Origin of the sequence: Actinomadura sp. 7K507 (genome assembly GCF_004348425.1) — a bacterium.
Classification (GTDB): Bacteria; Actinomycetota; Actinomycetes; order Streptosporangiales; family Streptosporangiaceae; genus Spirillospora.
Genome location: NZ_SMKK01000003.1, coordinates 57,672 through 106,308, shown reverse-complemented (window position 1 = coordinate 106,308; position 48,637 = coordinate 57,672). Strand labels below are relative to the sequence as shown.

At 70.8% G+C, this 48,637-nt stretch carries 50 protein-coding genes and 1 tRNA gene; 12 read left to right on the top strand and 39 right to left on the bottom strand.

Going from position 1 to position 48,637, the window contains the following annotated elements:
* Positions 1-1,410: AI-2E family transporter (locus tag E1285_RS01675; RefSeq protein ID WP_243722475.1), on the top strand; the 1,410-nt coding region annotated here is incomplete at its 5' end.
* A 17-nt stretch (positions 1,411-1,427) separates the two neighbouring features.
* Here E1285_RS01675 and E1285_RS01670 read toward each other — a convergent pair.
* The 4 genes from E1285_RS01670 to E1285_RS01655 form a co-directional block, all read right to left on the bottom strand.
* Positions 1,428-2,219 (bottom strand): alpha/beta fold hydrolase, encoded by a 792-nt coding sequence (locus E1285_RS01670; protein ID WP_132146970.1) that lies wholly within the window; start codon positions 2,217-2,219, stop codon positions 1,428-1,430.
* A gap of 63 nt (positions 2,220-2,282) precedes the next feature.
* The gene (locus E1285_RS01665; RefSeq protein ID WP_132146967.1) at positions 2,283-3,005 is read right to left on the bottom strand and encodes an alpha/beta hydrolase; all 723 of its coding nucleotides are present in this window, start codon (positions 3,003-3,005) and stop codon (positions 2,283-2,285) included.
* 8 nt (positions 3,006-3,013) lie between these two features.
* Positions 3,014-3,328, bottom strand: coding sequence for an ATP/GTP-binding protein (locus E1285_RS01660; protein WP_132146964.1), 315 nt, complete (start codon positions 3,326-3,328; stop codon positions 3,014-3,016).
* Between the two features lie 13 nt (positions 3,329-3,341).
* On the bottom strand, positions 3,342-4,916 hold the full coding sequence (locus tag E1285_RS01655) for a 3-hydroxybutyryl-CoA dehydrogenase (protein ID WP_132146961.1): 1,575 nt from the start codon (positions 4,914-4,916) through the stop codon (positions 3,342-3,344).
* 54 nt (positions 4,917-4,970) lie between these two features.
* Between E1285_RS01655 and E1285_RS01650 the strand changes: the two genes are divergently transcribed.
* On the top strand, positions 4,971-5,969 hold the full coding sequence (locus E1285_RS01650) for an LLM class flavin-dependent oxidoreductase (RefSeq protein ID WP_132146958.1): 999 nt from the start codon (positions 4,971-4,973) through the stop codon (positions 5,967-5,969).
* An 80-nt stretch (positions 5,970-6,049) separates the two neighbouring features.
* Here the strand turns inward: E1285_RS01650 and E1285_RS01645 are convergent, their stop codons facing one another.
* Complete coding sequence (locus E1285_RS01645) at positions 6,050-6,436, bottom strand: SCO5389 family protein (RefSeq protein ID WP_132146955.1); 387 nt, start codon at positions 6,434-6,436, stop codon at positions 6,050-6,052.
* A 138-nt stretch (positions 6,437-6,574) separates the two neighbouring features.
* On the bottom strand, positions 6,575-6,757 hold the full coding sequence (locus E1285_RS01640; RefSeq protein ID WP_132146952.1) for a hypothetical protein: 183 nt from the start codon (positions 6,755-6,757) through the stop codon (positions 6,575-6,577).
* Positions 6,758-6,945: 188 nt separating this feature from the next.
* On the opposite strand from E1285_RS01640, the gene nucS reads away from it, so the two are divergent.
* The 5 genes from nucS (at position 6,946) to E1285_RS01615 (ending at position 11,326) form a co-directional block, all read left to right on the top strand.
* Complete coding sequence (nucS, locus tag E1285_RS01635) at positions 6,946-7,626, top strand: endonuclease NucS (RefSeq protein WP_132146949.1); 681 nt, start codon at positions 6,946-6,948, stop codon at positions 7,624-7,626.
* Between the two features lie 83 nt (positions 7,627-7,709).
* A complete protein-coding gene (locus E1285_RS01630) occupies positions 7,710-8,294 on the top strand; it encodes a TetR/AcrR family transcriptional regulator (protein WP_132146946.1) in 585 nt (194 codons plus the stop codon).
* A gap of 78 nt (positions 8,295-8,372) precedes the next feature.
* Positions 8,373-9,161 carry a site-2 protease family protein gene (locus E1285_RS01625; protein WP_132146943.1) on the top strand — a complete coding sequence of 263 codons (789 nt, stop codon included), beginning with the start codon at positions 8,373-8,375 and terminating at the stop codon, positions 9,159-9,161.
* A 103-nt stretch (positions 9,162-9,264) separates the two neighbouring features.
* Entirely contained in the window at positions 9,265-10,764 is a 1,500-nt protein-coding gene (locus E1285_RS01620; RefSeq protein ID WP_132146940.1) for an aldehyde dehydrogenase family protein, read from the top strand.
* 67 nt (positions 10,765-10,831) lie between these two features.
* A complete protein-coding gene (locus tag E1285_RS01615) occupies positions 10,832-11,326 on the top strand; it encodes a GNAT family N-acetyltransferase (RefSeq protein WP_132146937.1) in 495 nt (164 codons plus the stop codon).
* A 38-nt stretch (positions 11,327-11,364) separates the two neighbouring features.
* On the opposite strand, the gene E1285_RS01610 is transcribed toward E1285_RS01615, so the two are convergent.
* The 5 genes from E1285_RS01610 to E1285_RS01590 all read right to left on the bottom strand — a co-directional run bounded on the left by E1285_RS01610 (position 11,365) and on the right by E1285_RS01590 (position 16,899).
* Positions 11,365-11,697, bottom strand: coding sequence for a DUF202 domain-containing protein (locus E1285_RS01610; RefSeq protein WP_132146934.1), 333 nt, complete (start codon positions 11,695-11,697; stop codon positions 11,365-11,367).
* A gap of 373 nt (positions 11,698-12,070) precedes the next feature.
* Complete coding sequence (locus E1285_RS01605; protein ID WP_132146931.1) at positions 12,071-12,514, bottom strand: hypothetical protein; 444 nt, start codon at positions 12,512-12,514, stop codon at positions 12,071-12,073.
* A 10-nt stretch (positions 12,515-12,524) separates the two neighbouring features.
* Entirely contained in the window at positions 12,525-13,592 is a 1,068-nt protein-coding gene (locus E1285_RS01600; RefSeq protein WP_207946336.1) for a DUF6745 domain-containing protein, read from the bottom strand.
* A gap of 155 nt (positions 13,593-13,747) precedes the next feature.
* The gene (locus E1285_RS01595) at positions 13,748-15,133 is read right to left on the bottom strand and encodes an FAD-binding oxidoreductase (protein WP_132146925.1); all 1,386 of its coding nucleotides are present in this window, start codon (positions 15,131-15,133) and stop codon (positions 13,748-13,750) included.
* Positions 15,134-15,306: 173 nt separating this feature from the next.
* A complete protein-coding gene (locus E1285_RS01590; protein WP_132146922.1) occupies positions 15,307-16,899 on the bottom strand; it encodes a GMC family oxidoreductase N-terminal domain-containing protein in 1,593 nt (530 codons plus the stop codon).
* A gap of 72 nt (positions 16,900-16,971) precedes the next feature.
* Here E1285_RS01590 and E1285_RS01585 point away from each other — a divergent pair, with 72 nt between their 5' ends.
* Together E1285_RS01585 and E1285_RS01580 are read left to right on the top strand one after the other, a co-directional pair.
* Positions 16,972-17,598, top strand: coding sequence for a cob(I)yrinic acid a,c-diamide adenosyltransferase (locus E1285_RS01585; protein ID WP_132146919.1), 627 nt, complete (start codon positions 16,972-16,974; stop codon positions 17,596-17,598).
* 117 nt (positions 17,599-17,715) lie between these two features.
* The gene (locus E1285_RS01580; RefSeq protein WP_165966413.1) at positions 17,716-18,660 is read left to right on the top strand and encodes a DUF4097 family beta strand repeat-containing protein; all 945 of its coding nucleotides are present in this window, start codon (positions 17,716-17,718) and stop codon (positions 18,658-18,660) included.
* Here E1285_RS01580 and E1285_RS01575 read toward each other — a convergent pair.
* The 14 genes from E1285_RS01575 to E1285_RS01510 form a co-directional block, all read right to left on the bottom strand.
* Entirely contained in the window at positions 18,645-20,171 is a 1,527-nt protein-coding gene (locus E1285_RS01575) for a M20/M25/M40 family metallo-hydrolase (protein WP_132146914.1), read from the bottom strand. The genes E1285_RS01580 and E1285_RS01575 overlap by 16 nt on opposite strands.
* A 169-nt stretch (positions 20,172-20,340) precedes the next feature.
* Complete coding sequence (locus E1285_RS01570; protein ID WP_132146911.1) at positions 20,341-20,805, bottom strand: DUF2550 domain-containing protein; 465 nt, start codon at positions 20,803-20,805, stop codon at positions 20,341-20,343.
* Between the two features lie 15 nt (positions 20,806-20,820).
* The gene (locus tag E1285_RS01565; protein WP_132146908.1) at positions 20,821-21,207 is read right to left on the bottom strand and encodes a F0F1 ATP synthase subunit epsilon; all 387 of its coding nucleotides are present in this window, start codon (positions 21,205-21,207) and stop codon (positions 20,821-20,823) included.
* A 64-nt stretch (positions 21,208-21,271) separates the two neighbouring features.
* Positions 21,272-22,702: a F0F1 ATP synthase subunit beta gene (atpD, locus tag E1285_RS01560; RefSeq protein WP_132146905.1), complete on the bottom strand. Its 1,431-nt coding sequence runs from the start codon at positions 22,700-22,702 to the stop codon at positions 21,272-21,274.
* A 2-nt stretch (positions 22,703-22,704) separates the two neighbouring features.
* Positions 22,705-23,601 carry a F0F1 ATP synthase subunit gamma gene (locus E1285_RS01555; protein WP_132146902.1) on the bottom strand — a complete coding sequence of 299 codons (897 nt, stop codon included), beginning with the start codon at positions 23,599-23,601 and terminating at the stop codon, positions 22,705-22,707.
* Positions 23,602-23,606: 5 nt separating this feature from the next.
* Positions 23,607-25,241 (bottom strand): F0F1 ATP synthase subunit alpha, encoded by a 1,635-nt coding sequence (atpA, locus tag E1285_RS01550; RefSeq protein WP_132146899.1) that lies wholly within the window; start codon positions 25,239-25,241, stop codon positions 23,607-23,609.
* Between the two features lie 60 nt (positions 25,242-25,301).
* Positions 25,302-26,123, bottom strand: coding sequence for a F0F1 ATP synthase subunit delta (locus E1285_RS01545; protein WP_132146896.1), 822 nt, complete (start codon positions 26,121-26,123; stop codon positions 25,302-25,304).
* Positions 26,120-26,677 carry a F0F1 ATP synthase subunit B gene (locus E1285_RS01540; protein ID WP_132146893.1) on the bottom strand — a complete coding sequence of 186 codons (558 nt, stop codon included), beginning with the start codon at positions 26,675-26,677 and terminating at the stop codon, positions 26,120-26,122. Before E1285_RS01540 ends, E1285_RS01545 begins: the two co-directional genes overlap by 4 nt.
* 32 nt (positions 26,678-26,709) lie before the next feature.
* Complete coding sequence (gene atpE / locus E1285_RS01535) at positions 26,710-26,940, bottom strand: ATP synthase F0 subunit C (protein WP_132146890.1); 231 nt, start codon at positions 26,938-26,940, stop codon at positions 26,710-26,712.
* A gap of 105 nt (positions 26,941-27,045) precedes the next feature.
* On the bottom strand, positions 27,046-27,843 hold the full coding sequence (atpB, locus tag E1285_RS01530; RefSeq protein ID WP_132146887.1) for a F0F1 ATP synthase subunit A: 798 nt from the start codon (positions 27,841-27,843) through the stop codon (positions 27,046-27,048).
* Between the two features lie 61 nt (positions 27,844-27,904).
* Complete coding sequence (locus E1285_RS01525; protein ID WP_132046054.1) at positions 27,905-28,129, bottom strand: hypothetical protein; 225 nt, start codon at positions 28,127-28,129, stop codon at positions 27,905-27,907.
* A gap of 84 nt (positions 28,130-28,213) precedes the next feature.
* The gene (locus E1285_RS01520; RefSeq protein ID WP_132146884.1) at positions 28,214-28,633 is read right to left on the bottom strand and encodes a hypothetical protein; all 420 of its coding nucleotides are present in this window, start codon (positions 28,631-28,633) and stop codon (positions 28,214-28,216) included.
* A 218-nt stretch (positions 28,634-28,851) separates the two neighbouring features.
* On the bottom strand, positions 28,852-30,003 hold the full coding sequence (locus tag E1285_RS01515; protein ID WP_132147018.1) for an MraY family glycosyltransferase: 1,152 nt from the start codon (positions 30,001-30,003) through the stop codon (positions 28,852-28,854).
* 211 nt (positions 30,004-30,214) lie between these two features.
* Positions 30,215-31,327, bottom strand: coding sequence for a DUF2207 domain-containing protein (locus E1285_RS01510; RefSeq protein WP_132146881.1), 1,113 nt, complete (start codon positions 31,325-31,327; stop codon positions 30,215-30,217).
* A 282-nt stretch (positions 31,328-31,609) separates the two neighbouring features.
* Here E1285_RS01510 and E1285_RS01505 point away from each other — a divergent pair, with 282 nt between their 5' ends.
* On the top strand, positions 31,610-32,038 hold the full coding sequence (locus E1285_RS01505) for a hypothetical protein (protein WP_132146878.1): 429 nt from the start codon (positions 31,610-31,612) through the stop codon (positions 32,036-32,038).
* A gap of 58 nt (positions 32,039-32,096) precedes the next feature.
* On the opposite strand, the gene E1285_RS01500 is transcribed toward E1285_RS01505, so the two are convergent.
* The 13 genes from E1285_RS01500 to E1285_RS01440 form a co-directional block, all read right to left on the bottom strand.
* A complete protein-coding gene (locus tag E1285_RS01500; RefSeq protein ID WP_243722473.1) occupies positions 32,097-33,014 on the bottom strand; it encodes an L-threonylcarbamoyladenylate synthase in 918 nt (305 codons plus the stop codon).
* Positions 33,015-33,076: 62 nt separating this feature from the next.
* The gene (gene prmC, locus E1285_RS01495; protein ID WP_132146875.1) at positions 33,077-33,937 is read right to left on the bottom strand and encodes a peptide chain release factor N(5)-glutamine methyltransferase; all 861 of its coding nucleotides are present in this window, start codon (positions 33,935-33,937) and stop codon (positions 33,077-33,079) included.
* The gene (gene prfA, locus E1285_RS01490; RefSeq protein WP_132146872.1) at positions 33,934-34,998 is read right to left on the bottom strand and encodes a peptide chain release factor 1; all 1,065 of its coding nucleotides are present in this window, start codon (positions 34,996-34,998) and stop codon (positions 33,934-33,936) included. The genes prmC and prfA overlap by 4 nt, the downstream gene beginning before the upstream one ends.
* Before the next feature lie 138 nt (positions 34,999-35,136).
* On the bottom strand, positions 35,137-35,355 hold the full coding sequence (rpmE, locus tag E1285_RS01485) for a 50S ribosomal protein L31 (RefSeq protein WP_021598595.1): 219 nt from the start codon (positions 35,353-35,355) through the stop codon (positions 35,137-35,139).
* Between the two features lie 293 nt (positions 35,356-35,648).
* On the bottom strand, positions 35,649-36,305 hold the full coding sequence (locus E1285_RS01480; protein WP_132146869.1) for a response regulator transcription factor: 657 nt from the start codon (positions 36,303-36,305) through the stop codon (positions 35,649-35,651).
* Positions 36,306-36,364: 59 nt separating this feature from the next.
* Positions 36,365-37,768 (bottom strand): sensor domain-containing protein, encoded by a 1,404-nt coding sequence (locus E1285_RS01475; RefSeq protein WP_243722471.1) that lies wholly within the window; start codon positions 37,766-37,768, stop codon positions 36,365-36,367.
* A 396-nt stretch (positions 37,769-38,164) separates the two neighbouring features.
* Positions 38,165-40,351: a transcription termination factor Rho gene (gene rho, locus E1285_RS01470; protein ID WP_132146866.1), complete on the bottom strand. Its 2,187-nt coding sequence runs from the start codon at positions 40,349-40,351 to the stop codon at positions 38,165-38,167.
* Between the two features lie 473 nt (positions 40,352-40,824).
* Positions 40,825-41,727: a homoserine kinase gene (gene thrB / locus E1285_RS01465; protein ID WP_243722469.1), complete on the bottom strand. Its 903-nt coding sequence runs from the start codon at positions 41,725-41,727 to the stop codon at positions 40,825-40,827.
* Between the two features lie 22 nt (positions 41,728-41,749).
* The gene (gene thrC / locus E1285_RS01460; RefSeq protein WP_132146860.1) at positions 41,750-42,817 is read right to left on the bottom strand and encodes a threonine synthase; all 1,068 of its coding nucleotides are present in this window, start codon (positions 42,815-42,817) and stop codon (positions 41,750-41,752) included.
* Positions 42,818-42,893: 76 nt separating this feature from the next.
* Positions 42,894-44,198, bottom strand: coding sequence for a homoserine dehydrogenase (locus tag E1285_RS01455; protein ID WP_243722468.1), 1,305 nt, complete (start codon positions 44,196-44,198; stop codon positions 42,894-42,896).
* Positions 44,195-45,586, bottom strand: coding sequence for a diaminopimelate decarboxylase (gene lysA, locus E1285_RS01450; RefSeq protein ID WP_132146857.1), 1,392 nt, complete (start codon positions 45,584-45,586; stop codon positions 44,195-44,197). Before lysA ends, E1285_RS01455 begins: the two co-directional genes overlap by 4 nt.
* On the bottom strand, positions 45,583-46,275 hold the full coding sequence (locus tag E1285_RS01445; protein ID WP_132146854.1) for a DALR anticodon-binding domain-containing protein: 693 nt from the start codon (positions 46,273-46,275) through the stop codon (positions 45,583-45,585). Before E1285_RS01445 ends, lysA begins: the two co-directional genes overlap by 4 nt.
* Before the next feature lie 21 nt (positions 46,276-46,296).
* On the bottom strand, positions 46,297-46,680 hold the full coding sequence (locus tag E1285_RS01440; protein ID WP_243722466.1) for a response regulator: 384 nt from the start codon (positions 46,678-46,680) through the stop codon (positions 46,297-46,299).
* Positions 46,681-46,776: 96 nt separating this feature from the next.
* On the opposite strand from E1285_RS01440, the gene E1285_RS01435 reads away from it, so the two are divergent.
* Positions 46,777-46,848: transfer RNA gene (locus E1285_RS01435), tRNA-Arg, on the top strand.
* Between the two features lie 337 nt (positions 46,849-47,185).
* On the opposite strand, the gene E1285_RS01430 is transcribed toward E1285_RS01435, so the two are convergent.
* On the bottom strand, positions 47,186-48,067 hold the full coding sequence (locus E1285_RS01430; RefSeq protein ID WP_132146851.1) for an alpha/beta hydrolase: 882 nt from the start codon (positions 48,065-48,067) through the stop codon (positions 47,186-47,188).
* An 86-nt stretch (positions 48,068-48,153) separates the two neighbouring features.
* On the opposite strand from E1285_RS01430, the gene E1285_RS01425 reads away from it, so the two are divergent.
* Positions 48,154-48,597, top strand: a complete 444-nt coding sequence (locus tag E1285_RS01425) for a MarR family winged helix-turn-helix transcriptional regulator (protein WP_132146848.1) — start codon at positions 48,154-48,156, stop codon at positions 48,595-48,597.
* The last annotated feature ends 40 nt before the right edge of the window (positions 48,598-48,637 follow it).

Below are 48,637 nucleotides of genomic sequence, written 5' to 3'. Positions count from 1 at the left end.
GAGTCCGACGACGACCCACCCGCGGCTCCCGGCCGGACCGGTGACGATCCGTCCGGGGAACCCGCCCGTGCCGGGCGGACGGAGCCGACCGAATCGGACGAGTCGACCGAGCCGGACGAGCCGACCGAATCGGACGAGCCGACCGAGCCGGACGAGGACGTTCTCGCGCCCAGCGGGGCGCTGAGGCCCGAGGAGATCGAGGAGCCCGCCGGGGAGCGTGACCCGGCCACCGGCGCGCCCGTGAGCCTCCCGGCGACGGTGCAGGTGGCCGATCCCCCGGCGCGCGGACCGGGCTCGCCCGACCCGGTGGAGGACGTGGACCAGCGCAAGCGCGAGGCGGGCGTGGACAACCTGTTCCCGTTCGGACGGCCCGGTCAGCCGCTCGGCCGCGCCCACCCGTTCGTGTTCGGGTTCACCGCGGCCCTCGGCGTCATCACCGCCTGGATGCTGGTGCAGGCCGCGGCGAACGCCAAGTCCGTGATCGTGATGATCGTGGTCGGGATGTTCCTCGCGGTCGGCCTGAACCCGGCGGTGGAGCGCCTCCGCAGGTTCGGATTCCCGCGCGGCGCGGCCGTGGCGACGGTGTTCCTCGGGGTGCTCCTGTTCTTCGCGGGCTTCGTCGCCTCGCTCGTCCAGCCGGTCACCGAGCAGGTCAACGAGCTTCGCGAGAGCATCCCCGAGTACGTCGGGCAGTTGCAGGAGAACGAGACGCTGGCCGAGTGGGACGAGCGCTACGGGCTGCTCGACCGCGCCGAGCAGACGGTCAACAGCCCGGACTTCCAGAACACCCTCACCGACACCGCCACCGGCATCGGCAAGGTCGCGATCAACGGCGTCTTCCAGACGGTCACGATCCTGATCCTGACGCTGTACTTCCTCAGCTCGCTGCCGCAGATCAAGACGTTCTTCTACAGGCTCGCCCCCCGGTCCCGGAGGGCGCGCGTCGCCCTGCTGGGCGACGAGATCCTCGACCGGATCGGCGGCTACGTCGCCGGGCAGTTCACGATCGCGTTCATCGCGGGCCTCTCCTCGTACATCTTCCTGTCGATCCTCGGGGTGAGCTACGGCCTGGCGCTGTCGCTGATCGTCGCGGTGACGGCCCTGATCCCGCTCGTCGGAGCGACGATCGGCGCGGTGGTCGTGGGCCTGGTCGCGTTCCTGACCGGGACCACCACGGACCTGATCATCGTCGTGATCTTCTACCTCATCTACCAGCAGGTGGAGAACTACCTCCTGTATCCGCGCGTCATGAAGCGGACGGTGGACGTGCAGCCGGCGGTGACGATCGTGGCGGCGCTGGTCGGCGCGGCGCTGCTCGGCGTGATCGGCGCGCTGCTGGCGATCCCGACGGCGGCGGCGATCTCGCTGCTGATCCGCGAGGTGGCGATGCCGAGGCAGGAGACGCTCTAGGACTCGGGCCGGACGTGTCAGTGGCTGGTCCGGGCGAGGGCGGCGGCGAACTCCGCGACGGCCTGGTTGAACAGGTCCGGCTGCTCGACGGCGCACAGGTGCCCGGCGCGCGGGATGACCAGCAGTTCCGCGTTGGGCAGCGCGCCGGACATGGCGCGGGCCTCGTCCTCGGTGGCCAGCGCGTCCTCGTCCCCGATCATGACGAGGGCGGGTACCCGCAGGCCGTGGAGCGTCTCGAACGCGTCGGCGCGTCCGGCCATGGCGCGCTGCGCCCACGCGGCGGCCCGCGGCGGGGTGGCCTGGACGAGGCCGCGGACGCGCCCGTAGACGAGGGCGCGCTGGCGGAACGTGGTGGGCCCGACGAGGCCGGGCAGCACGTCGTCCACCAGGACCTGCGTGGTGCCCTCGTCTTCGAGGCGGCCCGCCTGCCGCAGCCGGACCTCCCGGACGGGCTCGGCGTCGGCGGTGGCGCGCGTGGCGGCCAGGACCAGGCCGAGGACGAGGTCGGGGTGGCGCCGGCACAGCGCCATCGCCACGTAGCCGCCCATGGACAGCCCGCAGACGACGGCGCGGCGGAGGCCGAGCCGCCGGAACACGCCCGCGACGTCGTCGGCCATCGCGTCGATCGACGGCTCGTCGTCGCCGAGCACGGAGCCGCCGAAGCCGCGCAGGTCGGGGGTGATGACGCGGAACCGGTTCGCGAGCCCCTCCCGCTGGGCGAGCCACATCGCCGAGGAGAGCGGGAAGGCGTGCAGCAGGACGAGTGGCGTGCCGGTTCCGACGTCCCTGGCGTGAAGCTGCACGGTCATACGCCATCGTTACCCGTTCTCGGGTCGTGCGTGACGAGAGTGGCCGCGATCGGCCGCATGAGGTTATTGGCCCGGTTCGTCCCATTCAGTGGGGAGCGGGGCCGCCGCGGGGACGACCCGCTGCACGATCTCGTTCAGAACGATCCGGACATACGGCTCGCCGACCCAGAGATGCTTGGCGTTGTCGACCGCGACCACCTCGGCCTGCGGGACGCGCTTGAACCGCTCCCGCGCCTCCGCCGGACGCAGGAAGTCGTCGAACTCCGGGACCAGCGCCACCACGGGCCGCCCATCGGCGCCCCACGCGTCCAGATCGGCGTCGCCCGCGCGCCGCAGCGGAGGGGACAGCAGGATCGCGCCCTCCACCAGCGGGTCACGCCCCCACTTCAGCGCCAGCTCGGTGCCGAACGACCAGCCGAGCAGCCACGGGCGCGGCAGATCGTGGTACTCGGTGTACTCGAGGGCCGCCGCGACGTCGAACCGCTCGGTCTCCCCCTCGCCGAACTCGCCCTCGCTCGTGCCGCGCGCCGACGACGTCCCGCGCGTGTTGAACCGCAGCACCGCGAGGCCGGCGAGCGCGGGCAGCCGGTAGGCCGCCTTGCGCAGGACGTGGCTGTCCATCATCCCCTCGGCCGTGGGCAGCGGATGCAGGCACACCAGCGTCGCGACCGGCGGCCGCTCGGGGGGCAGCGCCAGCTCCCCGACCAGTTCCAGGCCGTCGGAGGTGTGCAGCGTGATCTCCTCGCGCCGCGCCGGCAGCACCGTGGCCGCCCTGATCTCCGCCATGAGTCTCCCTAGTAACGAGGCGCGTCACGTGAACGCATGATGCGGGGCGAGCGCCTGCCGCGAGCCTGCCAGCAGGGACGGTGCCAGTGCCGCCGGTCCCGGCCGCCGTCGTCGTCCGCCCGCCACGCGACGACGTGCGCGACGCCCGGCGGGATCTCCTGGTCGCACCCGGGACACCGGTACGCCTTGGCCGCCCCCGCCCCCGATATCGCCCGGACGATCCATTCACCGTCCGGCCCCTCCTCGGTCTCCTGAGTCCACGTACCGCCGCCGCCCCGCGCGGGACGTCCCGACACGGCACGGCGATTCTTCCGGGGGCTCATCGTTCAAGAATATTCAGCGCAGCGGGGCCCCGGCGGTGACGTGTTCGGTGAGGAGGGGTGCGGGGGCCACGGCGGGCTCGCGGGTCTCGGCGTGCAGGGCTTCCAGGACGGTGACCGCGCGGCCCAGGCCGAGGCGGTCGAGATCGGCGATCGGGCCGGTCGGGTAGCCGCAGCCGAGCGTCATCGCGGCGTCGATCGAGTCGGCGTCGGCGTATCCGGCGCCGAGCATCGCCGCGGCGTCGTTGAGGTACGGGAAGCGCAGGGCGTCCACGATGAAGCCCGCGCGGTCGCGGCAGCGGACCGCGGTGAGGCCGAGGCGCCGGGCGAGGCCGGCGGCCCGGTCGGCGACCCCCGGGTCGGTGGCGACCGTGGCGGCGATCTCGGCGAGCGCGCCGGCCGGGTCGGGCAGGTGCAGGCCGACGACGTCGCCGGCGCGTCCGGTGGCCACCGCCTGCTCGATCACCGAGCCGCCCACCGACGTGACGGCCAGCACGGCGCCGGGCCCCGCGGCCTGGGCGGCGGTCGACAGCAGCGCCCGTCCGGCCTCGGGGTCCTCGGCCGCCTCGACGATCAGGTCGCAGTCGGCGAGCCGCGCGGCGGAGTCGCGGACCTGGGCGCCCGCCCTGTCGCACAGCGCGGCGATCGCGTCCGCCAGCGGGCCGACGCCGACGATGCCCACGACCGGCGGCGGCCCGTCGGCGGTCTCGGGCTCTGGCTCGGGCTCGGGCTTGTCGTAGCCGTAGAAGCCGCGGCCGGTCTTGCGGCCGAGGAGCCCGGCGGTGACGAGTTCGCGCAGCAGCGGGGAGGCGGCGTGCCGGCGGTCCCGCGACTCGGCGTAGATCGCGTCGAGCACCTCCACGCAGGTGTCGAGGCCGATCAGGTCCATGAGGGTGAACGGGCCCATCGGCAGGCCCGCGCCCGCCTTGATCGCGGCGTCGATGTCGTCGCGGGTCGCGTGCCCCGACTCCAGCATCGACGCGGCCTGGTTCAGGTATCCGAACAGCAGCCGGTTCGCGACGAACCCGGCGCGGTCCCCGATCGTGACCGGCGTCTTGCCGAGGCCCTTCACCAGGTCCGCGACGCGGGCCGCGGCGTCCGGCTCGGTCAGCACGGTCCCGATGACCTCGACGAGCTTCATCACGGGCGCCGGGTTGAAGAAGTGCACCCCGACGATCTTGGCGGGGCGGCCGGTGGTGACCGCGATGTCGGTGACCGACAGCGAGGAGGTGTTGGTGGCGAGGACGGCGTCGTCCCGGCACACGCGGTCCAGCTCGGCGAAGACCTTGCGCTTCAGGTCGAGCCGCTCGGGGACGGCCTCGATGACGAGGTCGCAGTCGCCGAGGTCGGCGAAGTCGGTCGACAGCGTGATGCGGCCGAGGATCTCGCGCTGCGCGTCCTCGGTGAGCCTGCCGCGCTTGACGGCCCGCCCGGTCGAGCCCTCCAGGTGCCCGCGCCCCCGCTCCAGCGCCTCGGCGTTCACCTCGACGCCGACGACCGCGAGCCCTCCGCGCGCCAGCACCTCCGCGATGCCCGCGCCCATCGTGCCCAGTCCGACGACCCCGACCCTGCTGAACGAACCACCAGTCATGACGGCAGTCTCCCAAAGCGCTCGCGCTGCCACGATGGCGGGTACGACGGGGACGTGCGCCTAGGAATCTTCCTCCTCACCACACGGTACGAGCCCCGCTCCGACGCCCAGGGGGACGCCGCCGCCCTGGCCCGCACGGTCGAGGCCGCAGTCGCCGCCGAACGGGCCGGGTTCGACGACGTGTGGCTGGCCGAGCACCACTTCATGTCGTACGGGGTCGTCCCGTCGGCGACCGTCCTCGCCGGGCACCTCCTGGCCCTCACCGGCCGGGTCCACGTCGGGACGGCGGTCAGCGTGCTGTCCACGCAGCACCCGGTGGCGCTGGCGGAGCAGGCGGCGATGCTGTCGCTGCTTTCCGGCGGCCGTTTCCGCCTCGGCGTCGGGCGCGGCGGCCCGTGGCGGGACCTGGAGGTGTTCGGCACGGGTCTCCCCCGCTACGAGGAGGGCTTCGCGGAATCCCTGGATCTGCTCCTCTCCTGGTTGCGTTCCGACCGTGTGTCCTGGTCGGGAGACCACTTCGAGTTCCGCGAAGTACCGGTCGTCCCGCGCGCGCTTGCCTCGCCGCAGGTAGTGGTCGCCTGCACGTCCCCCGCCACTGAGGCAATGGCGGCAGAACGCGGCCTGCCCATGCTGCTGGGGATGCACGTGGACGCCGCCGAGAAGGCCGCGGCGGTGGCCCGGCACGGCGACCCGTCGCTCCCGCACATCTCCACCCACGTGGCGCAGGTCGCCGACACGCGCGAAGCGGCCGTCCGGACCCTGATGGACGGGATGCCGCGCTGGCTGGGCCCTGGCCTGGAGGGATACGTCCCGGTGGACGACCGTCCGCGGCCGTCCCGCGACCCGGTCGCCTACACGCGCTTCATGTGCGACCTGCACCCCGTCGGCTCCCCGGACGACTGCGCGGAGTCACTCGTGGCCACCGTCGAACGCACCGGAATCCGGCACCTGATCCTGCTGGTGGAGGCCGCCGGTTCCCGCGCGGCCACCCTGGACAACATCGCCCGCCTGGGCGCCGACGTCCTGCCGAAGGTCCGCGCGGCCGTCCCCTGAGGCCGCGCCGAGAGCAGACGCGTGCGGCGTGCCGGGTGGCCATCGGAGGCACCGGCACGCCGCGGGTCAGCGGATCGGGGTCAGCAGTCGCGGAGTTCGGGGGACTGGTTGAGGATCTGTTCGCGGGCCGTGACGAACGTCCTGTAGGCGTCGGATTCGTTGGCCGGGAAGACCGCCACGCGGTGGCAGTTCTGGAATGCGAGCCTGATGCCGAAGTGGCGCTCCAGCGTGCCGCGCATGGCGTCGCTCGCCAGGACGCGGAGCAGCTGGCCGCGGGCCTGCTCGTCCGGCGGCGGGGTCAGGTTGTCGGCGAAGTCGCCGCCGTCCACCTGGAGCCGCGCCACCAGCCCGCTGATCATGTCCCACGCGTACGGGAGGGACGTTCTGATGCACTCGACGAACGCGGCGTCGCCGACCTCGCCCTGCTGCGCCGTCTCCAGGAGTTCCGGGGTCACGTCAAGAGACATGCGGGGGTCCTTTCGCCAGACGGAGGATGACTCCCACAGTGGACGCTAATCACGGCTCCCGGAGAATTCCAGGGGTTGACAAGGGTTTTCATTCCTACAGCGGTCGCCCCCGGCCGGTCCCGCCGGCCGAGGGCCTGGTCAGCGTGCGGGTGCGGCGCCGCGGCCGGACGGCCGCGCAGGGCGGGCGTTCCGTTCGGCTCGGTCCGCCCAGAACTCGCGGGCCCGGCGCGCCAGCCGCCCGGCGTGGACGGCCCGCGCCTCCGCCCGCATCTCGCCGGCCCGCTCCCGCATGATCGTCCGCATGATGTCGTGGTGGTACACGGCCCCTCCTCCCGTAGGCCGGGCGCCGATCACGGCCCGGCATCCAAGAGGTTCGTCCTAAGGCGCCCGCCGCCACATCGGCACGACGCCTTAGATCCGCGGTGACGCCGCCTTAGCGGCAGCCGCCTCAGCGGCCGGCCTGCGCGACACGGCCCACGCGCCCCCGCCGCGCCACTAGGTTGGGCGGTGTGCGTCTCGTTATCGCCCGCTGCAGTGTCGACTACGCCGGCAAGCTCACCGCCCACCTGCCGATGGCCCCCCGCCTGATCCTGATCAAGGCGGACGGGAGCGTGAGCGTCCACGCCGACGACCGCGCCTACAAGCCCCTCAACTGGATGAACCCGCCCTGCTCGCTGCGCGAGGAGAGCCACGAGGAGAACGGCGCCATCGCGCGCTGGACGGTCACGCACGGCAAGTCGGGCGAGCGGCTCATCCTCACGATCGAGGAGATCCTGCACGACGCCAGCCACGAACTCGGGCTGGACCCCGGCCTGCAGAAGGACGGCGTGGAGGCGCACCTCCAGGAGCTGCTCGCCGAGCACATCACCACGCTCGGGGACGGCTGGTCGCTGATCCGCCGGGAGTTCCCGACCGCGATCGGCCCGGTCGACATCCTGTGCCGGGACGCCGACATGGCCACCGTCGCCATCGAGATCAAGCGACGGGGCGAGATCGACGGCGTCGAGCAGCTCACCCGCTACCTGGAGCTGCTCAACCGCGACCCGCATCTCGCGCCCGTGCGCGGCGTGTTCGCGGCGCAGGAGATCAAGCCGCAGGCGCGCGTCCTCGCCACCGACCGCGGCATCGACTGCGTCACCCTCGACTACGACTCCCTGCGCGGCATCGAACACGAGGGCACCCTCTTCTGAGACGCGCCCTTCTGAGACGCGCCCTTCTGGGATGCGCCGCTCGGGCGGGCGATGCGGGCGCGGGCTCCCGGTAATGTTCGGGTATGTCCCCGGTCAGCACCGACGCGACCCGCGAACGGATCATCGACGCCGCCGAGGAGTGCTTCGGCCGTTTCGGTGTCGCCAAGACCACGGTCGAGGACATCGCGGCCGCGGCGAAGCTGTCCCGGGCGACGGTGTACCGCAGTGTCAGCGGCGGGCGGGACGAGCTGATCCTGGCCGTGGTGGTCCGTGACCTGCACCGGTTCCTGGACCGGCTGGCCGAGCGGCTGCGCCGGGAGCGGTCGGTGCCGGAGGCGATCGTCGAGGGCACGATGGACGCGGTCCGCTACGTCCGCAGCGAGCCGACCATCGCGCACTTCCTGGTGCCGGAGGCGGCGGGGCACATGCAGGCGGCGGTGGCCGGCGCGGGCGAGCACGTGCTCGCGCTGTGCTGCGAGTACGTGCGGCCCTACTTCGAGCAGGCGCAGCGGCAGCGCACGCTCAGGGCCGACATCGAGGTGGAGGGGACCATCGAGTTCCTCTTCCGCATCATCACCTCGCTGATCGTCATGGACCGCGACCGCGACGACGAGGGGCTGCGCCGCTTCCTGCGCACCTATGTCGTCCCGGTCATCGCGGCTCCTTGACTCCGGCGAGCGGGTAGCTTCGAAGATCGGACGGGAACCGGCGCCGGCGGGGACGGCGCATGCGAGAGGGGCCGAACGATGGAGGGCACTGCGCACGGGACGCGAGGGGGTGCGGCCGTCCGGCCGAGCCCGGTGTTCCTCGCGATCGTGGCGGCGACGGTCCTGTGCGGCCTGATCGCCTGGCGGTACGCCGACGACCCGTCCACGCCCGCGCGGCTCGCGGTGTTCGGGTTCGTGCTGGCGGCGTGGGTGCTGTCGCTGTGCCTGCACGAGTTCGGGCACGCCTACATGGCCTACCGGTCGGGTGACCGCAGCGTCGCCTCGAAGGGCTACCTGACGCTGAACCCGCTGAGGTACTCCGACATGACGCTCAGCTTCGTGATCCCGGTGGTGTTCATCGTGCTCGGCGGGATCGGCCTGCCGGGCGGCGCCGTCTGGATCGAGCGGCACCGGATCCGCGGCAGGCTGAGGCACAGCCTGATCTCCGCGGCGGGGCCGCTGTCCAACGCGCTGTTCGCGATCATGCTCGCGGTGCTGTACAAGAACTTCGCGCACCAGGATCACGGCGTGTTCTGGCTGGCCGTGGCGTTCCTGGCGTTCCTCCAGGTGACGGCGGCGGTGCTGAACCTGCTGCCGATCCCCGGCCTGGACGGCTTCGGGATCATCGAGCCCTACCTGCCGAGCCGGCTGGTGGACAAGGTCGCCCCCTACGGCGGCTACGTGTTCCTCATCCTGATCGCCCTGCTGTGGCTGGGGCCGGTCAACCAGGTGTTCTTCGACCTGATCTTCAACATCACCGGCGTGCTGGGCCTGGAGGAGTTCCCGATCCAGTTCGGCCACTCGCTGTTCCAGTTCTGGAGCGACTGACTCCGTTGACGCCTTGAGGTGACCACCCGGGACGTAGGGTGATTTACTAGCCGGTACACACCTGCAAGCAATCACTTACCAGGCTCCTCCCGGGAGGTTCCTCATGTCCGTGGCCACGGAGAGCGCCGAAACCTTCGCGTCCCTGAACCCGGCCACCAACGAGGTCGTCGCCGAGCATCCCGTCCAGGACGCCGCCGCCGTCGCCGCAGCGGTCGAGCGCGCCCGCGAGGCGGCCGGCTGGTGGCGCGCCCTCGGCTGGAAGGAGCGCCGGCTCCGGCTGCTCAACATCAAGGGATCGCTCACCCGCAACCTCAACCGGATGGCCGAACTCGTCCACGAGGAGACCGGGAAACCGGTGCAGGACGCCCAGCTGGAGACGATCATGGCGATCTCCCACCTGGACTGGGCGGCCCGCAACGCGCAGAAGACCCTCGGCCCGCGCACCGTCTTCCCGGGCCTCATGGCGATCAACCAGAAGTGCGTGCTGGAGTACCAGCCGCTCGGCGTCGTCGGCGTGATCGGCCCGTGGAACTACCCGATCTTCACCCCGATGGGCTCGATCGCCTACGCGCTCGCCGCCGGCAACGCCGTGGTCTTCAAGCCCTCGGAGTTCACGCCCGGCGTCGGCGTGTTCCTGGCGGAACTGGTCGCCGCCGTCGTCCCCGAGCACCCCGTCCTGCAGACGATCACCGGGCTGGGCGAGACCGGCGCGGCGCTCGCCTCGTCCCCGGACATCGACAAGATCGCCTTCACCGGGTCGGCCCGCACCGCCAAGCGCGTCATGGCGGCCTGCGCCGAGAACCTCACGCCGATCGTCGCCGAATGCGGCGGCAAGGACGCCTGCATCGTCGACTCCGACGCCGACCTCGACGCCGCCGCCGACGCCGCGCTGTGGGGCGCCATGTCCAACGCCGGGCAGACCTGCATCGGCGTCGAACGCATCTACGTCGTCGACGACGCCTACGACAAGTTCCTCGGCAAGCTCACCGACAAGGCCCGCGACCTGCGCCCCGGCTACGACCGCGAGGCCGCCTACGGCCCGATCACGATGCCGTCCCAGCTCGACATCATCGAGCGCCACATCAAGGACGCCCTGGACAAGGGCGGCAAGGCCGTCGTGGGCGGCGCCGAGTCCGTCCGCAAGCCCTACGTGGAGCCGGTCGTGCTGACCGGCGTGCCGGACGACTCGTCCGCCGTCAGCGAGGAGACGTTCGGCCCGACCATCACCGTGCACCGCGTCAAGGACCTCGACGAGGCCGTCGAGAAGGCCAACAGGACCAGCTACGGGCTCGCCGGGACGATCTTCTCCGGTGACCGGTCCCGCGCGATGGACGTCGCCCGCCGGATGCGCTCCGGCATGACGTCCATCAACGCCTTCGCCGCGTTCGCCCAGGTCGCCGCCCTGCCGTTCGGCGGCGTCGGGGAGTCGGGCTTCGGCCGCATCCACGGCGCGGACGGCCTGCGCGAGTTCACCCGCCCGAAGGCCATCACCCGGCAGCGGTTCTCGACGATGAACCTCACCTCGTTCGACCGCACCGAGAAGGAGATGGCGCGCGTCCTCAACATGATCAACATGATCCACGGCCGCCGCTACAAGCGCTGACACCGCCACCGCGCGGATCCGGCGCCCCGACCGGATCCGCGCGGGAGCGCCGCCTAGACTCGCGACCATGACATCCGGGACGTTCGGGGCACCTGTGCGCAGCCGCCTCCAGGCGGCCCTGCACGCGCCGGCCCCTCCCCCGCCGGGCTTCCGCCTGTTCACCGGCGACGACGTCCCCGCGCTCGCCGCCCTCATGTGGGACGCCTACCGCGGCACCCCCGACGAGACCGACGTGGAAGGCCCCGGAGGCGCGGCACGCGAGGTCCGGCTCACCCTGGACGGCGAGTACGGCGCCTTCCTCCCCGCCGCGTCGTTCGTCGCCGACCGCGACGAACGTCCCGTCGCCGGCGCCCTCGTCACCCTCTACAAGGACCTGCCCCTGCTGGCGTTCCTTTTCGTCAGCCCGTCCCACGCCGGGCAGGGCCTGGGACGGGGCCTGATCCAGGCCGTCATGCACGCCCTGGCCGAACAGGGCCACGACACGCTGACCCTCGCGGTGACCCGCCGCAACCGCCGCGCCCGCCACCTGTACGACCGCCTGGGTTTCGTAGAAGTCGCCTAAGCGTCCAAGGCCCGACCCCTGCGCGGCCGGGCCGCCCGTCACCAGACCACCAGTGCCATGGCCGTGGCGATGGCGAGGATCAGCACGATCCCGGCGATCAGCGGGCCCCCGGTCCCGTGGGCGACCGGCGGTCGGCCGTGCTCGAGGTCCCGTGCGACGGACCGGTACCGGACACCCGAATAGACGACGCCCGCGACGCCCACGCAGAGCAGGACGATCCCCGCGGCGAGGGAGCGGGCGCCTCCGGTCCCGACGAACTCGGCGACGGCCAGGCCGAGCACCATCACGGTGGCGGACGTGCGCAGCCAGGCCAGGTAAGTGCGTTCGTTGGCAAGAAGGTCACGGGTGCGGCTGCCGCCGTCTTCCGCCACAGGGTCCTCCTCCGGATCAACCGCACCTTACGGCCACCCGGCGACGGACTTACCCCGCGGGGCGAGGCCGCGAACGATCTAAGGCGTCCAAGGGCCTCGGATAGGGCGTCGTCCCGATGTGGGGCAGGGGGCCTTAGGACGAACCTTGTACATGTCGGGCCGAGAGGGCCCGGCGGGAACAAGGAGAACGAGATGATCCGCCCCGAGTTCAGCAACACCGTCATCATCAGCGACCGCGTACGGGTACTGCGGAACGAGGCGAAGAACGCCCGCCGCGCCCGCATCGCGAAGGCCCTCAAGCGGTGACGCCCCAGGCCCGCACGCGCAACGCGCCCCCGTCCGTCCGGACGGGGGCGTTTCCTGTCGCGGTGGGTCAGTCGGCGACCATGCGGGAGCCCCATCCGCCGGTCGTGAACTCGCGCTGGCGGCGGACGGCGTAGCGGCCCGGCGTGCAGCCGGACGCACCGTGCTCGGGATGCAGCAGGTAGACGGGGGCCGACGCCTCGAAGACGCCGATGGCCAGGTGGCCGGCGTCCGACACGTACCGCGTCCAGCGGCAGGTGCCCGGGTCGGCGACGAGGGTGTGCGGGTTGCCGCCTGCCGCGCCCCGGAGCAGCTCGACGCCTTCGGGCGGCACGTCCGTCCAGACGACATTCGGCAGGATCGACAGGGACGCCGAGATTTCGGACACGGGAACGACGATCAGATCGCCCTGGGCCTGGAGCCCGTCGATGACGGGGATGCTCACCGACTGTTCGAGATGGTCGAGAACGGCGAGCCCGGTCTGCCGGGAAAGAGATGCGAGAGTCACGGTCATGGGAATCACCTCAGGTTCGGCGGACGAGTCGTGAGTACTGGTCGCCGGACAGCCCGTAGGTCCATCCGGCGGCGGCGACCGGGTCGTCGATGCCGCCCGGCACGGTCAGCCCGTACCGGCGGCGGTGCCCGTCGCGTTCCGTGGAGCCGTTGACGGCGAGCAGCACCCTGGTCTGCTCCCGGAAGTCGTAGAGCCGCAGTTCCGAGCCGGGGTTGCCGGGATCCGGCGCGGTGCCCACGAGCCGCAGCCCGGCCCCGTCGATGTAGCCGCCCCAGCCGATCTTCTCGATCGCGCACCGCCGGACCTCGACGTTGGTCTCCGCCGTGATCCGGTCGACGCCCGGGTCGTCGATCACCCACGGCGGCACCTTCGTGCCGTGCCAGGCGTGCACGTCCCAGCCGTCGGCGAAACGGAGCGCGGGACCGTCCGGGCGATGCAGCCGCACCTCCCCTTCGTCGCCCCAGACCTCGGTGTGGATCTCGACGGGCCGCTCGGAGACGACGCAGGCGCGCTCGCGCGGCCACCACCAGCCGCAGGACCGCGCCGCCGTCGACCACAGGTCGAGCAGGCGGTCCTGCTCGGGCGTGAAGACGACACCGGACGTCCGGCGGATCGCGTCGTAGTGGGCGGGCCAGGACCTGCAAAGAGCCGTGTACCAGGCGTCGTTCCGCCCGGCCGTCTCCTGAACCGGCCGGAGCGCCGTGTGGAGCGTGCTGTTGGCCGAAACTCTGATCGGTGACCGGACCAGTTGCCCGATGATCCGGTCAAGTGGACCGTAGTCCCGCATGATCGAGACGTCGAGTCGCGCGGTGAATTCGCTGACCAGCCTGCGGAACCGCGGTGGGAGGGGCCAGGCGGCGAATCGGTCCGCGGTCTCGGACGCCCGCAGCCGCATACCGGGCGGGACGGTCTCCACGGCGGCCAGCGGCGAGGCGACCCAGTGGAAACGCGGTGGATCGAGCCCGATCAGCCGGTACAGCTCGGAGATCGCGGCCTCTGCGGCCGGACGGTCGGCGGGCACGGTGGAGAGCAGATGTCCGAGCCATTCCGCACGGACGGCGGCAGCTTCCCGCTGCACGTGGACGCTCACCGGACGAGGGCGGAAACGCCCCTTTCATTGATCATGGACCGAATCGTGACAGACCACGGGCCCGCCTGTCCAGCCCATACCGCGGGACCAGCCGGCGGTACCGCGGTAGCCGTCCGAGGTTCCCCCGGCGAGCGAGCGCGCGTCTAGGGCGTTCTGGCGGGACGAATGTTCTGGTTCGCATGGAAGAAGTTGTCGGGGTCGTACGTCGCCTTGACCTGCGCGAGTCTTTCGTAGTGGTCACCGTAGGTCGCCTGGACCCTGTCCTCGCTTTCGTCCGCGCCGATGAAGTTCACGTAGGAGCCGCCCATCGAGTACGGGTGCAGCTCCTCCCAGTAGTCCACGCACCACTGCCGGATGGTCGCGGCGTTCGCGGGATCCGGGTCGATGCCGGCGAAGACGCCGGACCAGGTGGCATTCCGGTAGCTCCAGGCGGTCTCGTCGCTTCCCACCCGGTGGACCGCGCCGTCGATCGGGTACAGGTGCATGGTGGACAGGTCGGTGGGGATCTCCGAACCGTACTTGTGGTGCACGTCGATGGCCTCGTCGGTGATGCGGTCGAAGAAGTCACCCCGCCAGTACCACTGCAGCCCGGCCGGAATGAGGTCGTCGAACATGGACTGGAGCATCGGGTACGGCATCGGGCTGGTGAAGTGGAACGCCGGACGGCCGGGCTCGCTCACCGGCGCCAGGACGTCCTCCAACTCGTCCGGGTCGCCGGTGTAGCACCAGACGACGGCGCACATCTTCCTGCCGTGAATCTCCTCGGGGAACGGCGGCCCGGGAGGGATGACCATATTGGCGAAGAAGCCGCTCAGGTCCTCGGGTGCCTGTGGCAGGAAGTCGCGGTACCACCGGAGGACCTCGGGGACGGCGTCGATCGGCCATGCGGTGATGCCCACCCCGACCGTGTGCACCGGATGAAGCCGGTAGGTGAACGAGGTGACGGCGCCGAAGTTGCCGCCTCCTCCCCGGAGCGCCCAGAACAGGTCGGAGTTCCGTGTCTCGGACGCGGTGACCTGTGTGCCGTCCGCCAGGATGACGTCGGCGGCGAGCAGGCTGTCCACCGTGAGGCCGTACCTGCGGGTGAGATGGCCGTGGCCGCCGCCGAGCGTGAGGCCACCGATTCCGGTGGTCGAGACGATCCCCGAGGGTGCGGCCAGCCCGAAGGCATGGGTGGCGTGGTCCATGTCGCCCATCAGGCTCCCCCCGCCGACCTCGGCCGTGCGCGCGTCGGGGTCGACCCGCACCCAGCGCATGGGCGACAGGTCGATGGTCACACCGCCCTCCACCAGGCAAAGGCCGGGGCCGCTGTGCCCGCCGCCGAGGACGGCGGCCTCCGCGCCGGCCTCGCGGATCAGGCCGATCGCCGCGATCACGTCCGCGGCGTCGGCGCACCGGACGATGGCGGCGGGACATGTGTCGATCATCGCGTTGTAGATCGTGCGGGCCCGGTCGTAATCCGAGTCCTGCGGGCCGACGATCGGGCCGCGCAGCGTGGTCCGCATGGTTTCCAGAACCGTGGCCTCCATCTGGCCTCCCCCGGCGGGCCGCGGCACACCCTTCACATCGCGCGCCCGTGGTGTCGATCGCCCACCGGGCCCCTCCCGGCGGGGCACTACCACCAGCATCACCCCAGCCCAGGCCCCCCACAACCAGACAAAAGGAAAATACTGCCTGACGTCCGGCCGGGCGGGAGCGTGTCCTAGCTCGGGGCGTTGGCGGGCCTCAGGGGGGCGCGGCCGCGGATGAGGTCGGCGGCGCGTTCGGCGATCGCGATCGTCGGGGCGTTGGTGTTGCCGCGCGGGACGCCCGGCATGACCGAGGCGTCCACCACCCGCAGGCCCTCGACGCCGCGGACGCGCAGTTCCGGGTCGCAGACCGAGTCGCCCGCGCCCATCGCGCACGTGCTGGTGGGGTGGAACAGCGTCGCGACCTCGCGGCGGACGAAGTCCGCGATCGCCTCGTCGGACTCGACCTGCTCGCCGGGGGCCCACTCCCCGCCGACCATGGACGCCAGCGGCCCGGACGCGGCGATCTCCCGGGCCTGGCGCACGCCCGCGACCAGGATGTCCAGGTCGGACTCGGCGGCGAGGTAGGCCGGGTCGATCAGCGGCTTGGCGTGCGGGCTGGCGGAGCGCAGGGTCAGCGAGCCCCGGCCGGCGACGGAGATCGCGGTGACCATGACCGACAGGAGCCGCTCGGACACCTCCACGAGGCCCTGGTCGACGAACGGCGTCGGCAGGACGTGGTACTGGAGGTCGGGCGCCGGCAGCCCCTCCGCCGTCCGGACGAACCCGCCCGCCTCGGCGAGGTTGGACGCGTAGGGCCCGCGCCCGAGTGCCTGGTAGAGGGCGAGGGAGCGGGCGTTCGCCAGCTCCCAAAGGGGCTTGCTGCGGGGCGTCGCGAACATGACGTTCACGAACGGGTGGTCCTGGAGCCGCTGCCCGACCGGCGAGTCGACCAGGACGTCGATGCCGACCGAGCGCAGGTGGTCGGCGGGACCGACGCCGGAGAGCATGAGCAGCTGCGGGCTGTTCACCGCACCGCCCGAGAGGACGACCTCGGCCCCGGCGCGGGCCAGCATCGTCTCGCCGCGCGCCTCGTAGCGGACGCCGGCGGCGCGGCCGTCCTCGATCACGACCCGGGTGGCCAGGGCGTCGGTGACGACGGTGAGGTTCGGGCGGTGCTCGACCGGATGCAGGTAGCCGGTGGCGGCCGACCAGCGCCGGCCCCGCTTCTGGGTGACCTGGTAGAAGCCCACCCCGTCCTGGTCGGCGCCGTTGAAGTCGGGGTTCGCGGCCAGGCCGTACGCCTTGGCGGACTGCACCCAGGCGCGGGTCAGCGGGTGCTTGTAGCGCAGGTCCTCCACGCGCAGCGGCCCGCCGACACCGTGGTAGGGGATCTCGCCGCGCTGCTGGTCCTCGGAGCGGCGGAAGTAGGGCAGCAGGTCCTCGTACCCCCAGCCCTCGCAGCCGTGCGCGTCGCGCCAGGTGTCGTAGTCGTGCCGGGCGCCGCGAATGTAGATCATCGCGTTCGTGGACGAGCTTCCCCCGAGCGTGCGCCCCCGCGGCCAGTACACGCTGCGCCCGGCGGCGTGCTCCTGCGGGACGGTGCCGTAGTCCCAGTCGTACGGCCCCTTGATCATCGACGCCACGGCGGCCGGGATGTGGATCTCGGGCCCGTCGTCGGGCGGGCCCGCCTCCAGCAGCAGGACCTTCACCGACGGGTCCTCGGTCAGCCGGGCGGCGAGAACGCAGCCCGCACTGCCCGCACCCACGATGATGTAGTCGTACAAGACGGCCTCCGGGAGTCTTTCTGGAACCCTACCGAAGGGGCCCCGGCACGGTGCGGCGCTAGGGTGAGCGGTATGGCGAAGAACAGGGATAACCCCGTCGTGCTGTCCCGGATCTACACGCGGACGGGGGACGACGGCACCACCGCGCTCGGCGACGCGTCGCGTACCCGGAAGACCGATCCGCGGCTGGCCGCCTACGCCGACGTCGAGGAGGCCAACGCCGCGATCGGGACGGCGCTCGCGCTCGGTTCCCTCGACGAGGACGTCGCCGCGCTGCTGGTCCGCATCCAGAACGACCTGTTCGACGTGGGCGCCGACCTGTGCGCGCCGGTCGTCCCCGACCCGCAGTACCCGCCGCTGCGCGTCGAGCCGTCCTACATCGAGCGGCTGGAGGCGGCCTGCGACGAGTACAACGAGACGCTCGCGCCGCTGCGCAGCTTCATCCTCCCGGGCGGAGGCCCCGGCGCGGCGCTGCTGCACGTGGCCCGGACGGTCTCCCGGCGCGCCGAACGCTCCGCCTGGGCGGCCGTCGAGGCCCACGGCGCCGCCCCCGTCGGCGACCCCGAAGCGGCCGAGGACGGCGTGAACCCGCTGACCGCCACGTACCTCAACCGGCTCTCCGACCTGCTGTTCATCCTGTGCCGCGTCGCCAACGCCGAGCACGGCGACGTTCTGTGGAAGCCCGGCGGGGAACGCTGAAGGCACGGGGTGGGGGTAGCCCCACCCCCGGCTGACCGGCTCACCTCCTGGTGACGACGCCCCGTGCAGAGCAGGCTGGTCGCGTACGGGTGAACGGCGACGATCGGGAGAGACCACGTGAGGACCCTGACGGCTACGGCGGTTCTGGCGGCTGCGGCGGCGGCGCTGACCGGCTGCGGGAACCTGAGCTTCGGCACGCACGAGGAGACCCGCTCCTACACCGCGCCCGCCGGCATCAGCGCATTGAAGATCAACGGGGACGGGAGCCGGGTCGAGGTCACGGCCTCAGACACCAACACCATCAAGGTCAGCGAACGGCTGCGCTGGTCCAACGAGAAGAACAAGCCGGACGCCCGGCACGTCACCGAGGGCGACGCGCTCACGCTGTCGGCCAAGTGCGCCGACGCCACGATCGGATTCACGAACTGCGGGGTCTCCTACCGGATCCAGATCCCGCGCGACGTCCCCGTGGAGATCGACAACAGCAACGGGTCGATCGTCGCGTCCGGCCTCGGCGGGAAGGTGGACCTGCACAGCGACAACGGATCGATCGAAGTCAGCGACATGCGCGCCACCTCGGCGTCCATCAGCTCCAACGACGGTTCGGTGAGCGTCTCCGGGCAGGCCGGGACCACCGATCTGAACAGCGAAAACGGCTCGATCACCGCGACCGGCCTCACCACCGACCGGCTGAAGGCCCGCTCCAGGGACGGGCGCATCCGCCTCAGCGGCCAGGTCAAGACCGCCGACCTGCACACCAGCAACGGCTCCATCGACGTCGCCGGGCTCGCGGCCGAGCGCGTCACCGCCCGGACCAGCGACGGCGGCCTCAAGCTCGGCTTCATCTCGGCGCCCACGAACGTCCAGGCCAGCAGCGACAACGGCTCCATCCGCGTCATGCTCCCGAGCGGCCAGGGCTACGCCATCACCACGTCCACCGACAACGGCGGCGAACAGATCGACAGCGGTGTCCAGCAGGACCCCCGGTCCTCGCGGCAGGTCAGGCTGGACACCGACAACGGCAGCATCACCGTGCGCCCGGCCGATCAGCGGAGCTGGTAGGGGCCTCGCCAGACGGGCCGGTAGGACGGTTCGCGGTCCAACGTCATGCGCGCCCCGCCGTTGACCGCGACGGTGGTGCGGGCGAGGTGCTGGGTGACGTGCGCGATCCCGTCGACGTTGGTGTCGAGGAGCTTGAGGTGCACGTTCTTCAGCCCGTCGCACTTGGCGTGGTAGCACGGGTCGTACACCTTGCCGGCCTTGCCGCCGAACGTCTTGGCCTCCGCGGCGGTCTTGACCCCGTCGGCGCCGGTGTCCATGCCGCCGGCCGCGATGCCGTGCTCCACGAACGGACCGTAGTCGGAACGTCCGTTGAACTCGCTCTGCGTCGTCGGCAGCTTGCGGCCCTTGAAGTAGTCCCGGAACATCTTCTCGATCGCGCCGGAGCCGGCGGGCGCCCGGATGCCCGCGCCGGTGGAGTGGTCACCGTCGTACACGCCGCGCGTGCCGTTGCGTGAGCCGAGCATGTCGAAGTTGAGGTTCAGGGCGATCGCGTCGCGGTCCCTGCGGGACAGCTCCTCCACGTAGTGCGTCGAGCCGCGCAGCCCCTCCTCCTCGGCGCCCCACCAGGCGAAACGCACCCGGTTGCGCAGGCCGTCCTTGCCGAGCTCGCCGATCTTGGCGGCGATCGCGAGGAGCGCGGCCGCGCCGGTCCCGTTGTCGTTGATCCCGGGGCCTTCCGGGACGCTGTCGAGGTGCGCGCCGAGCAGCACCACGTTGTCGTCCCGTCCCCGGTCGGTCTCGGCGATGACGTTGGACGACGACCGCTTCCCGTGCACGGTGTCGGTCTTCACGTGCAGCTTGAGCTTGCCCTTCTTCGCTTCCTTCGCCAGCGCGGCGCCCATCGCGTGGGTGGGACCGACGACCGGGATCTTGGACGGCTTGGTGACCGTGCCGTTCACGGGACCCTTCGCGCCGGGCTTGTTGTAGATCACCACGGCGGCCGCTCCGGCGGACCTTGCCCTGGCGGCCTTGGTCTCGAACGTGCAGGCACCGCGCTGGACGAGCGCGATCGAGCCCTTCTCGAAGCCCTTGAAGTCCTTCTTCCCGCAGCCGCTCGTCCCCTCCTTGCCCTTGGCCGGGATGTCGACGGCGACCACGGGCGCGGTCACGTCGCCCGAGCCCGAGTAGGCGAGCGTGACGAAGTCCTCGCCCCGCTTGTAGGACTTCTTGGACGGCGCCGTCCGGGCCAGCACCGCGCCCGACTTCTCCCGCCAGTACGGGTAGGAGAACTTCTGGATCTTCGGCGAGAACCCGGCCTTCTTCAGCCGTCCCGCGACGTACTTCACGGAGACGCCGTAGCCGGGGCTCCCCGCGGCGCGGTCACCGCCGTTGAAGTCGGCGATCTCCTGGAACGCCTTCAGATGGGCCTCGACGTCCTTCGACGTGACGAGCTTGGCCAGGTCGGGACGTGCCGGCGCGGCGCCCGCGGCGGGCAGCACCGACGGAAGGAACGCCGCCGGCAGAAAGGCGGCGGGCAGCGCCACGGCGGCACCGGTGAGCAGCTTGCGCACGTGCACTCCTGCGGACGGAGACGGAGACGGAGCGGACCAGCAGCGATCCTGCTCCAGTGCCCCGTCCGCCTCAACGAGCGGCGCGGCCGCCACGCCGATTCGATACCGGCGCCTTACCAGCTCATGCCCGAGACCAGCACATTCCCAGGACCGGCTCGATCCAGGAGGCTCACTCCGGAGGGTGCAGTTCCACGGGGAAACCCGGCGGGGCCGCCTCCAGCCAGGCGAGAAAGCCGGTCATGGCCGAAGCGCCCATCGCCAGCTCCACGGTCAGGTCACCGTCCCTGACCTCGATGATGCTCACGTCCGGCAGCAGCCCATCGGCCTCGTCCGGATCCGGCTCGCGCCGGTTGGTCACGGAGAGGCCCCGGCGGTGAATCACCTGCCGGGGCCTGCTGCGGAATCCGAACACACGGTGCCAGTGCAGGGCGTCGCCCTTGTAGCGGCCGATGCCGAGGCGCCACACTCCCGGGGCTCCGCCCTCCGGGTGCAGCACCCGCAGGCTGCACTCGACGGCGCCGCCGCCCCGCGCGAACAGCCGGCGGCGGACCGCCATGGAGACGTACAGCAGCGCAGCCACCAGGACGAGCGCGGCGAGCACCCCGCCCGCGTCCAGTGCCAGCTGCTCGGCCAAGTCCCCCGCCGTCGCCTAGGCTTCGATGCCCGCCGCGCGCAACCGCGCGCGGGCCCGCCGCTCCGGCGTCGCGTCCTCGCTCTCGGCGCCGAGCGCGTCCTCCAGCGCCCGCCTGGCCTCCTGGACGTCGATCTCCCCGCCCAGCTCGGCCTGCTCGGCCAGCACCGACACTTCGTTGGCCGCGACGGAGAAGAAGCCGCTGCCGACCATCGCGGTGATCGTCTCGCCGCCGTCGGCGGGGTCGATCTTCACCACGCTGCCGTCGAGGAGGACGCCCAGTACCGGGGCATGGCCCGGGAGGATGCCAAGTGAACCCTCGATGGTCTGCGCGACCACCATCTTGGCGTCGCCGGACCAGATCTCGCGCTCCGGCGACACCAGCCCGACCTTCAGGTTTGCCACGTCAGTTCCTCCGAGTAGCTGAAGCGGGGCCGCCCCCGTGATGGGACGGCCCCGCCGGAGCGGACTACCTCTCCAGCTCCTTGGCCTTCTTCTCGACGTCCTCGATGCCACCGCACATGAAGAACGCCTGCTCGGGCAGGTGGTCGTACTTGCCCTCGGCCAGCGACTTGAACGAGGAGACCGTCTCGTCCTTGGAGACCGTCTCACCGGGCTGGCCGGTGAACTGCTCGGCCACGTACATCGGGTGCGACAGGAAACGCTCGATGCGCCGCGCCCGCTGGACGGTGACCTTGTCCTCCTCGGACAGCTCGTCGATACCGAGGATCGCGATGATGTCCTGCAGCTCCTTGTACTTCTGCAGGATCCGCTTCACCTCCTGCGCGACCTCGTAGTGCTCGGTCCCCAGGATCTGCGGGTCCATGATCCGCGAGGTGGAGTCGAGCGGGTCGACCGCCGGGAAGATGCCCTTCTCCGAGATGGCCCGCGACAGCGTCGTGGTGGCGTCCAGGTGCGCGAACGTGGTGTGCGGCGCCGGGTCGGTGATGTCGTCGGCGGGCACGTAGATCGCCTGCATCGAGGTGATCGAGTTACCGCGCGTCGAGGTGATCCGCTCCTGCAGCACGCCCATCTCGTCGGCCAGCGTCGGCTGGTACCCCACCGCGGACGGCATGCGCCCGAGCAGCGTGGAGACCTCCGAGCCGGCCTGCGTGAACCGGAAGATGTTGTCGATGAACAGCAGCACGTCCTGGTTCTGCACGTCGCGGAAGTACTCCGCCATCGTCAGCGCGGACAGCGCCACCCGCAGCCGGGTGCCCGGCGGCTCGTCCATCTGGCCGAACACCATCGCGGTGTCCTTGAGGACGTCCGCCTCGGCCATCTCCACCCAGAGGTCGTTGCCCTCACGGGTGCGCTCACCGACGCCGGCGAACACCGAGGTGCCACCGAAGTTGCGGGCGACACGGCGGATCATCTCCTGGATGAGGACCGTCTTGCCCACGCCCGCGCCGCCGAACAGGCCGATCTTGCCGCCCTTGACGTACGGGGCGAGCAGGTCGATGACCTTGATGCCGGTTTCCAGGATCTCGGTCTTGGACTCCAGCTGGTCGAACGGCGGAGCGCTGCGGTGGATGCCCCAGCGCTCGTTGACCTCCAGGGAGGCCGTGGGAACGTCCAGCGCCTCGCCCAGGGCGTTCCACACGTGGCCCTTGGTGATGTCGCCGACCGGCACCGCGATCGACTTGCCGGTGTCGACCACCGGCGCGCCGCGGACCAAGCCGTCCGTCGGCTGCATCGAGATCGCCCTGATCATGTTGTCGCCGAGGTGCTGGGCGACCTCGAACGTCAGGGTCTTCTCCTCGCCGCCGAGCGCGATCTCCGCGTTGAGGGCGTTGTAGATCTCCGGAATGGCGTCGGCGGGGAACTCCACGTCGACGACCGGGCCGATGACCCGGGCGACGCGCCCGGTCGCGGTCGCCGTCTCTACCTGAGCAGTCATTATCACTCCCCACCAGACTCGGCGAGCGCGTCAGCGCCACCGACGATCTCGCTGATTTCCTGGGTGATCGCGGCCTGCCGCGCCTGGTTCATCTGGCGCGTGTAGACCCCGAGCAGTTCGTTGGCATTGTCGGTCGCCGACTTCATGGCCCGCCGGACCGCCGCCTGGAACGCCGCCGCCGACTGCAGCATCATGTGAAAGATGCGGCTCTCGATGTAGTTGGGCAGCATCAGGTCGAGCGCCGCCTGCGCGGACGGCTCGAACTCGTACGCCGGCGGGACCTTGGAGGACTCGGCCTCCTCGATCTCCAGCGGCATCAGCCGGGTGACCCGGACGGTCTGGGTCAGCATCGAGACGAACTCGGTGTAGACCACGTGGATCTCACCGACGCCGCCCTCGGCGTCGGTCTTCAGGAAGTCCTCCGTCAGCCGCTGCCCGATCTCCTCGGCGTTGCCGAAGGCCGGCCGGTCGCTGAACCCGTTCCAGGTCTGCGCGACGTCCCGGTCCCGGAACCGGTACCAGGTGATGCCCTTGTTGCCGACGACGTACGGGACCGGCTCGCGGCCCTCGTCCCGCAGCGCCTTGATCAGCGACTCGGCCTCGCGGATCACGTTGGCGTTGTAGGCGCCGCAGAATCCGCGGTCGCTCGTGATGATCAGGACGGCGCTGCGGGTGTCGGCCGGCTGCTCCTGCAGCAGCGGATGGTCGATACCGACATGGTGGCTCACCAGCGCGGTCAAGGCCTGCGTGATCTGGTCGGCGTACGGCTTGGACGCCGTCACCGCCTGCTGGGCCTTGACGATCCGCGACGTGGCGATCATCTCCTGGGCGCGCGTGATCTTGGCGGTCGACTTGACCGACTTGATCCGCTGCCGGAGTTGGCGAAGCTGTGCGGCCATCGCCGTCAGTCCTTCTTGACGCGGGTGATCGTCTCCTGGCCGACGTCCTCATCCGCGATCGCCTCGACGGGCTCCTCCGCCAGGATCTCGCCCTCGCTGGTCTGGAAGCCCTTCTTGAAGGCCGCCATGGCGGTCCTGAGGCTGGCGAAGCCGTCCTCGGACAGCTTGCCGGTCTCCCGGATGGAGGTCAGCATGCCGCTCTCCTCCCGCTCCATGTAGTCGAGGAACTCGCGCTCGAAGCGGCGGATGTCGGCCACGGGCACATCGTCCAGCTCCCCGGAGGTGCCCGACCACACGGACACGACCTCCTGCTCGACCGGGAACGGGTTGCCCTGCGGCTGCTTCAGCAGCTCGACCAGGCGCGCACCGCGGTCCAGCTGGGACCGCGAGGCGGCGTCCAGGTCGGACGCGAACGCCGCGAACGCCTCCAGGTCGCGGAACTGCGACAGCGCCAGGCGCAGCGTTCCGGCGACCGTCTTCATCGCCTTGACCTGCGCGTCACCGCCGACCCGGGACACCGAGATGCCGACGTTGATCGCCGGCCGGACGCCCTGGTTGAACAGGTCAGTCTCCAGGAAGCACTGCCCGTCGGTGATGGAGATGACGTTCGTCGGGATGTAGGCCGACACGTCGTTGCCCTTGGTCTCGATGATCGGCAGACCCGTCATCGAGCCGCCGCCCATGTCGTCCGACAGCTTCGCGCAGCGCTCCAGCAGCCGCGAGTGCAGGTAGAACACGTCACCGGGGTAGGCCTCGCGGCCCGGCGGGCGGCGCAGCAGCAGCGACACGGCGCGGTAGGCCTCGGCCTGCTTCGACAGGTCGTCGAAGACGATCAGGACGTGCTTGCCCTGGTACATCCAGTGCTGCCCGATCGCGGACCCGGTGTAGGGGGCGATGTACTTGTAGCCCGCCGGCTCCGACGCGGGGGCCGCCACGATCGTGGTGTACTCCAGCGCGCCGGCCTCTTCCAGAGACTGGCGCACGTTGGCGATCGTGGAGCCCTTCTGCCCGATCGCGACGTAGATGCAGCGGACCTGCTTGCTCTCGTCGCCGGACTCCCAGTTCTCCTTCTGGTTGATGATGGTGTCCACGCAGACCGTCGTCTTGCCGGTCTGCCGGTCACCGATGATCAGCTGTCGCTGGCCGCGGCCGATCGGGGTCATCGCGTCGATGGCCTTGATGCCGGTCTGCAGCGGCTCACTGACCGACTGCCGCTGCACGACGGTGGGGGCCTGCAGTTCGAGCGCGCGGCGCTCGGTGCTCTCGATCGGGCCCTGGCCGTCCAGGGGGTTGCCCAGCGCGTCCACGACACGACCGAGGAAGCCGTCGCCGACGGGGGCCGAGAGGACCTCGCCGGTGCGGCGGGCCTTCTGGCCCTCCTCGATCTTGCTGAAGTCACCCAGGACAACGGCACCGATCTCGCGCACGTCCAGGTTCAGAGCCAGGCCACGGGTACCGTCCTCGAACTCGATGAGTTCGTTCGCCATCGCGGAGGGCAGGCCCTCGATGTGGGCGATGCCGTCGCCGGAATCGACGACGGTGCCGACCTCTTCGCGCGCGGCGGCCTCGGGCTCGTACGACTGGACGAAGCGCTCCAGCGCGTTCCGGATCTCATCCGGACGGATCGTCAGCTCCGCCATGATTCCTCTCTTGCTCCCTTTGGGGTCAGCTCCGCCGGTCGGCGGTCGGCTCCGCCGGCGTCAGCCGGCGCCGAGCCGCCGGCGGACATCGTCCAGCCGTCCGGCGATCGTGCCGTCGATGATCTCGTCCCCGATCTCGATCGACAGTCCGCCGATCGCCGAGGAGTCGACCTCGATGTTCAGGTGTACTTCGTGGCCGTAGGCGGCGGCGAGCACCGCGGCGAGCCGGGTCCGCTGCGCCGCCGAGAGCTCGGTCGGCGTGCGGACGAGGGCGACCATCCGCTGCCGGCGCTGGGCGACGAGCTTGCCGTACTCCGCCAGCCCGCCTTCCAGGCTACGTCCTCGCGGACGCAGCACGACCTCGGTGACGAGTGTCAGCGCCGCCGGGGTGACCTTGCCGTCCAGCAGCGCCTGGACCACGCCGAGCTTGCGGTCGTCCGGCAGGCCCCGTCCGGCCAGGGCGCCGCGCAGGGCGGGCTCCCCCTCGACGACCCGGGAGAACCGGAAGAGCTCGTCCTCCAGGTCGTCGATCTGCCGGTCGGCCTCGGCTCGGGCGGCCTCGGCGGTGACCGCCAGGACCTCCACCGCGTCCGACAGCTCCGACGGCTTGGACCAGCGCAGCCGGACGACGTCGGCGACCAGCCCGAGAGCGGCCGGCGACACCTTGCCCTCCAGCAGGATCTGGGCGAGCTGCGCCTTGTCGGCACCGTCCCGCGCCGGGTCGGAGACCGCCCGCCGCAGGCCGTGCTCGCGGTCGATCAGGTGCAGCACCGAGAACAGGTCGCCGCCGAGCGCGGCCAGGTCGGCGGACGGGACGACCGCCTCGAACCGCTCCTTGGCCTCGGCCAGCGACGCCCTGCTCACCGCTCCCGTGATGGTCATGATGTGATCTGCTCCTGCGTGCGAGCGCGCTCCTCGAGCTCCTCGAGGAACCGGTCGACCACCCGGCTCTGCCGCGCGCTGTCCTCAAGGGACTCGCCCACGACACGTCCGGCGAGCTCGACCGACATGGCACCGATCTCGGCCCGCAGCGACTGCAGCGCCTGCTGCCGCTCCGCCTCGATCTGCGCCTTGGCGTTGTCGACGATCCGGCGCGCCTCGACCTGGGCCTGCTCCTTGGCCTGGGCGATGATCTGCGCGCCCTGCTCCTCGGCCTTGCGGCGCTCGTTGGACGCCTCGACGGCGGCCGCCTTCTGCTGCGCCTTGTGGTCGTCGAGGACCTGCTGGGCCTTCTTCTGGGCTTCCTCTGCCCGCTGGAGCCCGCCTTCGATCGCGTCGGTCCGCTCCTCCAGCGTCTTCTGGATCCGCGGGACGAGGATCTTGCCCAGGACGATCATCACGACGAGGAACGCGAAGGTGCCGACGACGAGCTCGTACGCGTGCGGGACGAGAGGGTTGTTCTCCTCCGCCGCTAGGACGGAAGCTGCTTTGATCATGTCTGCAGCCCTTCCTCAGATGAGACCCGTGCTCAGATGCCCTGGAAGATGAACGGCGCGACCAGGCCGATCAGCGCCAGCGCCTCGGTGAGGACGAAGCCCAGCATCATGTTGGTGCGGATGACGCCGGTCAGCTCCGGCTGGCGGGCGATCGCGTTCACGCCCTGACCGAAGATGATGCCGACGCCGATGCCCGGGCCGATGGCCGCGAGACCGTATCCGATCGAGGTGACGTTACCGCTGACCTCGGCGAGATCTCCCATTGATCTTTCCTTTTCTGTCGGCCGGCGGAGCGTCCGCCGGTCTAGCTGAACGATGGTGGTTCAGTCCGGGCCCGGCGCCCGGGGTGGCGCCGCGAACCCGGGGCTCTAGTGCTCGGCCTCCAGGCCGCTCTGGATGTACATGGCGGCGAGCATCGCGAACAGGAACGCCTGCAGGAACTGGATCAGCAGCTCGAACGCGACCATGACGATCGTGACGACCACGCCGATGAGGCCGACGCCGAACCCGGCGAAGGTGGGCTTCTCGATCAGGAACCAGAAGCCGACGAGGCTGAAGAAGGCGATGATCGTGTGGCCGGCGAACATGTTCGCGAAGAGCCGGACGGCGTGCGTGAACGGCGCCAGGATCAGCGTCGACAGGTACTCGATCGGCACCAGCAGGAAGTAGACCGGCAGCGGCAGTCCGGGCGGGATCATGTTCGTGAAGTACTTCACCGGGCCCTGGTGCTTCATGCCCAGGTACACCTTGGTGACGTAGACGATGATCGCCAGCACGGCCGGGAACGCGATGTGCGAGGCGATCGGGAACTGGATGACCGGGACGACCGCGAAGATGTTCCAGATCCAGATCAGGAAGAACAGGGACATCAGCAGCGGCATCCACCGGTCGGTGTTCTTGCCGAGGAACGGGCGGGCGATCTCGTCCCGCACGAACATGTAGCCGACCTCGCCGATGTTCTGCATGCCCCGCGGCACCAGCTTCGGCTTGGCGAACGCCATCCAGAACAGGCCGCAGACGAGCAGCGAGCCGAAGACGGCGAAGACTACCGGCTTGGTGAGCCACTCGGGGCCGCCTGCGAACAGGGGCGGGAAGTCGAACAGTTCCGGGCCAGGGGCCTGGAACTCCCCCCCTCCGGGAGCGGCGAGGACCGTCTGCGCGTTCACGCGGCGTTCCCTTCATCAATGTGGTGATGTGTCACGGGCGCTTCCTCGGCGGCGGGGCCGCTCAGGAGGTGTGGCGGCCGAACTGCAGGTAGACCAGGTAGGTGGCGAGCCCGACGCCGATGACCACACCGATCGGGATCAGCCAGTCCTGCCCCGTCCAGTTGGCCAGCAGCCATCCCAGACCGCCCCAGATGATGATTCCGGAGAGCAGGTAGCCGGGGACGGACCAGGCGACATCGGCGAATTCCCGTTGGCCGTCCTCCGGCCGACGTTTCTGCTCGCTCATCGCGCCTCGGACGATAGCAGGCCATGCACTCGGTGGTCATATTGGAGTAGCCCGCCGGGGACATCACCTTCCGTGACGTGCGCATCACGGACTCCGGTCCAGCTGGACGTTCTCGGTTTCGTCAATGTAGGACCTCTGCTGCAGGGCGACTCGGAACTCGGCGGCGATCCAGAGCAGCGCGAGCCCGATGACCGTCCAGCCGAAGACCTTGGTGTCCCAGATCGTGACGCCGTCCATGATCGTGACCAGCACCATCACCGCGAGGATCTTCACCAGATAGCTCGCGAGCGCGGCGAGCATCATCGTCTGCGGCGAGATCTTTCCGGCCCACGAGACGACGAGCGCGCTGATCGAGAAGAAGGCGATCACCACGACGGTGGCCAGCGCCGCCGCGAGGGCGCCCTTGGAGCCGGCGGCCAGCAGGCCGATCAGGACGGCACCCACCCCGGCGACGGACGCCGGGATCGCGGCGCCGCGGAGCATCCGGGCGTCGTTGGATTGCATGAGGGCTCCGGCTGGTCACGTTGGGTGGTCGTTTTCTGTTCGTGAAAGGTATCACAAGCGTCCGGATTGTCCACAATTACCCTAGAGGTAACGCGATTCCGGGTCGTGCGGACCGCCCTCCACGCAGCGGCCGCGGGCGCCCGGGCGGCGGAGCCTACCGGACGGACACATCGTATCCGCAGGCAGGGCCCTCGCCGGGCCGGTTCGGGGACCGCTCCTCAGACGCGCATGGGCGGCCGCTCGGCGGCCTGGTCACCGGCGGACGCGGCGCCGTGCTTGCGGCGGCGGGGCTTGCGGATCACCAGCACGACACCGGCGGTCGCCACGATCAGCGTGACGCCGAGAGTGACCCAGGCGGCGTCGAACAGCGCCAGCCCGACCAGCCCGGAGGCCAGCAGCCCGACCCAGAAGTACATGATCAGCACGGCGCGGCGGGTGGAGTGGCCGAGCTGCAGCAGCCGGTGGTGCAGGTGCTGCTTGTCGGGGGCGAACGGCGACTTGCCCTGGTTCGTACGCCGCCACACGGCGAGCAGCATGTCGATGAACGGGACCGCGGCCACCGCCGGGATCAGCAGCACCGGGACGAAGAACGGGAACAGCCCGTTGGCGAGGATGGCCGGGTCGAACTGCCCGGTCAGCATGATCGTGGACGCGCTGAGCAGCAGCCCGATCAGCATCGAGCCGGTGTCGCCCATGAAGATCTTGGCGGGGCTGAAGTTGTGCGGCAGGAAGCCCGCGCACATCCCGAACAGCACCGCGGCGATGAGCGTCGCGCCGGTCAGGGTGGTCATCCCGTTCGTCCGCGACAGCAGGTAGGCGTAGGAGAACAGCGCCAGCGCGGCGATCCCGACGACGCCCGCGGCCAGCCCGTCCAGCCCGTCGATGAAGTTGACCGCGTTGATCGTCGCCACCACCACCAGGACGGTCAGCGGCACCCCGTAGGCGGGCGGCAGCGACAGCGACTCGCCCGTGGGCAGCGGGATCACGTAGATCTGGATGCCCTGCATGATGAAGATCCCGGCGGCCGCGACCTGACCGGCGAACTTGGTGAGCGCGTCCACCTCCCAGCGGTCGTCGGCGATGCCGATCAGCACCATCAGCCCGCCCGAAAGCAGCAGGGCTTTGGCGACGCTGACGTCGCCGTCCGCGAGGACCTTGCGCATCTCCGGCAGCCCGGTCGCCACCACCAGCGCCGCCACCATCCCGCCGAACATCGCGAGGCCGCCCAGCCGGGGCGTCGGGATGACGTGCACGTCGCGCTCGCGCGGAACGGCCTGCGCCCCGAACCAGACCGCGAACCTGCGCACCAGCGGGGTCAGCAGGTAGGCGACCAGCGCGGCGACCAGGATGGCGAGCAGGTATTCCCGCACTCCCCGCGCCTCCTCACCGATCACCGTCTGGACGGATGACTGCCCCGTACGCCGCGCCCCTCACATCCGGGGCCGGCGCATCCCGGACGCCGTCACCCTGATAGACGGCTCACCGGGACGATCTGTTCACGATCGCGACCGATCAACTGTATTCCTCCCGGCGCCCATCCGCGCCGCCTTACGCCGGGTCACACGGTCGGCCGGCGCCGAGTCAGACGATCGGCCTGCGCCGGGTCCCATGATCGGCCCAGAACCGGTGGAGGCACATCACCCCGGCCCCGGCGGTCAGGAGTGCGAGGCCGGCGAGACACCTGTCCCCCAGCGAGAACGCCCACAGCCCGTGCGCCGCGACGTCGTCGCCCGCGTCGGCGAGCACCAGCAGCGCACCGGCCGCGACCAGGGCCGCCCCGGTCCGCCGGCGCGGCGCGGGGCGGCGGGGCAGCAGCGCCACCATCCCGAGGGACAGCGCGAGCAGCGCGGTCCCCGGCCAGTCGCCTGCCCAGCGCGGCGGCAGGTACCGCGGAGGGGGGACGGCGATCGCGCGCTTGGGCAGCTCGACCCGGATCTCCATGCCCTCGTGCGGGGCGAGGGCGCGCTGGATGAACTCGACGGCGTAGGGGCCGTCGCGGTCGCGCAGGCACCGGGTCGTCGCGCCGGGCGCGCCGGCCTGGCAGCTCGCCAGCCGCGGCGGCGCCGGCGCCTCCACCCGGACCGCCGCGTTCCTGATCGGGACGTCCCAGCTCCTGCCGAGCGCGGCCCAGACCAGTTCGTCGTGGTCCTCGCGGGGCGTGAAGACCCCCGCCATCTCGTACTCGATCACGTAGGCCTGCCGTCCGCGGACCTCGCGCTGCCGTCCGCCGACGCTGATCTGCACGTCGTTCAGCAGCCGCGTCGTCTCGGCCCGGGACGGCGCGCCCGTCGACGAGCTGGTCCTGATGCCGCGCACCTCGTACACCCGGTCGCCGCTGCGGAACGGCACGGGCCGGACGATCCCGTGCCGCCCGGACTCGTCGAAGTCGTAGGTGATCGTCTCCCGGACGCGCAGTACGCCGTCGACGCCGATGGCGAGGACGACGTCGTAGGTCGCGATGCTCTCCGCGAGTTCCCCGGTGGCGGTCTCCGGCGGCGGCACGGCCCCGGAGACGGCGGGGGCGGGCTCCACGGTCCCGCCGGTGCCGTGCGTCCCGCCGGTGTCCGAGGTGTCCGTCGTGTCCGTGCCACGGGGCGAGGCGGCGGCGCGGGCGGGCAGCACCAGGACGACGATCAGCAGCAGCACGCCCGCGGCGATCGCGGGCCCCCGGACACGGCCACGCACGTCAGGCATAGTTTCACCGTTGCCGGCGCTCTGTCGGCGCAACGACGTCGATACCTTCGCCAGGCTACGTGCCACTTCCGGCCGGGACAGCCGCTGTGACCTTTGTCATGAAGGACGCGGGTGCGCGGACGGCTTCCCGGACCATTGGACGCCGCCGGAGCCGAATCGGTTCGCCGGACCACCGTTTTCGACCTCCCCTGGTCGGCTCTAAATTCCGCATAAAGATGATCTTGCCGATCCTGCTAGGTTATCCGGCGATAACCCCCCAGAGTCTGAAGGATGGAGGGACCTATGCGGCGATTCGCTGCCATAGCCCTGTCTGCCGGCACCCTCATGGCCGGCATGGCCGTCGTCGGCACCCCCGCCGAAGCGGCCGCGAAGAAGTGGGCGCCGTACAACTCCTACGGAAATGTCAGCGCGTGGGGCACCTACAGCCGCAGCGGCGGCACCACCTACGTGAAGGGCTACCTCCGCGACGGAGGGAAGAACGGCTGGACCGCCTGCGTGCGGTTCCTGTTCACCGAGGGCAGCAAGCGCTACTGGTCGCGCCACAAGATCATCGGCGTGACGTCCGGCGGCGCGAAGTACCACTACGACGGCAAGGCCACCGTCAGCATCAGCACGCGGTCGAGCTACAGCAGCCACCTTTGGGTGCAGGAGTGCGGCCGTAACAAGAAGACCGGCAAGTACTACTACGGCAAGGGCCGCAAGCTTTTCTGAGCCCCTTGCTCCATGGTGCCGATGAAGGTCCCGCCCGGTCCGGCGGGGCCTTCCGCATTCAGCCGTTCTCCGGCTGCTTTTCGCCGTCCTTGACGGACTCGTGGTCGCCGGACTCGTCCTTGACGAGCGAAGGCTTCGCGCCGATGTCGGTGGGGTCGGCGGGCTCAGCGGGGCCGGGAACGCGCTGAGCCTCCGCGTCCGGGGCCGCCGGCGCCTCCTCCTTGGTGAGGGAAGGCTTGGCCGGGGAAGGCTTGGCCAGGTCGACCCTGGACGCCGCGTCCGCGGGCTCCGCCGCCAGGCCGGACCCGTCCGGCTCGTCCTCGTCCTCGTCCTCGGCGGTCAGCAGCACGCCGACCACCGAGCGGATCTTGTGCTCGGAGATCGCGCCCACCCGCAGCAGCCGCGGCACCGAACTCGTCAGGTCCACGATCGTCGACGGGTCGCCATGCCCGGACGCGCCGCCGTCGAGATACACCGCGACCGAGTCGCCGAGCATCTTCTCGGCGTCCTCGGCGTTGCGGGCCGCGGTCTGCCCGCTGAGGTTCGCGCTGCTGACGGCCAGCGGGCCGGTCTCCTTCAGCAGCTCCACCGTCAGCTCGTGCATCGGCATCCGGACCGCGACGGTCCCCTTGGTCTCGCCGAGGTCCCACAGGAGGTTCTGATTGGCGCGGCACACCAGCGTCAGCGCGCCCGGCCAGAACTCGTCGATGAGGTCCTGCCCGTAGGTGCCGAGGTCCTCCACCAGCGCCGTCGCGGCCCGCACCGACCCGACCAGGACCGGCGGGGGCATCTCCCGCCCGCGTCCCTTGGCGTCCAGCAGCGCCGTCACGGCGGGCGGGGTGAACGCGTCCGCGCCGACGCCGTACACCGTGTCGGTCGGCAGAACGATCAGTTCCCCGCGCCGCACCGCGGACACGGCCTCGGCTATCCCGCGGGTGCGCTCCATCGGATCGGAGCAGTCATAACGTCGGCTCACGGTCGGCTCGTCTTCCCGTCTGCGTGGCGCTGGTCCTGCAATGGCACCGCCAAGGATACGGCCTACTCGGAGGCCAGGCGGGCGGTGACGAAACGGTCCCGGTTGGTCAGGTCGCGGCGGTTGCGGACGTCCCGCCAGCCGTGCTCCTCCGCGAAGATCCAGTAGACGCCGTTGCCCTGCAGGTCGCTGTGCTCGACCGCCGCGTATCCGCCGGGGCGCAGCAGCCTGCGGGCGGTGCGCTCGACCACGCGGATCTGGTCCAGGCCGTCGTCCCCGCCGCCCCACAGCGCGTCGGCGGGATCGTGGTCGCGGACGTCGCGCGGCACGTACTCCCACTCGCTCATCGGAATGTACGGGGGGTTGCTGACGACCAGGTCGACGGTGCCGTCCAGCTCCTTGAGCGCGGAGGCGAAGTCGCCCAGGTGCAGGCGGACGCGTCCCCGCTCGTCCAGCTCCTCGATGTTGCGGGTCGCGTGCACGAACGCGGTGGGGTCCTTCTCCACCGCGTGGACGCGGGAGCGCGGCGCCTCGAGCGCGATCGACAGCGCGATCGCCGCCGAACCGGTGCCGAGATCGACGACGAGGGGGTCGCGGACGTCCATGTCGCGCAGCGTCTCCAGCGCCCAGCCCGCCATCACCTCGGTCTCCGGGCGCGGGACGAACACGCCGGGCCCGACCTTCAGCTCCAGGTAGCGGAAGAACGCGCGGCCGGTGATGTGCTGCAGCGGCTCCCCCGCCTCGCGGCGCGCGACGAACTCCCAGAACCTGGCGTCGAACGCGCCGTCGGGGACGCCGTGCAGCTCCGTGCGCCGCACCCCGTGCACCGCCGCCGCCAGTTCCTCGGCGTCCGCGCGGGGTGAGGCGGCGCCCGCGTCCGCGAGCCGCGCGGTCGCCCTGGCGATCTCGTCGAGCAGCAGATTCATGATCCTTGCGCTTCGGCCAATCGGCGTTCCATGTCGGCGTCGACGAGCGCCTGCGTGACGTTGTGGAGGTCGCCGTCCAGCACGTGGTCGAGGTTGTAGGCCTTGTAGCCGACCCGGTGGTCGGAGATCCGGTTCTCCGGATAGTTGTAGGTGCGCACGCGCTCGGACCGGTCCACCGTCCGGACCTGGCTCTTGCGCTCGGCCGACGCGGCCGCGTCGGCCTCCTCCTGCGCCATCGCCAGCAGCCGCGACCGCAGGATGCGCAGCGCCTGCTCCTTGTTCTGCAGCTGGCTCTTCTCGTTCTGGCACGAGACGACGACACCGGTCGGCATGTGCGTGATGCGGACCGCGGAGTCGGTGGTGTTGACGCTCTGCCCGCCGGGACCGGACGAGCGGTACACGTCCACGCGCAGGTCGTTCGGGTCGACCTGGACGTCGACGTCCTCGGCCTCGGGCGTCACCAGCACGCCGACCGCGCTGGTGTGGATGCGTCCCTGCGACTCGGTGGCGGGGACGCGCTGCACCCGGTGCACACCGCCCTCGTACTTCAGCCGCGTCCAGACTCCTTCTTCCGCGGCGCCCTTGGCCTTCACCGCGACGGTGACGTCCTTGTACCCGCCGAGATCGGACAGGTGGGAGTCGAGGACCTCGGTCTTCCAGCCGACGCGTTCGGCGTACCGCAGATACATCCGCAGGAGGTCGCCGGCGAACAGCGCGGACTCCTCGCCGCCCTCGCCCGCCTTCACCTCGAGGATGACGTCCTTGGCGTCGTTCGGGTCGCGCGGAACGAGAAGATGCCGCAGCCGCTCCTCGAGTTCCTCCCGCCGCTTGTCCAGATCGCCGGCCTCGGCGGCGAACGCCGCGTCCTCGCCGGCCAGCTCACGCGCGGCGGCGAGGTCGTCCTGGGTGGAGACCAGCTCCCGGTGCGTCTCGACGATCGGCCGCAGCTCCGCGTAGCGCTTGCCCAGCTTGCGCGCCAGGTTCTGGTCGGCATGGACGGACGGGTCGGCGAGCCGTTCCTCGATGCCCGCGTATTCGGTGATCAGATCGTCGAGATTCACGCTGTGTCCTGGCCCGTCCCGGCCCCGGGGGCCCCGCTGCCGACGACGTCGGCGGCCTCCGGAAGCCGACTCCGAACGGCCCGGGGACCTCGCGAGGTCTCCCCGGGCCGTCCCTGGTCGCTGTGTGCGGCGCTCGCGTTACTTGCCGGCCTTCTTCTTGCCGAAGCGCTGCTCGAAGCGCGCGACCCGCCCGCCGGTGTCGAGGATCTTCTGCTTGCCCGTGTAGAACGGGTGGCAGTTCGAGCACACGTCCGCGTGGATCACGCCGTTCTCGGCGGTGCTGCGGGTCTCGAAGGTGTTGCCGCACGTACACGTCACGGTCGTGACGACGTAGTTCGGGTGGATGTCAGGCTTCATGGTTCTCCTCGCTTGTCGCGGTCGCCGGGCGCCTCCGGGTCACATGGCCGATCACACCCGACAGGGCCATGAGTGATGCAGGAGGCGTGAACCGGTACCGCAGCGGTTGCGCGAACCGTCCGCATCCTGGTCGGGGTCGGCGCTGCCGGTCCGCCGGGACGCCTCGGATGAGAACGACTCGCTCCAAGTGTGCCAGATACCTGAACGTGGCGAGGTCACCGGGCATTCCCGATCTTGCCCGGGACGTACCCGCCGCGCGGACGGCCCGCGACCGCCGGGGCGGGCGGGGGCGGTCAGCCGGCGTCGCGGCCCAGGTAGGCCAGCACCGCCATGACCCGGCGGTGCCCGCCGTGCGCGGACGCCTGCAAATCCAGCTTCATGAAGATGTTGGAGATGTGCTTCTCCACGGCGCCCTCGGTGACGACGAGATCCGCCGCGATGGCGGCGTTCGCCCGTCCCTGCGCCATCAGCGCCAGCACCTCCCGCTCGCGCGGGGTCAGCACCTCCAGCGGGTCGCCGTTGCGGCGGCGGCCCAGCAGCTGGCCGATCACCTCCGGGTCGATGACCGTGCCGCCCTCCGCGATGCGGCGGACCGCGTCGATGAACTCGGCGACGTCCGCCACCCGCTCCTTGAGCAGGTAGCCGACCCCCTCGGCGCCGCCTCCGATCAGGTCGGTCGCGTACCGCTCCTCCACGTACTGGGACAACACGAGGATCGGCGTGCCCGGCCTGCGCTCCCGGACGGCGAGGGCGGCGCGCAGGCCCTCGTCGGTGAACGACGGCGGCATCCGGACGTCCACGATGGCGAGGTCGGGAGCGTGCTCGTCGACGATCCCGAGCAGCCCCGGCCCGTCCCCCACCGTCGCCACCGTCTCGATCCCGGCGTCATCGAGCAGCCGGACGAGCCCTTCACGCAACAGCACCGAGTCCTCGGCGATCACTACCCGCATCCACCCATTATCGGGCCTGCGGCCACCCTCGCGGGTCGCCGCAGGCCGCTCGGTGCGGGCTACCAGGTGCAGGGCAGGTCGGCACGGACGATCGTGGGGCCTCCGGGCGGGCTGTCCACGATGAGCATCCCGTCGATCGTGGCCGCCCGGTCGGCCAGGCCGGCCAGGCCGCCCTCCGGCCGCGCCACCGCCCCGCCGACACCGTTGTCGATCACTTCGACGACCACCCAGCGGTCCTCGCGGGCCACCCGGACGGTCGCGCGGGTCGCGCGGGCGTACTTGGCGATGTTCGCCAGCGACTCGGCCACGATGAAGTACGCGATGCTCTCGACCGCGGCCGGGGGACGCTCCGGCAGGTCGACGTCCACCTCGACGGGCACCGAGGCGCGGCCCGCCAGCCCGGACAGCGCCGGGTCCAGGCCGCGGTCGGTGAGGATCGCCGGGTAGATCCCGCGGGCCAGGTCCCGCAGCTCGGAGATCGCCTCCTTGGTCCCCGAGTGGGCCTGCTCGATGAGCGCCCGCGCGCCCTCGGGGTCGTCGTCGAGCTTGGCGCGGGCCCGTCCGATGTCCATCGCCACCGACAGCAGCCGCTGCTGCGCACCGTCGTGCAGATCGCGCTCGATGCGGCGGCGTTCGAACTCCGCCGCGTCCACACCGCGTGCGCGGCTGGCCCGCAGATGCTCCGTGCGCTTGCGCAGCTCGACGTTCTCGGCCTGCGAGACGCTCGATCCGAGCAGCAGCCGCGCCCAGGCGGAATGCCCGATCGCCATCACCCGCGTCACGTACATCGCCAGCACCAGGGCGAGCAGCCCGAAGACCGAGATCGGCAGCGCCTCCACCGGGTTGCCCGCCCAGTACGAAGCGAAGCCGACGCTGACCTCTACGCCGCCGTCCACCGCCACGATGACCGGCATGGCCAGCATCATCCCCGTCGCCGACCAGACCGTCGCCGAGACGACGAACTCCACCAGCGTGATGGGGAACAGCAGAGCGAGGTAGACCAGGTCCTTCCAGGTGGCGGGGTCGGCCGCCATCGCCTTCAGCTTCGTCAGCGGGTTGCGCCCCTCGGGCAGCCGCCGGTACGGGCTCGGGATGCGCACGCCGAACGCCGCCCGCACGAGCTGCCGCTCCAGCATCGCCACGCACCGCCACGCGATCATCATCAGCGCCAGCATCGGCAGGCCCACCCAGATGATCACCAGTGCGAGGGACAGGGTGAGCCCGACGGTCAGCCCGACGAAGCAGCCGAGCCCGAGCGCCAGGCTCGCCGCCAGATAGATCGCCGAACGCCATGTCAACGACGACCTCGCCATGGCGAGCGGCGTCCACGGGCTGTCCGCGACGGTCGCCGCGGTCTCCCCGCCCACCTGCATCACCGCGGCCCATCGCTTGCGCGCCCACCGCGCGGCGCCGGCGCTCGCGGTCGCGCCCCCACCACCTGGATTCCTGCTCAGCTCGCCCACGTCGTCCCTCCGTGCCTGTTCCAACCTACGGTCCAAGCCTGCCGAGCCGGAGGCCGGGGGAACATGACGTCCACCGCCCAATCGCCGGTGGGGCTAGCACCAGTTTCTTGCAGTGCCCTTGGCGTCAGGCGCTGGGGCGCCTTCCTTCGGCGGGCACTGCGTGCGATCGCTGCATCGCTTCGGCTCGCCCTGGGGCTCGCTGCGCGATCAGGTTCTCGCAAGCTCGAACCTGCCTTCGGACGCGATCGCGACAGTCTGGGTTGTAGCGGGGTAGCCGCGGTGGCTGGGGTCGCTGTGGATATGGGAATGCGCTCGGGCGTCTTCTGGCCGGGATGTTGGCGGAGCGGGGACGCGGACGCCCCCGTCCGGTTCCGGACGGGGGCGTTGCGGTGGCGGTCAGCGGTCGTCGGAGACCGTCGTCTTCTGGACCTGGAGGAGGAACTCGGCGTTGGACTTCGTCTCCTTCATCTTCTCGATGAGGAGTTCCAGCGCCTGCTGGGTGTCGAGCGCGTGCAGGACGCGGCGCAGCTGCCAGACGACGCGGAGTTCCTCGGGGGCCATGAGGATCTCCTCCTTGCGGGTGCTGGACGCGTCGACGTCCACCGCGGGGAAGATGCGCTTGTCGGCCAGGGCCCGGTTGAGCTTCAGCTCCATGTTGCCGGTGCCCTTGAACTCCTCGAAGATGACCTCGTCCATCCGGGACCCGGTCTCCACCAGCGCGGTCGCGAGAATGGTCAGCGAGCCGCCGTTCTCGATGTTGCGCGCGGCGCCGAAGAACCGCTTGGGCGGGTACAGGGCCGTCGAGTCGACACCACCGGACAGGATGCGTCCGGACGCCGGCGCCGCCAGGTTGTAGGCCCGGCCCAGGCGGGTGATCGAGTCGAGCAGCACGACGACGTCGTGGCCCAGCTCGACGAGCCGCTTGGCGCGCTCGATCGCCAGCTCGGCGACCGTGGTGTGGTCCTCGGCGGGACGGTCGAAGGTCGAGTGGATGACCTCGCCCTTCACCGTCCGCTGCATGTCGGTGACCTCTTCCGGACGCTCGTCCACCAGGACGACCATCAGGTGGCACTCCGGGTTGTTCTTGGTGATCGCGTTGGCGATCGCCTGGAGCACCATCGTCTTGCCGGCCTTGGGCGGCGACACGATCAGCCCGCGCTGGCCCTTGCCGATCGGCGACACCAGGTCGATGATCCGGGTCGTCAGGATGCCGGGGTCGGACTCCAGCCGCAGCCGCTCCTGCGGGTACAGCGGGGTCAGCTTGGCGAAGTCGACGCGGGTCTTGGCCTGCTCGGGCTCCATCCCGTTGACCGTGTCGAGGCGGACCAGCGCATTGAACTTCTCGCGCCGCTCCCCCTCGCGGGGCTGGCGGACCGCGCCCGTGATGACGTCGCCCTTGCGCAGCCCGTTCTTGCGGACCTGCGCCAGCGACACGTACACGTCGTTGGAGCCCGCCAGGTAGCCGGTCGTGCGGACGAACGCGTAGTTGTCGAGGATGTCGAGGATGCCCGCGACGGGGATCAGGACGTCGTCCTCGGTGAGCACCGGCTCCTCGTAACGCTCGCGGCCGCCGCCGCGGCCGCGGTTGCGCTCGCGGAACCGGCGCCCGCGGCGGCCCCGGCCGCTGCCGTCGTCGTCGTCGTGCTGGCCGCCGCCGCCCTGGCCTCCGCCGCCCTGGTTCTGGCCACGCTGACGGCCGCCGCCCTGGTCACCGCGGTCGCCGCGCTCGCCGCGGTCGCCGCGCTCGCCGCGGTCGCCGCGCTCGCCGCGGTCGCCGCGCTCGCGGCCGCCGCGCTGGCGCTGGCGTCCGCCGCCGTCGCGGCCTCCGTCACGGTTCTCACGCCCGTCCCGGCCGCCGTCGCGCCCGCCCTGGGACTCGCCGTCCTCGGTGTTCTGCTCGCGGCCCTGGCCCTGGCCCTGGCCCTGGCCCTGGCCCTGGCCCTGGTCACGGTCGCGGCCCTGCCGGTCGCCGCGTCCTTCGGAGCCCCCGCGGTCCTGCCTGTCGCCCCGCTGCCGGCCGCCGCCCTGGCCCTGGCGCTCGGAACGGTCCTGCCTGTCGGCCTTGTCGGCCTTGTCGGCCGCCTTCTCGGCGGTCTTGCCGCCCGCCTGCCGGGCGGACTGGTCGCCCGCCTGCTTGTCGCTCTGGTCACCGGCCGGCTTGTCGCTCGTGTCGGGCTGCTCGCCCGCCGGCGGGGTCTCGGCGATCGTGACCTGGTCGTCGGACACCTCGTGCTTGGCCGCGGCGGCGCGGCTGCGCCGCGGACGCTCGGTCTTGGTCGCGGCGGCTCCGGCCTCGGCCGCGGCCCCCGTCCCGGCAGCGGCTCCCTGCTCGCCCCCCGCCGAACCCTGCCCCTGACCGCCCTGCTTCTCCTGGATGGCGGCGATGAGCTGGCTCTTGCGCATCCCGGTGACACCGGTGATGCCGAGGCTGGACGCGAGCGTCTTGAGCTCGGGGAGCACCATGGCCGACAGGCCGGTGCCCGACCGGCGGCGCCGGGGGGCGGCGGTCTCCGCGTCGGCCGGGGCGGCGTCCGCGGGTCCCGTGCTTGACGCGTCCGTAAGGAGTTCGCTGGATTCGCTCACTAAGGGTCCTTCCCAGGGCGCGGGCGTTGGCCGGTTTCCGGCCAGTCGACCCGGTGGTGCGGCCCGGCGGGGGCGCCGGAACGGGCTCCGCTGATCACGGTGGGGCCGCGATCGGCGTGTTCTGGGCACAGCCAGATGGTGGACGGGGCGGTTCGCTCGCGTATGTTCCCGGTACCGCCACGTCCGAAGTTTCGCTGGAATGCCGGACAACGGATTGTCACGGTGTCGGGAAGCCTAGTACGCGGGACCGACACGACCGGAGGGCCGGACAGGCGACGCGCGGCTGACGAGCACGTTGCCCCGAACGGGGCATCTGGTGCGGCATTCAGCCTAACATCACCAGGGCGCACTGCTATTCCCCAGAGGTCGATGTCTTCGCATTTTACCTAGCGGGCTCGGGCCGGTACCCGCACCGGCCGGGGGGCGACGCGACGGCTCCGCCCCTGGCGCCGCCATCAGGGCCGGAACCGTGATCATCCGGTCAGGACGCGTGCGCCGCGGGTCGCGACGTCCAATGGGTGCTTGAGCCACCCATTACCCACTCCGGAAGCCATCGAATCAACTTGTGATGCGCTTGTGAAGGCCAGGACAGTAGGTCCTGCCCCGGAAATGACCGCCGGGACGCCCGCCGCGCGCAGCCGCCCCATCAATGCGGCGGACTCCGGCATCGCGGGAGCGCGGTGATCCTGGTGCAGGCGGTCCTCCGTCGCGTCCAGCAGGATTCCCTCGTCCAGGCCGCCGGTGAGCGCCGCGACGAGCAGCGCGGCGCGTCCGGCATTGGCCGCGGCCTCGCCGTGCGGGACGGACTCGGGCAGCAGGCCGCGGGCCCGCTCGGTCGCCAGCCGCTGCTCGGGAACGTACGCCACGACCTGCGTGACCTGCGACTCCAGGCGCACGAGCCGCGGACCTCCCGCGGCCGTCCAGGCGATCGTCAGGCCGCCGGCGAGGCACGGCGCCACATTGTCCGGGTGCCCCTCGATATCGGTCGCGAGGCGCAGCGCCGCGTCGTCGTCGAGCAGCTTCCCGTTCGGATGCAGCGCGCGGGCCGCGACGATCCCGGCGACGATCGCGGCGGACGACGATCCGAGGCCGCGGCTGTGCGGGATCCGGTTGCGGCAGCGCAGCCGCAGACCCGGCGGGCGGGCGGGACCGGATCCGGCCAGCTCGTCCAGCACGTCGAAGGCCCGGTGCAGGACCTTGACGATGAGATGCCGCTCGCCGCGGTCGGCGACCTCGGCGCCTTCGCCGTCCACCTCGATGGACAGCCCGCCGCCGGTCACCTCGACCTCGACGTCGTCGTGCAGGCCCAGGGCGAGGCCCAGCGAGTCGAATCCGGGACCGAGGTTGGCGCTGGTCGCCGGTGCCTGCACGCGCACCGGCCCTTCCGTCCAGCCCACCTCAGGTGAGACCGAGCTCGGACGCGGCGGAGTGCGCGTCGACCTTGATGACGGTCGGCGCGGGCGCGCCGGAGATCGCCCAGTCGGGATCCTTGAGGCCGTTGCCCGTCACCGTGCAGACCACCTTGGAACCGGACGCGACGACGCCCTGCTCACTCGCCTGCAGAAGGCCCGCGACACTCGCCGCAGAGGCGGGCTCTACGAAGACCCCTTCTTCCCTGGCGAGAAGCCTGTAGGCGGCAAGGATCTGCCTGTCGGTCACCGACGCGATGGCACCACCCGACTCGTCCCGTGCGGTGATGGCGAGGTCCCAGGACGCGGGGTTGCCGATCCTGATCGCCGTGGCGATGGTCTGCGGCTTCAGGACCGGCTCGCCCTTCACGAACGGCGCGGCACCACTGGCCTGGAAGCCGAGCATGCGCGGCGTCCTGGACGCCTCCTTGTCGTCGGCGTACTCCTTGTACCCCATCCAGTACGCGGAGATGTTGCCGGCGTTGCCGACGGGCAGGCAGTGGACGTCGGGGGCGTCGCCGAGCGCGTCCACGATCTCGAACGCCGCCGTCTTCTGGCCGAGCAGCCGGTACTTGTTGACCGAGTTGACGAGGGCCACCGGATAGTCGACCGACAGTTTCTGCGCCAGTTCGAGGCAGTCGTCGAAGTTGCCGTCCACCTGGAGCAGCCGCGCCCCGTGCACCAGCGCCTGGGCCAGCTTCCCCATCGCGATCTTGCCGTTGGGGACGAGGACCGCGCAGGTCATCCCCGCACGCACCGCGTACGCGGCGGCGGACGCCGAGGTGTTGCCCGTCGAGGCGCAGATCACCGCCTTGGCGCCCTCCTCGGCGGCCTTGCTGATCGCCATCGTCATGCCGCGGTCCTTGAACGACCCCGTCGGGTTGGCGCCCTCGACCTTGAGGGACACCTCGCAGCCGGTCAGCTGGGACAGCCGGCCGGCGGGTACCAGCGGGGTGCCGCCCTCCAGCAGCGTGACGACCGGCGTCGCGTCCGTCACCGGAAGCCGGTCGCGGTATTCCTCGATAAGGCCACGCCACGCGCGGGCGGTCGCGTTCAAGTCGGTCTCCTCGGATGACCTGCGATGTTGACCGGATTCTATCGGTCGAACGTGAATCGTTCCCGGAGACTCACACTCACTCGTCGCCTTCGACGCGCATGACACTCGCCACTTCGCGGACGATGTCGAGCCCGCGAAGCCCCTCCACCGTCGCCGCCAGCGCCGCGTCCGGTGCCCGGTGCGTCACGACGACCAGCTGTGCCTCCTCGCCAAGCCCGACCTGCCGCACCGCCTGAATCGAGACGCCGTGCCTGGCGAACTCCTCGGCGACCGTGGCGAGAACACCGGCCTCGTCGGTCACGTCCACCTGGATGTAGTAGCGCGTGACCGTCTCGCCCATCGGAAGTACGGGGAGCTTGGCATAAGTGACCTCGACCGGTCCAGGTGTACCGCCGGCCACATTCCGCGCCACCGCGACCAGGTCACCGAGGATCGCGGACGCCGTCGGGGCGCCGCCGGCACCCGCGCCGTAGAACATCAGCGAACCGGCCGACTCCGCCTCCACGAACACCGCGTTGTACGCCTCGCGGACACTCGCCAGAGGATGCGACCGGGGAATCATCGCCGGATACACGCGAACCGATACCCCACGGCCGTTCCGGCCGTCCTCCGAAGGAATCCGCTCGCAGATGGCCAGAAGCTTGACCACGCAGTCCATTCCCTGGGCGCCCGCCACATCGGCGGCACTCACCTCGGTGATGCCCTCACGGTGGACGTCCGCGGCCGTCACCGGAGTGTGGAAAGCGAGCTGCGCCAGAATCGCCGCCTTGGCCGCGGCGTCGAACCCCTCGACATCGGCCGTCGGGTCCGCCTCCGCATAGCCCAGCGACTGCGCCTCTTCCAACGCGTCGTTAAACCCTGCGCCGTTCGTGTCCATCTGGTCGAGGACGTAGTTCGTGGTGCCGTTCACGATGCCCAGCACCCGGTGCACGTGGTCACCGACGAGGGACTCCCGCAGCGGCCGGAGCAACGGGATCGCCCCCGCCACGGACGCCTCGTAGTACAGGTCGGCGCCGTACTCCCGCGCCGCCGCGAACAGCGTCGCCCCGTCCTCGGCCAGCAGCGCCTTGTTCGCGGTGATGACCGACTTCCCGGCCTTCATCGCCTCCAGCATCAGCGTCCTGGCCGGTTCGATACCGCCGATCACCTCGATGACGATGTCGACGTCGTCCCTGGTCACCAGGGCCTGCGCGTCGGTCGTCAGCAGCTCCGCGGCGACGCCCTCCCGCACCCGGTCGGGCCGCCGCACCGCGATCCCCGCCACCTCCAGCGGCGCCCCCACACGCGCGGCCAGATCGTCCGCCTGCTCGCTCAGCAGCCGGACCACCTCCGTGCCGACCACGCCGCATCCGAGGAGCGCCACGCGCAGTCCGGGTTTCACGCTTCGACCTCCGCATCGAGCCGCAGCAGGTCCTCGGCGCTCTCCCGGCGGACGATCACGCGCGACCTGCCGTCCCGCACCGCCACCACCGCCGGCTTCGGGACGAAGTTGTAGTTACTGGCCATCGATCGACAGTACGCACCGGTGGCCGCGACCGCCACCAGGTCCCCCGCCGCAAGATCTTCGGGGAACCAGAGGTCACGCACCACAATGTCGCCGCTTTCGCAGTGCTTGCCGACAAGCCTACTGAGCATCGGCGGTGCCTCGGACGACCGGCTGGCCAGCGCACCGGTGTAGTCGGCGCCGTACAGGGCCGTGCGCAGGTTGTCGCTCATGCCGCCGTCCACGGACACGTAGGTGCGCAGGCCCTCGACGTCCTTGACCGTCCCGACCTCGTACAGCGTGACGCCGCCCGGCCCCACGATCGCCCGTCCCGGCTCCACGGTCAGGCGCGGCATCGCCAGCTCGTAGGCCCGGCACTCGCGCGCCACGATCTCCCGCAGCCCGTCCGCGATGGACTTCGGATCGTGCGGCTCCTCCCCCGGCAGGTAGGCGATCCCGTAGCCGCCCCCGAGGTCCAGCTCCGGAAGCTCGATCCCGTGCTCGTCCCGGATGGCGACGAGCAGCCCGGCGAGCCGGTGCGCGGCCACCTCGAACCCGTCCACCTCGAAGATCTGCGACCCGATGTGACTGTGCAGCCCCACCAGTTCAAGCTGCTTCAGCTCCAGAACCCTCCGCACCGCCTCAAGAGCGGCCCCCGAACTCCTGGAGAACCCAAACTTCTGGTCGTCATGAGCGGTCGCGATGAACTCATGGGTGTGCGCCTCGACCCCCGTGGTGACACGCACCATCACCTTGGCCCGGACACCCCGCTCCTGGGCGAGATACCCCACCCGGGCGATCTCCTCGAACGAATCGAGCACGATCCGCCCCACCCCGACCTCAAGCGCCTTGTCTATCTCCCAGGACGCCTTGTTACTCCCGTGCAGCGTGATCCGCTCCGTGGGGAAGCCCGCAGCCAACGCGATGGCGAGCTCGCCCCCACTGCACACGTCCAGCCCGAGACCCTCCTCGTTCAGCCACTTCGCCAAGGCCACGCAGAGAAACGCCTTGCCCGCATAGTGGACGTCCCCGTCATGGAACGCCGCCGCATACTCCCTGGCGCGGCTCCGCACGTCCTCCTCGTCATAGACGTACAGAGGCGTCCCGTACTCCCGCGCCAGATCCCTGACATCGACACCACCGACGGTGAGCACACCATCGTCCCGCTTGGCGCTCCGCGGCCAGACCTTGGGCTCCAGCGCATTCAGATCGTCCGCCGGCCCCACCGGGTGGTCCTCCGGCAGGACGTCGGCGTGCAGGGGCCCAGCTGGATGTACTCGACTCATATCCGCTCTCTAGGGATCTCACCAATAACGTTCAGCCCGTTGCCGAGGGCGACCTTCACGGCCTCCGCCAACGCCACCCGCCCCGTATGCATCGCCCCGGGCACCTCATCACCCTTGGGCACGGCGGGACACCGCTCATGGACGTCGTGGTACGCCCCGGCCACTCTCTCCAAACAAAACATCAGCGGCCTGGCATCCCGTTCCCGCTCGGCTTGTTCCGCCCGCCCCGGCACGTCCCCCAACGCACCCACAAGCGCAAGCTCCTCGGCTGCGACGCCCTGAAATCTCCCTCGACCGATACCAAGCTCAGCCGCCCAATGCCCGGTCCAGCAGGCCCGCGCATAGGCGTACCGCACCGAAAACCCCGGATTCTCGAACGTCCGAGGCCACTCACTCCACCCACCTTTGGGCACCCGAGCAACCCCGAACCCGGAATCCCCGAGAACCCCATCGACAACAGCCGCCACAGGCACCACAATCCGCACGAAACCGTCCCGCGCGACGCCCCCGGCCCGCCGCGCGATAACTGCCGGCTCCACCCCGAGCTTCATCGCCACGGGACTCTCGTAAATCCCGGCACCGCGGCAGAAGACGACCGCACTATCCGGCACTGAGACGTCAAGCTCACCCTCCGCCACGGCGTCCCGCACCGCGCGCACAAGGGCACCGCTGACATCGGCTGGAGTCACCCTGGTGAGACTATCCGACCACTATCTGGACACCGCTGCGAGTTTCCGCACCGTCTGGATCAGCTGGTTCGGGTCGAACGGCTTGGTCACGTAGGCGTCCACACCGATCTCGTGCCCCCGCCGCACATCATGCTCCTGCGCCCTGGCAGTGATCATCACGACCCGGATGTGCGCCGTCTCCGGCTCCTCCCGCAACCGGACGGCGGTGACCCACCCGTCCAGCCGCGGCATCATCACGTCCAGCGTGATCACGTCCGGTCTGACGTCCGCCACCTTGTCCAGGCAGTCCTGACCGTCCACCGCGGTCGACACCTCGAACCCCTCCAGTTGCAGGTTCACGGCGATGAGCTGGCGGATCACCTCGTCGTCATCGACGACCAGAACGCGTCCCAGTGGCTCGGTCACGGCCACGAAGTTAGCCCACTCCCACCCCACACGCACGGCGAACGTCCACGTGCGCGTCACCCCGCCAACCCTGGTAACCTTCTACCGCACCACAGCGCCCCCTTAGCTCAGGGGATAGAGCAACGGCCTCCGGAGCCGTGTGCGCAGGTTCGAATCCTGCAGGGGGCACCTCAAATGATCTGTGGAGATTTCGGTTGACCAGGATCTTTGTCCGTCGCCGGGTTTTGTTGCGCATGTTCGTCTGCTGCGGTCCCTGCCGGAGCGGTCCGGCTACCGGGTCGTATCCCCGGTTTGCGGATCGCAGGTAATTAGGTTGTGCGCGCTAGCCAAAGCCACGATTTCGTCTAGCGAGTTCTCTTCGGTGCTGTACGGCAGGGTCAGCGTCACGAAGTAGGGAGCGAGATCTTCGCGGCCCCACGACTGCCGCCAATCCAGGTCGGGCGCCCAAGGGGAGATCCGATCTGCCATGTCTGGCCAGCGGCGCAGCAACTCCGATCGGAAGCGCTCAACCTTGGGACTCGGGTCCCGTGGTGTGGGTGAGGATGGTTGGGATGACGGTGTCCCATTGGTGGCGGGGGAAGACCTCGTGGCCGGTTCCCTCTAGGGGGATGAAGCGGGCGTTGGGGATCTCCGTGGCTAGCGCGTGGCCGTGGGCGGGTGGGAAGAACGGGTCTTCGGTGCCGTGGAACACGAGCGTCGGAGCACCGACCTGGCCGAGTCGTCCCCGCCAGGGCTCGCCCGCGTCGAGCATGTAGGGGTTGGTCAGCTGCGCGGCGATGTCGGCGGTCCGGTCCACGACTCGCTCGGCCGCGGCCCGCATGCCGTCCCGGTCGAACGGGCGGGAGTGCGCGGCGAAGGGCCGTTCGGCCTCGACCAGGTAGTCGATGACCTCGGTGCGGTCGGACCAGTCGGGCTCGGCGGGCCCGGTCGCGAAGAGCTCCTGGATCTCCTGCGACATCTCCGGCAGATCGGGGTGGTGATGGCCGGGGCCGCCGGGCGTGGAGGAGGCGAGGGTGAGTGAGGCCACCCGGTCGGCGTGGTCAAGGGCCAGGAGCTGGGCGACCGCCGCACCCTGCGACATGCCGACCACGTGGGCGGCGGTGATGGCGAGCACGTCGAGCAGCGCGGCGGCGTCCGCGACCAGGTCGCGGAGCCCGTATGCGGGTGATCCTGCCGGGTAGGCGGTCGAACGTCCCGCGTCCCGGCTGTCATACCGGATCACCCGCCTGCCTCCGGCCGCCAGCCGGCCTGCGAACTCCTCGTCCCACGCCGGCAGGGAGTGGCCCGCGCCGTGGATCAGCAGGACGGCCGGATCAGCCGGGTCGCCGAACACCTCCACGCACAGTTCCACGCCGTTGGCCTTGATGATCCGCTCACCGGTCGACATCGCGCACCCCTCAGATCGTTACATGTAACGAAGAAGATAGACCCAAGGTTCGTTACATGTAAAGGGGATCACCTACACTGCCTCGTATGACCCGAACGCGTCAGCCGAGGGACGCCTGGCAGGCCTACCGCCGGCTCCAGCTGCTCGTGGACGCCGAGGTCGCGCGCGACCTGGAGCGTGAGTCCGGCCTGTCGCTGCCCGACTACGAGGTGCTGTCCGCCGTGGTGGCGATGTCGAGCGGCGAGCACTGCATTCGCGTTGGCCGGTTGACCGCCCGGATGGGCTGGGCCCACAGCCGCCTGTCCCGCCAGCTCGGCCGGATGGAACGCCGCGGCCTCGTCACCCGCGAGCCCTGCGAACTCGACGGCCGCGGCGACGACGTGGTGCTCACCGATTCAGGCCGCCGGGCGTACGCGGAGGCCGCTCCGGCGCATCTGGAATCCGTAGAGCGTCACCTCACCGGTCTGCTGACCCCGGAACAGCTCGACGCCCTCATCGGTATCGAGCAGACCGTCGCCGGCCGGCGATAGGCGTCCACCGGCGGCAGGCTTGCCCAGTACACGGTCTTGT

Bases quoted from the DNA above. Each gene is read 5' to 3' on its own strand.
- E1285_RS01670 (WP_132146970.1), bottom strand. From the start codon at position 2,219: ATGACCGTGCAGCTTCACGCCAGGGACGTCGGAACCGGCACGCCACTC.
- E1285_RS01665 (WP_132146967.1), bottom strand. From the start codon at position 3,005: ATGGCGGAGATCAGGGCGGCCACGGTGCTGCCGGCGCGGCGCGAGGAG.
- E1285_RS01660 (WP_132146964.1), bottom strand. From the start codon at position 3,328: ATGAGCCCCCGGAAGAATCGCCGTGCCGTGTCGGGACGTCCCGCGCGG.
- E1285_RS01655 (WP_132146961.1), bottom strand. From the start codon at position 4,916: ATGACTGGTGGTTCGTTCAGCAGGGTCGGGGTCGTCGGACTGGGCACG.
- E1285_RS01645 (WP_132146955.1), bottom strand. From the start codon at position 6,436: ATGTCTCTTGACGTGACCCCGGAACTCCTGGAGACGGCGCAGCAGGGC.
- E1285_RS01630 (WP_132146946.1), top strand. From the start codon at position 7,710: ATGTCCCCGGTCAGCACCGACGCGACCCGCGAACGGATCATCGACGCC.
- E1285_RS01625 (WP_132146943.1), top strand. From the start codon at position 8,373: ATGGAGGGCACTGCGCACGGGACGCGAGGGGGTGCGGCCGTCCGGCCG.
- E1285_RS01620 (WP_132146940.1), top strand. From the start codon at position 9,265: ATGTCCGTGGCCACGGAGAGCGCCGAAACCTTCGCGTCCCTGAACCCG.
- E1285_RS01615 (WP_132146937.1), top strand. From the start codon at position 10,832: ATGACATCCGGGACGTTCGGGGCACCTGTGCGCAGCCGCCTCCAGGCG.
- E1285_RS01605 (WP_132146931.1), bottom strand. From the start codon at position 12,514: ATGACCGTGACTCTCGCATCTCTTTCCCGGCAGACCGGGCTCGCCGTT.
- E1285_RS01595 (WP_132146925.1), bottom strand. From the start codon at position 15,133: ATGGAGGCCACGGTTCTGGAAACCATGCGGACCACGCTGCGCGGCCCG.
- E1285_RS01585 (WP_132146919.1), top strand. From the start codon at position 16,972: ATGGCGAAGAACAGGGATAACCCCGTCGTGCTGTCCCGGATCTACACG.
- atpD (WP_132146905.1), bottom strand. From the start codon at position 22,702: ATGACTGCTCAGGTAGAGACGGCGACCGCGACCGGGCGCGTCGCCCGG.
- E1285_RS01555 (WP_132146902.1), bottom strand. From the start codon at position 23,601: ATGGCCGCACAGCTTCGCCAACTCCGGCAGCGGATCAAGTCGGTCAAG.
- atpA (WP_132146899.1), bottom strand. From the start codon at position 25,241: ATGGCGGAGCTGACGATCCGTCCGGATGAGATCCGGAACGCGCTGGAG.
- E1285_RS01545 (WP_132146896.1), bottom strand. From the start codon at position 26,123: ATGACCATCACGGGAGCGGTGAGCAGGGCGTCGCTGGCCGAGGCCAAG.
- E1285_RS01540 (WP_132146893.1), bottom strand. From the start codon at position 26,677: ATGATCAAAGCAGCTTCCGTCCTAGCGGCGGAGGAGAACAACCCTCTC.
- atpE (WP_132146890.1), bottom strand. From the start codon at position 26,940: ATGGGAGATCTCGCCGAGGTCAGCGGTAACGTCACCTCGATCGGATAC.
- E1285_RS01525 (WP_132046054.1), bottom strand. From the start codon at position 28,129: ATGAGCGAGCAGAAACGTCGGCCGGAGGACGGCCAACGGGAATTCGCC.
- E1285_RS01520 (WP_132146884.1), bottom strand. From the start codon at position 28,633: ATGCAATCCAACGACGCCCGGATGCTCCGCGGCGCCGCGATCCCGGCG.
- E1285_RS01510 (WP_132146881.1), bottom strand. From the start codon at position 31,327: ATGCCTGACGTGCGTGGCCGTGTCCGGGGGCCCGCGATCGCCGCGGGC.
- E1285_RS01505 (WP_132146878.1), top strand. From the start codon at position 31,610: ATGCGGCGATTCGCTGCCATAGCCCTGTCTGCCGGCACCCTCATGGCC.
- prmC (WP_132146875.1), bottom strand. From the start codon at position 33,937: ATGAATCTGCTGCTCGACGAGATCGCCAGGGCGACCGCGCGGCTCGCG.
- rpmE (WP_021598595.1), bottom strand. From the start codon at position 35,355: ATGAAGCCTGACATCCACCCGAACTACGTCGTCACGACCGTGACGTGT.
- E1285_RS01480 (WP_132146869.1), bottom strand. From the start codon at position 36,305: ATGCGGGTAGTGATCGCCGAGGACTCGGTGCTGTTGCGTGAAGGGCTC.
- lysA (WP_132146857.1), bottom strand. From the start codon at position 45,586: ATGAGTCGAGTACATCCAGCTGGGCCCCTGCACGCCGACGTCCTGCCG.
- E1285_RS01430 (WP_132146851.1), bottom strand. From the start codon at position 48,067: ATGTCGACCGGTGAGCGGATCATCAAGGCCAACGGCGTGGAACTGTGC.
- E1285_RS01425 (WP_132146848.1), top strand. From the start codon at position 48,154: ATGACCCGAACGCGTCAGCCGAGGGACGCCTGGCAGGCCTACCGCCGG.